This is a genomic window from Pseudomonas bharatica (assembly GCF_048586865.1).
Taxonomy (GTDB): domain Bacteria; phylum Pseudomonadota; class Gammaproteobacteria; order Pseudomonadales; family Pseudomonadaceae; genus Aquipseudomonas; species Aquipseudomonas bharatica.
The window spans coordinates 112,704-158,019 of the sequence record NZ_JBMAWR010000014.1 but is presented as its reverse complement, the minus strand read 5'-3'; the positions used below and the strand labels follow the sequence as shown (position 1 = coordinate 158,019).

General features: G+C 62.2%; 42 protein-coding genes and 1 other RNA gene (1 of these 43 running past the window's edge). 10 read left to right on the top strand and 33 right to left on the bottom strand.

Translation table 11 applies throughout. From position 1 onward, the window contains the following. Window positions 1-45: 45 nt before the first annotated feature. From ACKLLE_RS17175 to secA, 3 genes are all read right to left on the bottom strand, one after another. Window positions 46-990, bottom strand: coding sequence for a Nudix family hydrolase (locus tag ACKLLE_RS17175; protein ID WP_420058601.1), 945 nt, complete (start codon window positions 988-990; stop codon window positions 46-48). A gap of 61 nt (window positions 991-1,051) precedes the next feature. Next, complete coding sequence (gene argJ, locus ACKLLE_RS17170) at window positions 1,052-2,269, bottom strand: bifunctional glutamate N-acetyltransferase/amino-acid acetyltransferase ArgJ (protein ID WP_064302461.1); 1,218 nt, start codon at window positions 2,267-2,269, stop codon at window positions 1,052-1,054. Between the two features lie 120 nt (window positions 2,270-2,389). After that, window positions 2,390-5,125, bottom strand: a complete 2,736-nt coding sequence (gene secA, locus ACKLLE_RS17165) for a preprotein translocase subunit SecA (protein ID WP_009396687.1) — start codon at window positions 5,123-5,125, stop codon at window positions 2,390-2,392. 282 nt (window positions 5,126-5,407) lie between these two features. Between secA and ACKLLE_RS17160 the strand changes: the two genes are divergently transcribed. Further along, window positions 5,408-5,872 (top strand): DUF721 domain-containing protein, encoded by a 465-nt coding sequence (locus ACKLLE_RS17160; protein WP_064302460.1) that lies wholly within the window; start codon window positions 5,408-5,410, stop codon window positions 5,870-5,872. Window positions 5,873-6,035: 163 nt separating this feature from the next. Here the strand turns inward: ACKLLE_RS17160 and lpxC are convergent, their stop codons facing one another. From lpxC to rsmI, 18 genes are all read right to left on the bottom strand, one after another. Further along, on the bottom strand, window positions 6,036-6,947 hold the full coding sequence (lpxC, locus tag ACKLLE_RS17155; RefSeq protein ID WP_009396681.1) for a UDP-3-O-acyl-N-acetylglucosamine deacetylase: 912 nt from the start codon (window positions 6,945-6,947) through the stop codon (window positions 6,036-6,038). A gap of 112 nt (window positions 6,948-7,059) precedes the next feature. Continuing rightward, window positions 7,060-8,256 (bottom strand): cell division protein FtsZ, encoded by a 1,197-nt coding sequence (ftsZ, locus tag ACKLLE_RS17150; RefSeq protein ID WP_009396678.1) that lies wholly within the window; start codon window positions 8,254-8,256, stop codon window positions 7,060-7,062. 57 nt (window positions 8,257-8,313) lie between these two features. Beyond that, on the bottom strand, window positions 8,314-9,567 hold the full coding sequence (gene ftsA / locus ACKLLE_RS17145) for a cell division protein FtsA (RefSeq protein WP_009396676.1): 1,254 nt from the start codon (window positions 9,565-9,567) through the stop codon (window positions 8,314-8,316). A gap of 15 nt (window positions 9,568-9,582) precedes the next feature. Further along, entirely contained in the window at window positions 9,583-10,452 is an 870-nt protein-coding gene (locus ACKLLE_RS17140; protein WP_009396675.1) for a cell division protein FtsQ/DivIB, read from the bottom strand. Between the two features lie 4 nt (window positions 10,453-10,456). Then, window positions 10,457-11,416, bottom strand: coding sequence for a D-alanine--D-alanine ligase (locus tag ACKLLE_RS17135; RefSeq protein ID WP_420058600.1), 960 nt, complete (start codon window positions 11,414-11,416; stop codon window positions 10,457-10,459). Then, window positions 11,413-12,867, bottom strand: a complete 1,455-nt coding sequence (gene murC, locus ACKLLE_RS17130) for a UDP-N-acetylmuramate--L-alanine ligase (RefSeq protein ID WP_064302458.1) — start codon at window positions 12,865-12,867, stop codon at window positions 11,413-11,415. The genes ACKLLE_RS17135 and murC overlap by 4 nt, the downstream gene beginning before the upstream one ends. Further along, window positions 12,860-13,939 carry an undecaprenyldiphospho-muramoylpentapeptide beta-N-acetylglucosaminyltransferase gene (gene murG / locus ACKLLE_RS17125; protein ID WP_420058598.1) on the bottom strand — a complete coding sequence of 360 codons (1,080 nt, stop codon included), beginning with the start codon at window positions 13,937-13,939 and terminating at the stop codon, window positions 12,860-12,862. The genes murC and murG overlap by 8 nt, the downstream gene beginning before the upstream one ends. Next, entirely contained in the window at window positions 13,929-15,146 is a 1,218-nt protein-coding gene (gene ftsW, locus ACKLLE_RS17120) for a putative lipid II flippase FtsW (RefSeq protein WP_064302456.1), read from the bottom strand. Before ftsW ends, murG begins: the two co-directional genes overlap by 11 nt. Then, window positions 15,143-16,489, bottom strand: coding sequence for a UDP-N-acetylmuramoyl-L-alanine--D-glutamate ligase (murD, locus tag ACKLLE_RS17115; RefSeq protein ID WP_009396668.1), 1,347 nt, complete (start codon window positions 16,487-16,489; stop codon window positions 15,143-15,145). The genes ftsW and murD overlap by 4 nt, the downstream gene beginning before the upstream one ends. Window positions 16,490-16,494: 5 nt before the next feature. Then, window positions 16,495-17,577, bottom strand: coding sequence for a phospho-N-acetylmuramoyl-pentapeptide-transferase (mraY, locus tag ACKLLE_RS17110; RefSeq protein ID WP_009396666.1), 1,083 nt, complete (start codon window positions 17,575-17,577; stop codon window positions 16,495-16,497). After that, a complete protein-coding gene (locus ACKLLE_RS17105) occupies window positions 17,577-18,944 on the bottom strand; it encodes a UDP-N-acetylmuramoyl-tripeptide--D-alanyl-D-alanine ligase (RefSeq protein WP_420058597.1) in 1,368 nt (455 codons plus the stop codon). Before ACKLLE_RS17105 ends, mraY begins: the two co-directional genes overlap by 1 nt. Further along, window positions 18,937-20,400, bottom strand: coding sequence for a UDP-N-acetylmuramoyl-L-alanyl-D-glutamate--2,6-diaminopimelate ligase (locus tag ACKLLE_RS17100; RefSeq protein ID WP_420058596.1), 1,464 nt, complete (start codon window positions 20,398-20,400; stop codon window positions 18,937-18,939). The genes ACKLLE_RS17105 and ACKLLE_RS17100 overlap by 8 nt, the downstream gene beginning before the upstream one ends. Next, a complete protein-coding gene (locus tag ACKLLE_RS17095) occupies window positions 20,400-22,130 on the bottom strand; it encodes a peptidoglycan D,D-transpeptidase FtsI family protein (protein ID WP_009396660.1) in 1,731 nt (576 codons plus the stop codon). Before ACKLLE_RS17095 ends, ACKLLE_RS17100 begins: the two co-directional genes overlap by 1 nt. Further along, entirely contained in the window at window positions 22,130-22,423 is a 294-nt protein-coding gene (gene ftsL, locus ACKLLE_RS17090) for a cell division protein FtsL (RefSeq protein ID WP_009396658.1), read from the bottom strand. The genes ACKLLE_RS17095 and ftsL overlap by 1 nt, the downstream gene beginning before the upstream one ends. Then, on the bottom strand, window positions 22,420-23,367 hold the full coding sequence (rsmH, locus tag ACKLLE_RS17085) for a 16S rRNA (cytosine(1402)-N(4))-methyltransferase RsmH (RefSeq protein ID WP_064302453.1): 948 nt from the start codon (window positions 23,365-23,367) through the stop codon (window positions 22,420-22,422). The genes ftsL and rsmH overlap by 4 nt, the downstream gene beginning before the upstream one ends. Further along, the gene (gene mraZ, locus ACKLLE_RS17080; protein ID WP_009396653.1) at window positions 23,364-23,819 is read right to left on the bottom strand and encodes a division/cell wall cluster transcriptional repressor MraZ; all 456 of its coding nucleotides are present in this window, start codon (window positions 23,817-23,819) and stop codon (window positions 23,364-23,366) included. The genes rsmH and mraZ overlap by 4 nt, the downstream gene beginning before the upstream one ends. A gap of 312 nt (window positions 23,820-24,131) precedes the next feature. Next, window positions 24,132-24,491, bottom strand: an RNA gene (gene rnpB / locus ACKLLE_RS17075) — RNase P RNA component class A. 67 nt (window positions 24,492-24,558) lie between these two features. Next, the gene (gene rsmI / locus ACKLLE_RS17070; RefSeq protein WP_064302452.1) at window positions 24,559-25,434 is read right to left on the bottom strand and encodes a 16S rRNA (cytidine(1402)-2'-O)-methyltransferase; all 876 of its coding nucleotides are present in this window, start codon (window positions 25,432-25,434) and stop codon (window positions 24,559-24,561) included. 176 nt (window positions 25,435-25,610) lie between these two features. Here rsmI and ACKLLE_RS17065 point away from each other — a divergent pair, with 176 nt between their 5' ends. From ACKLLE_RS17065 to ACKLLE_RS17050, 4 genes are all read left to right on the top strand, one after another. Then, a complete protein-coding gene (locus ACKLLE_RS17065; RefSeq protein ID WP_420058595.1) occupies window positions 25,611-27,425 on the top strand; it encodes a penicillin-binding protein activator in 1,815 nt (604 codons plus the stop codon). A 1-nt stretch (window position 27,426) separates the two neighbouring features. Continuing rightward, the gene (locus ACKLLE_RS17060) at window positions 27,427-27,798 is read left to right on the top strand and encodes a YraN family protein (RefSeq protein WP_279898134.1); all 372 of its coding nucleotides are present in this window, start codon (window positions 27,427-27,429) and stop codon (window positions 27,796-27,798) included. A gap of 122 nt (window positions 27,799-27,920) precedes the next feature. After that, complete coding sequence (locus ACKLLE_RS17055; protein WP_064302449.1) at window positions 27,921-28,514, top strand: phosphoheptose isomerase; 594 nt, start codon at window positions 27,921-27,923, stop codon at window positions 28,512-28,514. After that, a complete protein-coding gene (locus ACKLLE_RS17050; protein WP_009396643.1) occupies window positions 28,511-29,089 on the top strand; it encodes a BON domain-containing protein in 579 nt (192 codons plus the stop codon). The genes ACKLLE_RS17055 and ACKLLE_RS17050 overlap by 4 nt, the downstream gene beginning before the upstream one ends. A gap of 116 nt (window positions 29,090-29,205) precedes the next feature. Here the strand turns inward: ACKLLE_RS17050 and ACKLLE_RS17045 are convergent, their stop codons facing one another. The 7 genes from ACKLLE_RS17045 to rplM form a co-directional block, all read right to left on the bottom strand. After that, window positions 29,206-29,625 (bottom strand): ClpXP protease specificity-enhancing factor, encoded by a 420-nt coding sequence (locus tag ACKLLE_RS17045; protein WP_064302447.1) that lies wholly within the window; start codon window positions 29,623-29,625, stop codon window positions 29,206-29,208. A 10-nt stretch (window positions 29,626-29,635) separates the two neighbouring features. Continuing rightward, window positions 29,636-30,259, bottom strand: coding sequence for a glutathione S-transferase N-terminal domain-containing protein (locus ACKLLE_RS17040; protein WP_009396639.1), 624 nt, complete (start codon window positions 30,257-30,259; stop codon window positions 29,636-29,638). Window positions 30,260-30,376: 117 nt separating this feature from the next. Beyond that, complete coding sequence (locus tag ACKLLE_RS17035; protein WP_009396637.1) at window positions 30,377-31,159, bottom strand: cytochrome c1; 783 nt, start codon at window positions 31,157-31,159, stop codon at window positions 30,377-30,379. Further along, a complete protein-coding gene (locus ACKLLE_RS17030; RefSeq protein WP_037059365.1) occupies window positions 31,159-32,370 on the bottom strand; it encodes a cytochrome b in 1,212 nt (403 codons plus the stop codon). The genes ACKLLE_RS17035 and ACKLLE_RS17030 overlap by 1 nt, the downstream gene beginning before the upstream one ends. Beyond that, window positions 32,370-32,963 carry a ubiquinol-cytochrome c reductase iron-sulfur subunit gene (gene petA, locus ACKLLE_RS17025; RefSeq protein ID WP_064302446.1) on the bottom strand — a complete coding sequence of 198 codons (594 nt, stop codon included), beginning with the start codon at window positions 32,961-32,963 and terminating at the stop codon, window positions 32,370-32,372. The genes ACKLLE_RS17030 and petA overlap by 1 nt, the downstream gene beginning before the upstream one ends. A 264-nt stretch (window positions 32,964-33,227) precedes the next feature. After that, window positions 33,228-33,620: a 30S ribosomal protein S9 gene (rpsI, locus tag ACKLLE_RS17020; RefSeq protein ID WP_009404633.1), complete on the bottom strand. Its 393-nt coding sequence runs from the start codon at window positions 33,618-33,620 to the stop codon at window positions 33,228-33,230. Between the two features lie 14 nt (window positions 33,621-33,634). Continuing rightward, complete coding sequence (rplM, locus tag ACKLLE_RS17015; RefSeq protein ID WP_009404632.1) at window positions 33,635-34,063, bottom strand: 50S ribosomal protein L13; 429 nt, start codon at window positions 34,061-34,063, stop codon at window positions 33,635-33,637. A gap of 473 nt (window positions 34,064-34,536) precedes the next feature. Between rplM and ACKLLE_RS17010 the strand changes: the two genes are divergently transcribed. Beyond that, entirely contained in the window at window positions 34,537-35,433 is an 897-nt protein-coding gene (locus tag ACKLLE_RS17010; protein ID WP_167654031.1) for a GlxA family transcriptional regulator, read from the top strand. Window positions 35,434-35,523: 90 nt separating this feature from the next. Here the strand turns inward: ACKLLE_RS17010 and zapE are convergent, their stop codons facing one another. From zapE to ACKLLE_RS16995, 3 genes are all read right to left on the bottom strand, one after another. Then, window positions 35,524-36,618, bottom strand: coding sequence for a cell division protein ZapE (zapE, locus tag ACKLLE_RS17005; protein ID WP_009408214.1), 1,095 nt, complete (start codon window positions 36,616-36,618; stop codon window positions 35,524-35,526). An 81-nt stretch (window positions 36,619-36,699) separates the two neighbouring features. After that, on the bottom strand, window positions 36,700-38,049 hold the full coding sequence (locus ACKLLE_RS17000) for a tryptophan--tRNA ligase (RefSeq protein ID WP_420058593.1): 1,350 nt from the start codon (window positions 38,047-38,049) through the stop codon (window positions 36,700-36,702). 23 nt (window positions 38,050-38,072) lie between these two features. Next, window positions 38,073-38,708, bottom strand: coding sequence for an alpha/beta hydrolase (locus ACKLLE_RS16995; protein WP_009408210.1), 636 nt, complete (start codon window positions 38,706-38,708; stop codon window positions 38,073-38,075). Window positions 38,709-38,848: 140 nt separating this feature from the next. Between ACKLLE_RS16995 and ACKLLE_RS16990 the strand changes: the two genes are divergently transcribed. After that, window positions 38,849-39,283, top strand: a complete 435-nt coding sequence (locus tag ACKLLE_RS16990) for a Z-ring associated ZapG family protein (protein ID WP_420058592.1) — start codon at window positions 38,849-38,851, stop codon at window positions 39,281-39,283. Window positions 39,284-39,338: 55 nt separating this feature from the next. Here the strand turns inward: ACKLLE_RS16990 and ACKLLE_RS16985 are convergent, their stop codons facing one another. Beyond that, the gene (locus ACKLLE_RS16985) at window positions 39,339-40,535 is read right to left on the bottom strand and encodes a methionine gamma-lyase (RefSeq protein ID WP_420058591.1); all 1,197 of its coding nucleotides are present in this window, start codon (window positions 40,533-40,535) and stop codon (window positions 39,339-39,341) included. A gap of 128 nt (window positions 40,536-40,663) precedes the next feature. Between ACKLLE_RS16985 and ACKLLE_RS16980 the strand changes: the two genes are divergently transcribed. The 3 genes from ACKLLE_RS16980 (at window position 40,664) to ACKLLE_RS16970 (ending at window position 43,761) form a co-directional block, all read left to right on the top strand. Beyond that, the gene (locus ACKLLE_RS16980; protein ID WP_420058606.1) at window positions 40,664-41,143 is read left to right on the top strand and encodes an Lrp/AsnC family transcriptional regulator; all 480 of its coding nucleotides are present in this window, start codon (window positions 40,664-40,666) and stop codon (window positions 41,141-41,143) included. 114 nt (window positions 41,144-41,257) lie between these two features. Further along, window positions 41,258-43,501 (top strand): S-type pyocin domain-containing protein, encoded by a 2,244-nt coding sequence (locus tag ACKLLE_RS16975; RefSeq protein WP_420058590.1) that lies wholly within the window; start codon window positions 41,258-41,260, stop codon window positions 43,499-43,501. Next, the gene (locus ACKLLE_RS16970) at window positions 43,498-43,761 is read left to right on the top strand and encodes a bacteriocin immunity protein (protein WP_064302438.1); all 264 of its coding nucleotides are present in this window, start codon (window positions 43,498-43,500) and stop codon (window positions 43,759-43,761) included. Before ACKLLE_RS16975 ends, ACKLLE_RS16970 begins: the two co-directional genes overlap by 4 nt. Before the next feature lie 68 nt (window positions 43,762-43,829). On the opposite strand, the gene cysN is transcribed toward ACKLLE_RS16970, so the two are convergent. Continuing rightward, window positions 43,830-45,316: the 3' portion of a sulfate adenylyltransferase subunit CysN gene (gene cysN / locus ACKLLE_RS16965; RefSeq protein WP_064302437.1), read on the bottom strand. 415 nt of this gene lie beyond the right edge of the window; only the last 1,487 of its 1,902 coding nucleotides appear in the window; its start codon lies beyond the right edge, outside the window — the gene reads right to left on this strand; its stop codon occupies window positions 43,830-43,832.

Genomic DNA, 45,316 nt, shown 5'->3' with positions numbered 1-45,316 from the left:
CCCTGTGGGAGCCGGCGCTGCCGGCGATGAGGCCATCAACAACGATCAGGCTTCGGGCCAGAACGCGCGGATACCGGCAACACCCTGCGCACCGATCTGCCAGGCGCGCTCACGCTCGTTCGGGCCGACGCCACCGAGCAGGAACACCGGCTTGTTGAAGCCATCGATCATCTGCTGCGCCGCGTCCCAACCCAGCGGCTGAGCCTCGGGATGGGTCAGGGTCGCCTGCACCGGCGACAGGGTCACGAAGTCCACGCCCATCCGCTCGGCCAGCGCCAGTTCTTCAGCACTGTGGCACGACGCCGCCAGCCAGCGCTCCTTGGGGAAGGGCCGGCCATTGGGCGCATACTTGCGCAATTGCTCGGCAGTCAGGTGCCAGCCAGCAGACGGAAAGTCGCCCAGCCATTCCAGCGGCCCCTTGAGCATCAACTGCGCCTTGCCGGCGCAAAGGCCTACGGCATCGACCGCGACATCCCGATATTTCGGGTCGTACATGTTCGGCGCGCGCAATTGCACCAGCTTGATCCCGCCGGCAATCGCCTTCTGGATACCGCGCAGCAGGTGCGGGGCTTCCAGGTCGTCGGGGGTAATCAGGTAGTCGCCTGGCAAGCGCGCCGCCGCGACGATGGGCCGGTTGGCTTCGGGGAATTCGTATTGCCCCAGGTCCCGTGGCGATACCCAGGCCAGCGGCTGGCCCTCGGCGCCATGGGGCTCGCCGGTGAAGGCGTTGACCTCCCAGACGTCGAGCAGGACCTGCTTGTCCGGGTAGTCGTGCCTGATCTTGATCAGTGGCCGCGCGGCGCTTACCCCGATGCCCAGCTCTTCATGCAGCTCGCGGGCCAGGGCTGCCTCGACGGCCTCGCCGTCCTCGACCTTGCCCCCGGGAAACTCCCACAGGCCGCCCTGATGCTGGGTTTCGCCACGCCGGGCGATGAGAATACGGCCATCCGCGCCACGAATGACGGCGGCGGCGACATGAATCCGTTTCAACTTTGAACTCCGCTGATTGAGAGGATGCCGCCGTCTGGCCAGGCCAGGCGGCGGCGTTCGATCAGGTGCGGTATTCCGCGTTGATCTTCACGTACTCGTGGGACAGGTCGGTGGTCCAGATGGTCTCGCTGCACTGGCCACGGCCCAGCTCGATACGGATGGTGATTTCTTCCTGGGCCATGACCGCCGCGCCCTGGTCTTCGGTGTAGGTCGCGCTGCGGCCGCCCTTGGAGGCAATGCAGACGTTGTCCAGGTACACGTCGATCAGGCTGACGTCGAGGTTCGGAACGCCGGCACGGCCGACCGCCGCGAGGATACGGCCCCAGTTCGGATCGGAGGCGAAAAGCGCGGTCTTGATCAGTGGCGAGTGGGCGACGGCGTAGCCGACGTCCAGGCATTCCTGGTGGTTGCCACCGCCGTTGACCTGCACGGTGACGAACTTGGTGGCGCCTTCGCCGTCACGGACGATGGCCTGGGCCACTTCCATGCAGACTTCGAATACCGCCGTCTTCAGCGCTTCGAACAACGGGCCGCTGGCTTCGGTGATCTCGGCCACGTCGGCCTTGCCGGTGGCGATCAGCATGCAGCAGTCGTTGGTCGAGGTGTCGCCGTCGATGGTGATGCGGTTGAACGACTTGTTGGCGCCGTCCAGGATCAGGTCCTTGAGCACTGCCGGAGCGACCTTGGCGTCGGTGGCGATGTAGCCGAGCATGGTAGCCATGTTCGGGCGGATCATGCCCGCACCCTTGCTGATACCGGTGACGGTGATGGTCACGCCCTCATGCTGGAACTGACGGCTGGCGCCCTTGGGCAGGGTGTCGGTGGTCATGATGCCGGTGGCGGCTTCGGCCCAGTGGTTCTCGGACAAGTTGTCCAAGGCGGCCTGCAGGGCGCCTTCGATCTTCTCGACCGGCAGCGGCTCGCCGATCACACCGGTGGAGAACGGCAGCACGGCGCTGGCGTCGACGCCGGTCAGTTCGGCCAGTTTGGCGCAGGTGCGTTCCGCGGCCGCCAGGCCCGGGGCGCCGGTACCGGCGTTGGCATTACCGGTGTTGGTCAGCAGGTAACGCACGGTGCCCTGCACGCGCTGCTTGGCAATGATCACCGGGGCGGCGCAGAAGGCATTCAGGGTGAAAACGCCAGCGACACTGGAGCCTTCGGCACAGCGCATCACCACCACATCCTTGCGCCCCGGGCGCTTGATGCCCGCAGAGGCGATACCGAGTTCGAAACCGGGAACCGGGTGCAACGTTGGCAAAGGACCAAGACCAACAGCCATGAAAGCGCTCCTAGAAAAAATTCACCGCCGGCAATCCGACGGTGCTTGAGATGGAACAACGCCGCGACGGTGGAGACCGGTCGCGGCGCGGTGTTCAGGTTTCAGCGTGACACGGCTCGATCAGTTGATCTGCCCGTGGCAGTGCTTGAACTTCTTGCCGGAACCGCACCAGCACAGCTCGTTGCGGCCCAGTTTCTGGTCGTTGCGTACCGGCGCGGCGGCGACGGCGACTTCAGCGCCCTCCTCCAGCTGCTCGGCAGCTTCCAGGCCTGGCGCCGCGGCATGCTGGAACTGCATGCGCTGGGCCAGCTCCTCGGCTTCGCGGCGCAGACGGGCTTCTTCCTCGACCGGGTCCTCGCGGCGGACCTGGACATGGGAAAGCACGCGGATGGTGTCGCGCTTGATCGACTCCAGCAGTTCCTGGAACAGGGTGAACGACTCGCGCTTGTACTCCTGTTTCGGGTTCTTCTGGGCGTAGCCGCGCAGGTGGATACCGTGGCGCAGGTGGTCCATGGTCGACAGGTGGTCTTTCCACAGGTCGTCGAGGACGCGCAGCAGAATCTGCTTCTCGAAGGTACGCAGGGCTTCGGCGCCGGCGCTGTCTTCCTTCTCGTTGTAGGCGGTGACCAGCTCGTTGAGGACCTTCTCGCGCAGGGTCTCCTCGTACAGCTTGTCGTCTTCGTCGAGCCACTGCTGAATGGGCAGTTTCACCGCGAAGTCGCTGGCCAGGGATGCCTCCAGGCCGGCCACGTCCCACTGCTCGGGCAGCGATTGCGGCGGGATATGCTGGGCGAAGGTGGCGTCGAGGGTTTCCTGGCGGAACTCGGCGATGGTGTCGCCGATGTTCTCGGCAGCCAGCAGGCTGTTGCGCATGTGGTAGATCACCTTGCGCTGTTCGTTGGCTACGTCGTCGAACTCCAGGAGCTGCTTGCGGATGTCGAAGTTGCGACCTTCGACCTTGCGCTGCGCCTTCTCGATGGCGTTGGTCACCATGCGGTGCTCGATGGCCTCGCCGGACTGCATGCCCAGGGCCTTCATGAAGTTCTTCACCCGGTCGGAGGCGAAGATGCGCATCAGGCTGTCTTCCAGGGACAGGTAGAAGCGGCTCGAACCCGGGTCGCCCTGGCGACCGGAACGACCACGCAGCTGGTTGTCGATACGGCGCGACTCGTGGCGCTCGGACGCGATCACGTGCAGACCGCCGGATTCGATCACCTGCTGGTGACGCTTCTGCCAGTCGGCCTTGATCTGGGCGATCTGCTCGGGCGTCGGGTTTTCCATGGAAGCCACTTCGACTTCCCAGTTGCCGCCCAGCAGGATGTCGGTACCGCGACCGGCCATGTTGGTAGCGATGGTCAGCGCGCCGGGACGACCGGCCTGGGCGATGATCTCGGCTTCCTTCTCGTGGTACTTGGCGTTCAGGACCTTGTGGTCGATACCTTCCTTCTTGAGCAGGTTGGACATGTGCTCGGAGGTTTCGATGGTTGCCGTACCGACCAGGACAGGACGGCCGGAGGCCATGCTTTCCTTGATGTCGGCGATGATCGCGGCGTATTTCTCGTCGGCGGTCAGGTACACCAGGTCGTTGAAGTCCTTGCGCGCCAGCGGCTTGTTCGGCGGGATGACCATAACGTTGAGGTTATAGATCTGGGCGAACTCGAAGGCTTCGGTGTCGGCGGTACCGGTCATGCCGGACAGCTTGGTGTAGAGGCGGAAGTAGTTCTGGAAGGTGGTCGAGGCCAGCGTCTGGCTTTCGGCCTGGATATTCAGGTTTTCCTTCGCTTCGATGGCCTGGTGCAGGCCTTCGGAGAGACGACGGCCCGGCATGGTACGGCCGGTATGTTCGTCGATCAGCAGGACCTGGCCGTCCTGGACGATGTACTCGACGTTGCGGTGGAACAGCTTGTGCGCACGCAGGCCGGCGTAGACGTGGGTCAGCAGGCCAAGGTTGTGCGCGGAGTAGAGGCTCTCGCCCTCGGCCAGCAGGCCGACCTGGGTGAGCATCTCCTCGATGAACTGGTGACCGGCTTCGTTGAGTTCGACCTGGCGGCTCTTCTCGTCGATCTTGAAGTGGCCTTCCTGGGTGACCTGGCCTTCCACTTCCTCGATGTGCTGGGTCAGGCGCGGGATCAGCTTGTTGATCTCGATGTACAGCTTGGAGCTGTCTTCGGCCTGGCCGGAAATGATCAGCGGGGTACGGGCTTCGTCGATCAGGATGGAGTCGACTTCGTCGATCACGGCGAAATTCAGCTCGCGCTGGAATTTCTCTTCCAGGCTGAACGCCATGTTGTCGCGCAGGTAGTCGAAACCGAATTCGTTGTTGGTGCCGTAGGTGATGTCGGCGGCGTAGGCGGCGCGCTTCTCTTCCGGCGGCTGGAACGGGGTGACGACGCCTACGGTCAGGCCGAGGAATTCGTACAGCGGACGCATCCAGTTGGCGTCGCGACGGGCCAGGTAGTCGTTGACCGTGACCACGTGCACGCCCTTGCCGGACAGCGCATTGAGGTAGACACCGAGGGTTGCCACGAGGGTCTTGCCCTCACCGGTGCGCATTTCCGCGATCATGCCTTCGTGCAAGGTCATGCCGCCGATCAACTGCACATCGAAGTGGCGCATGCCCATGATCCGCTTGCCGGCCTCGCGCGCGACGGCGAAGGCTTCCGGCAGGAGCTGGTCGAGGGTCTCGCCTTTGGCCAGGCGCTCTTTGAACTCGGGGGTCTTGGCCCGCAGCTGTTCATCGGAGAGGGCCACCATCTGCTCTTCGAAGGCATTGACGATCTGGACCGTCTTGAGCATGCGTTTGACTTCACGCTCGTTCTTGCTTCCAAAAAGTTTCTTTAACAAAGGCGCAAACATATCGGCAGGATCTTCCACACATAGGGATGGAGGGCGGCCCCGTGAAGTCGCCCGTGCAGCCCTTATTGGCCGCATGCGAACGAGCATTCTACCCGGAAACGATGGTGAGGAAAGTGGTGGAGTTCCACGATGCTGGCACAGCGCTGTGACGGGGGCTTTTTTACAATAAGGGCTTTTTCGCCAACTTCAACCCGCGTGGGTCAAGATTCATGTGGATAGCGGCTCTCCAGCCCTGCGCGGGCGATCTGTTAAGATGCGCGGATCGTCTTTGCAGGTGTCATCATGGCCTACCGCCCCTCTCCCGCCCGCGCGCCCGGCACGCTGTTGCGCGAGGCCCGTCCGCTCAAGGCGCTGTTCAACCAGGCGCAGCGCCTGGCGCAGTTGCAGCGCCTGGTGGAAAGCCAGTTGCAGCCGGCTGCGCGGGAGCATTGCCGGGTGGCGACCTGGCGCGAAGGTACCCTGACGCTGGTGGTCACCGACGGGCATTGGGCAACACGCCTGCGCTACCAGCAGAAGCGCCTGCAACGCCAGTTGCAGCAACTGGATGCCTTCGTGAACCTGAACCGGATCCTGTTCAAGGTGCAGCCGGTGGCCACTACTCCGCGCCCGCCCAGCCACGTTATCGATATCTCGGACAAGTCGGCGGAAACCATCCAGGCCACGGCGCAGGGGATCAGTGATCCGAACCTGCGTGCGGCGCTGGAGCGCCTGGCGAGCCATCGCAAGAGCAATAAAGACAATTCATAAAGCGACACGGACCCTGTGGGAGCGGGTTTACCCGCGATTACGGTGGTGAAGTCACTATCGCAATCGCGGGTGAACCCGCTCCCACAGGGCCCGCGTTGTGTTTTCGAGATGTATAAAAAAGGCCGCCCGAGGGCGGCCTTCAAACTAGAGAGAGTATTCGAGCTTATACAGCGGCAACCGGACGCATGTAGGAGATCGGTGCGGTGCTGGCGTCTTCGAAAGTCACGACTTCCCACGCATCGGTTTCTTCGATCAGCTTGCGCAGCAGCTGGTTGTTCAGCGCGTGACCGGACTTGAAGCCGCGGAACTCGCCGATCAGGCTGTTGCCCAGCAGGTAGAGGTCGCCGATGGCATCGAGGATCTTGTGCTTGACGAATTCGTCTTCATAGCGAAGGCCGTCCTCGTTCAATACACCGTCCTTGTCCACCACGATGGCGTTCTCGACGCTGCCGCCGAGGGCGAGGTTGTGCTTGCGAAGGTACTCGATGTCGCTCATGAACCCGAAGGTGCGGGCGCGACTGACTTCCTTCACGAACGAGGTGCTGGAAAAGTCGACGCTGGCGCTTTGGGTACGGTTGCGGAACACCGGGTGGTCGAAATCGATCTCGAAACTCACCTTGAACCCGTCGAAAGGCAGGAAAGTGGCGCGCTTGTCGCCGTCTTGCACTGTCACTTCACGCAGGATGCGGATGAATTTCTTCGGCGCGTCCTGTTCTTCCAGGCCGGCGGATTGAATCAGGAATACGAAGGGGCCTGCGCTACCGTCCATGATCGGGACTTCGGAGGCGGAGAGCTCGACGTAGGCGTTATCGATGCCCAGGCCAGCCATGGCCGAGAGCAGGTGCTCAACCGTGTCTACCTTGGTATCGCCGTTGACCAGCGTGGTCGACATGGTGGTCTCGCCGACGTTTTCCGCACGGGCAGGGATATGCACCACGGGGTCGAGGTCGGCTCGGCAAAATACGATGCCGGTATCCACAGGCGCAGGTTTCAGGGTCAGGTATACCTTTTCCCCGGAGTGCAGGCCGACACCTGTGGCACGGATGATATTTTTCAGGGTGCGTTGTTTAATCATGGCATTGGCCGCTTCAGCACAGATTGCGAACTGGTATCAACAAAGGCTGGGGATGATAACAGACCCAACCTTTGCTGAACACCAATCACCCTAATACCCCTGATAAATTCCATCAATCGGCCTGACGACGCAGGAATGCCGGGATGTCCAGGTAATCCAGGTCGTCCTGAGGATTGAGCTTGGCAGCCGCTGCCGCACCGGCGTGGGTCTGGTTGCGCATCACGGTCGGACGCTCCAGGTCACGGTAGTTGACCGCAGGCTGCTCGTTGCGCACCGGTGCCGGAGCCGGGGTGGAAACCTGGGCAGCCGCGCTTTGCAGGGTGTTGTCGATGACCTTCACAGGCTTCTCGATCTTGGCACCCAGGCCGGTAGCGACCACGGTGACGTGCAGCTCGTCGCGCATGTCCGGATCGATCACGGTACCGACCTTGACCATCGCGTGGTCGGAGGCGAACGCCTCGATGATGCTACCCACGTCGGAGTACTCACCCAGCGACAGGTCCGGACCGGCAGTGATGTTGACCAGGATGCCGCGGGCGCCCTGCAGGTTGACGTCTTCGAGCAGCGGGTTGCGGATCGCCGCTTCGGTGGCTTCACGCGCACGGTTCGGACCGCTGGCGCAGCCGGTACCCATCATCGCCATGCCCATTTCGCTCATCACGGTACGCACGTCGGCGAAGTCGACGTTGATCATGCCCGGACGCTTGATGATGTCGGAGATACCGCGCACGGCACCGGCCAGAACGTCGTCCGCCTTGGCGAAGGCCGACAGCAGACTGGCGTCCTTGCCGAGGATGGTCAGCAGTTTTTCGTTGGGGATGGTGATCAGCGAGTCGACGCTGTCGGCCAGCGAGCGGATGCCTTCATCGGCGATCTGCATGCGCTTGCGGCCTTCGAACGGGAACGGACGGGTCACCACCGCAACGGTGAGGATGCCCAGTTCCTTGGCCACTTCGGCGATGATCGGCGCAGCACCGGTACCGGTACCACCACCCATGCCGGTAGTGATGAAGACCATGTTGGTGCCCTGCAGCACTTCGGCGATACGCTCGCGGTCTTCCAGTGCGGCCTGGCGGCCGATTTCCGGATTGGCACCCGCGCCCAGGCCCTTGGTCACACCGGTACCCAGTTGCAGAATGGTGCGCGCACCGATGTTTTTCAGGGCCTGAGCATCGGTGTTGGCGCAGATGAATTCGACGCCTTCGATGTTGCTCTTGACCATGTGGTTGACGGCGTTGCCACCGCCGCCACCGACGCCGATCACTTTGATGACCGGACTTTGCGGGACGTTGTCTACGAGCTCGAACATTTTCCCTCTCCTTTCAGTTCTCTAGTTTTTTGCGCCTACCACTACTGCTTTTGAAACTTAGAAGTTTCCCTGGACCCAACGCTTGAAGCGCTCAAGCACCGGGGCCTTCGGTTCATCGCCATAGCTGTCGTTTCTGATACCTGGCACTGGCACGCCGTCGGACTGTTTCTGCAGGCCATAGGTCAGCAGGCCAACGCCAGTGGAATAGATCGGGTTGCGAACCACGTCGCTCAGCCCCCGAACGCTGTGTGGTACGCCGAGGCGTACCGGCATATGGAAGATTTCCTCGGCCAGTTCGACCGCGCCTTCCATCTTCGAGGTACCACCGGTCAGGACGATGCCCGCTGGTACCAGGTCCTCGTAACCGCTACGGCGCAGCTCCGCCTGGATCAAGGTGAACAGCTCGTCGTAGCGCGGCTCGACCACCTCGGCCAGGGCCTGGCGCGACAGCTCGCGCGGCGGACGGTCGCCGACGCTCGGCACCTTGATGGTTTCGCCGGCACCGGCCAGCTTGGCCAGGGCGCAGGCGTAGCGAATCTTGATTTCCTCGGCGTACTGGGTCGGCGTACGCAGGGCCATGGCGATGTCGTTGGTCACCTGGTCGCCGGCGATCGGGATCACCGCGGTATGACGGATCGCGCCTTCGGTGAAGATGGCGATGTCGGTGGTGCCGCCGCCGATATCCACCAGGCACACGCCCAGCTCTTTCTCGTCATCGGTGAGCACCGAGTAGGCCGAGGCCAGTTGCTCGAGGATGATGTCGTCGATTTCCAGGCCGCAGCGGCGCACGCACTTCTCGATGTTCTGCGCCGCGTTGACTGCGCAGGTCACCACATGGACCTTGGCTTCCAGGCGCACGCCGGACATGCCCAGCGGCTCGCGCACGCCTTCCTGGTTATCGATCACGTAGTCCTGCGGCAGGGTGTGCAGCACGCGCTGGTCGGCCGGAATCGCCACGGCCTGGGCCGCGTCCAGTACCCGTTCCAGGTCCGCGGTGCTGACTTCGCGATCGCGGATCGCCACGATGCCGTGGGAGTTCAGGCTGCGGATGTGATTGCCGGCCACGCCGACGAAGGCCGAGTGGATCCGGCAGCCAGCCATCAGCTGCGCCTCTTCGACGGCACGCTGGATCGACTGCACGGTGGACTCGATATTGACCACCACGCCTTTTTTCAACCCGCGCGATGGATGGGTGCCGATACCGACGATCTCCAGGGTGCCGTCGGCGGCGACTTCGCCTACCAGTGCAACCACCTTGGACGTGCCGATATCCAGCCCGACGATCATTTTGCCGCTATGCGCATTTGCCATGGGTCCTGCCTCTCTCTAATTCTTCGCCACGGCGGGTTGGGCCGCGGGCTGTGCAATCGGTTCCCGCCAGCCAACGGCAAGGCCGTTGGCGTAACGCAGATCGATGCGGGCGATGTTCGTGATCTGTTCTTTGAGCGTCTTGTTGTAGATGGCAATGAAACGGCGCATTTTTTCCACCAGGTGGTCGCGCCCCAGCAGCAGTTCGATACCCGGGCCGGCACTGCCGGCGCCGGTGGTGAGGAACCAGCTGCCCCGCTCGCGCAGCTCCAGGCGGGCGATCGAGAAACCCAGGGGGCGCAACATCTGGTTGAGAACCTGATATTGCTGCATCACTTGTTGCTGAGCGCGCTGCGGCCCGAAAAGCTGCGGCAGGTGCTCGTAGTTCGCCAGTTCGCGCGGGGTGAAGGCCTGGCCCTGGTTGTTGAGCAAGGCGTCCTCGCCCCAGCGCGCCACCGGCAACTGTTCTTCCAGGCGAATCACCACTTCGTCCGGCCAAACCCGACGTACTTCGGCATGGGCGATCCAGGGCATCTGCTCCAGTTCGGTACGCATGCTCGCCAGGTCGACGGTGAAGAAACTCGCCGCGACATAAGGGGCAATACGCTGCTGCACCGCCTGCTGGCTGATGTAGCTGAGGTCGCCCTGCACGGCGATCTTGGTGATCGGCCGGTCGGCGTAGGGCATCAGGCGCTGCGCGCCTTCGTAGGCGCCAAAGCCCGCGACGACCAGCAGCACGGGCCACAGCAGCTTCTTGAAGATGCTGAAGTTCGGCTTGGGCAGGCGCGCCGACAGTGGCTCCTTGGCCACCATCCGGCTGGCACCACGCGGCACCGGCTTGTTACGGCCGGGGGCGGGTTGCTGATGACGTAACATCGCGCCTTGCATGGGCTTAACCTCGCGCCTCGACACTGGCCGCCAGGATCGCCAGCACCAACTGCTGGAAATCGAGGCCGGCCGCACGTGCCGCCATGGGCACCAGGCTATGGTCGGTCATGCCTGGTGCGGTGTTGACTTCAAGCAGCCAGAAGCGGCCCTGCTCGTCCTGCATTACATCCACCCGGCCCCAGCCAGCGATGCCGATGGCGTCGCAGGCGCGGGCGGTGAGGTCGATCAATTCCTGTTCCTTGGCTGCATCCAGGCCACACGGGATCCGGTATTGGGTATCGGAAGCCAGGTACTTGGCGTCGTAGTCGTAGAACGAATGCGGGGTGCCCAAGGCGATCGGCGGCAGAACCTGGTCACGCAGCACCGCCACGGTGAACTCCGGACCCTGGATCCACTGCTCGACCAAGACTTGCGAATCGTAATTGGCGGCGTCTTTCCAGGCCGCGATCAATTCCGCGACGCTGGACACTTTCGCCATACCGATACTGGAACCTTCATGGGCCGGTTTGACGATCAACGGGAAGCCCAGTTCCGCGCCTGCGCAAATACAGTCGGCTTCACTGGCCAGCACGGCATGGCGCGGGGTCGGGATGCCCAGGCTCTGCCACACCTGCTTGGTACGCAACTTGTCCATGGCCAGGGCCGAGGCGAGGATGCCGCTGCCGGTGTAGGGAATGCCCAGGCACTCCAGCAGGCCCTGCATGCTGCCATCTTCGCCGCCACGGCCGTGGAGGATGATGAAGGCGCGGTCGATCTTCTCGGTCTGCAGGCGGGCCAGCAGGTCGTCACCGACATCGATGGCAACCACGTCGACTCCGGCGCCTTGCAGCGCGTCGATCACCGCGGCACCGGATTTCAGCGAGACTTCGCGCTCGGCGCTCTTGCCGCCATAGAGCACGGCGACACGGCCGAAATCTTTCGGGGCGATCGTGGAATGCAGCTTGGCGTAGGCTTCGGCAGTCATTTCGCTTTCTCCTGACTGGTACCTGCACCAGCGAACAGCGGACTCTTCAACAGTTGTGGCGCGAGGCCACCGATATCACCGGCACCCTGGCACAGCAGGATGTCGCCGGCACGCAGCAACGGCTTGACCAGAGGCGCAAGTTCGATGCCGCGCTCGATGTAGATCGGATCGAGCTGACCGCGCTGGCGAATGCTGTGGCACAGCTGACGGCTGTCGGCGCCCGGAATCGGCTCTTCGCCCGCCGGGTAGACTTCCATCAGCAGCAGCACATTGGCGTCGGCCAGGACCTGGACGAAATCGTCGTAGAGGTCGCGGGTGCGGCTGTAGCGGTGCGGCTGGTAGACCATGACCAGGCGACGCTCCGGCCAGCCGCCGCGCACGGCCTTGATTACCGCGGCAACCTCGGTCGGGTGATGACCATAGTCGTCCACCAGCATCACGCTGCCGCCTTCCACCGGCAGTTCGCCGTAGACCTGGAAGCGTCGGCCGACACCCTGGAAACCGGAAAGGCCCTGGACGATGGCCTCGTCGCTGATGCCCTCGTCGGTGGCGATGGCGATGGTCGCCAGGGCGTTGAGCACGTTGTGGTTACCCGGCATGTTCACCGACACATCCAGCGGCGCACGGTCACGGCGCAGCACGGTGAAGTGGGTCTGCATGCCCGACTGGCGCACGTTGATCGCGCGCACGTCGGCTTCTTCGCTGAAGCCGTAGGTCACTGCCGGGCGCTTGACCAGCGGCAGGATCTCGCGAACCACCGGGTCATCCAGGCAGACCACGGCCAGGCCGTAGAACGGCAAGTTGTGCAGGAACTCGACGAAGGTTTTCTTCAGCTTGTTGAAGTCGCCTTCATAGGTGGCCATGTGGTCGGCGTCGATATTGGTGACCACCGCGACCAATGGCTGCAGATGCAGGAAGCTGGCATCGCTCTCGTCGGCTTCGGCGATCAGGTAGCGGCTGGTGCCGAGCTGGGCATTGGTACCCGCAGCGTTCAGCCGACCACCGATGACGAAGGTAGGGTCCAGGCCGCCTGCGGCGAAGACCGAGGCCAGCAGGCTGGTGGTGGTGGTCTTGCCATGGGTACCGGCAACGGCGATGCCATGGCGGTAGCGCATCAGTTCGGCCAGCATCTCGGCACGCGGCACTACCGGAATGCGCCGCTCCAGGGCGGTGGCAACTTCCGGGTTGGCCGTGTTGATGGCGCTGGACACCACCAGCACATCGGCGCTGGCGGCGTTCTCGGCGCGGTGGCCGATGAAGATCTCGGCACCGAAGGACTTCAGGCGCTCGGTAACGGGCGACTCCTTGAGGTCGGAACCGGACACCTGGTAGCCCAGGTTCAGCAGTACTTCGGCGATCCCGCACATGCCCACGCCGCCGATACCGACGAAGTGGATGCGACGGATACGGCGCATTTCAGGCTGGGGCATGGCTTTCTGGTTCTCAACCATGGGCCACCTCCAGGCAGATATCGACCACGGTGCGGGTTGCAGCGGGCTTGGCCAGGCGTCGTGCGGTGGCGGCCATGGTGTCGAGTTTTTCCGGTTGCATCAGCACCTCGTTCAGGCGTTCAGCGAGCTGCGCTGCGCCAGTTGTCGCTTGCGGCATCAGGAAGGCGGCGCCTTCGCGTGCCAGATAATGGGCGTTGTGGGTCTGGTGGTCGTCGATGGCATGGGGCAAGGGCACCAGCAGCGACGGCAGTCCCGCGGCGGCCAGCTCGCTGACGGTCAGCGCGCCGGCACGGCATACCACCAGGTCGGCCCAGCCATAGGCCTGGGCCATGTCCTTGATGAACGGTTCTACCTGAGCCTCGACCCCCGCGTCGCGATAACGCTGGGCGGTGACCTGGTCGTGATTCTTTCCGGCCTGGTGGAACACCTCGGGCCGCAGGCTTTCCGGCACCAGGGCCAGGGCCTGGGGCAACAGCTTGTTCAGCGGCTCGGCGCCCAGGCTGCCGCCCAGTACCAGCAGGCGTGCCCGACGTCCCGGCAGGGCCTGGCGCACAGGCTCCAGGAACAGTTCGGCACGTACCGGGTTACCGGTGGTGCGGCGCTTGGCACTGGCCCCGAAGGTGTCCGGGAAGGCTTCGCAGACCCGTCCAGCCAGCGGCACCAGCAGACGGTTGGCGGTACCGGCACGGGCATTCTGCTCGTGGATCACCACCGGCACGCCGCATAGCCTGGCAGCCACGCCGCCTGGACCGGTGACATAGCCACCGAAGCCGACCACGCAGACCGGCTTGACCTGATGGATGATCCGCCGCGCCTGGAGCACCGCCTTGACCAGGGTGAACGGCGCCTTGAGCAGTGACAGCTTGCTCTTGCCACGCAGCCCGGTGACGTTGATCAGGTGCAGTTGCAGGCCGGCCTGCGGTACCAGTTCGTTCTCGATGCCGCGTGGCGTTCCCAGCCAGTGCACGGTGAAACCGCGCGCCTGGAATTCCCGGGCGCAAGCCAGCGCCGGGAACACATGGCCGCCGGTTCCGCCGGCCATGATCAATACGTTCTTGCCGTCAGCGGCCATGATGGGTCGGCTCCTCGGCAAAATCGTTTTCGTTGAATTCGTGTTCCTCGCTGCCCAGGTGAGTACGGCTCTCCCATTCGATGCGCAGGAGCAACCCGACGCAGGCACAGCAGATCACCAGCGAGCTGCCGCCATAGCTGAGGAACGGCAGGGTCAGGCCCTTGGTCGGCAGCAGGCCGACGTTCACTCCGATGTTGATCAGGAACTGGCCGATCCACAGGAAGGCCAGGCCAAAGGCCACATAGGCGGCGAAGAACTGCTTGGCCTTTTCCGCCCACAGGCCGATGTACAGCGCGCGCACGGTGACGAAGACGAACAGGGCAACGGTCAGCAGCGAGCCGACCACGCCCAGCTCTTCGGCCAGCACCGAGAACACGAAGTCGGTATGCGCCTCCGGCAGGTAGAACTGCTTCTGCACGCTGTTGCCCAGGCCGACGCCGAACCACTCGCCACGGCCGAAGGCAATCAGCGCCTGGGTCAGCTGGTAGCCGGAACCGAACTGGTCGGCCCAGGGGTCGGTGAAGGTGATCAGGCGGGCCATCCGGTACGGCTGGGCCTGCACCAGAACGAACACCGCGCCTACCGCCAGCACCACCATCAGGCCGAAGCGGAACAACCCCACGCCGCCGAGGAACAGCATCGCCGCCGCCGAGCCCATCATCACTACCGTGGCGCCGAAGTCCGGCTCCATCAGCAACAGGCCGGCCATGGGCAGGAGGACGATGAACGGCTTGAAGAAGCCCATCCAGCTTTCACGTACTTCCTGCTGGCGCCGCACCAGGTAACCGGCGAGGTAGACGACCACGAAGACCTTGGCGATTTCAGAAGGCTGGACGTTGAAGAAGCTGAAGCCGATCCAGCGCATCGAACCGTTCACTTCACGCCCGATACCCGGGATCAGTACCGCCACCAGCAGGCCGAAGGCACCGATCAGCATCAGGAAGCCCATGCGCTGCCAAGTGGAGATCGGCACCATCATGGTGACGATGCAGGCACCCACGCCGAGACCGACGTAAATCAGGTGGCGGAACATGTGGTAAAGCGGATTGCCCGACTGCGCCGCGGCGACTTCCGACGACGCCGAGGTAATCATCACCAGGCCCAGACCGAGCAATGCCAGGCACCCGACCAGGAACGGGAAATCCAGGTCGATGCCACGGCCGCTGATCAGCGGCGACGGATAGGGCTTGATGGCGCCGAAGATCATGCCAGTTCTCCTGCGGCCTGGGCGAACAGGCGCCCACGCTCCTCGAAGTTCTTGAACATGTCGAGGCTGGCGCAAGCCGGGGACAGCAGCACGGCGTCGCCGGACCGGGCCAGTTCGGCAGCTTTCTGCACAGCGTCCTCGAGGGTCTTGACCCGAACCAGTGGCACGCTGTCGCCCAGGGCTTCGGCCAGCAGTTCGGCATCGCGGCCGAGCAGGACCACGGCACGGCAATGTTCGCCGACCGGCGCACGCAGGGCGGAGAAGTCCGCACCCTTGCCGTCGCCGCCGGCGATCAGTACCAGCTTGCCGTCGATATCGGCACCCAGGCCTTCGATGGCGGCCAGCGCCGCGCCAACGTTGGTGGCCTTGGAGTCGTCGTAGTAATTGACACCGTTCAGCTCGCGGACCCACTGGCAACGATGGGCCAGGCCGGCGAAGCTGCGCAGGCTTTCCAGCATGGCCTCGAACGGCAGGCCGACGGCATGCCCGAGGGCCAGCGCGGCAAGGGCGTTGGACTGGTTGTGCGCACCGCGGATCTTCAGTTCGCGAACCGGCATCAGGTTGCGGAATTCGAAGGCCAGATATTTCTCGCCGTTTTCTTCGCGCAGGCCGAAGGCCTTGAAGTCAGGCGTATTCAGGCCGAAGGTCCAGCAGGGCTGGCCTTCCACCGGCAGCGGACGGCTCAGGGCGTCCTGACGGTTGACCACGACCTGGCGAGCGCCACGGAAGATCCGGTGCTTGGCCAGGTGGTAGGCCGGCAGGCCGCTGTAGCGGTCCATGTGGTCTTCGCTGACATTGAGCACGGTGGCCACTTCGGCATTGAGCTGGTCGGTGGTTTCCAGTTGGAAGCTCGACAGCTCCAGCACGTACAGCTCGACGTCGTCACCGAGCAGGTCAAGGGCCGGAGTGCCGAGATTGCCACCCACCGCCACGCGCTTGCCCGCCGCTGCGGCCATCTCGCCGACCAGGGTGGTCACGGTGCTCTTGGCGTTGGAACCGCTGATGGCCACGATTGGCGCCTTCGCGTTACGCGCGAACAGCTCGATATCGCCGGAGAGCTTGACGCCACGGGCGGCAGCCTGCTGCAGGGCCGGGGTGGCCAGGGCCAGCCCGGGGCTCACGTACAGCTCGTCGGCGCGGCAGAGGAAGTCCACGTCCAGCTCACCGCAGCGCACTTCGACCTGCGGATAGTCGCGACGCAGGGTCGCCAGCTCCGGAGGGTTCTCGCGCGTGTCGGCGACCGCAAACGCAATGCCCCGGTTCGCCAGGAAGCGAACCAGGGACATGCCGCTCTTGCCGAGGCCGACAACGATGCGGAAGTGGTCAGTTGCGATCAAGGACACGCGTTCTACCTCAGTTTCAGGGTTGCCAGGCCGATCAACACGAGAATAACGGTGATGATCCAGAAGCGGACGATCACGCGCGGCTCGGGCCAGCCCTTGAGTTCAAAGTGGTGATGGATCGGCGCCATGCGGAATACGCGCTTGCCGGTCAGCTTGAACGACGCGACCTGGATGACCACCGACAGGGTCTCCATGACGAACACGCCGCCCATGATGAACAGGACGATTTCCTGGCGAACGATCACGGCGATGGTGCCCAGCGCTGCGCCCAGTGCCAGGGCACCGACGTCGCCCATGAAGACCTGGGCCGGATAGGTGTTGAACCAGAGGAAACCGAGGCCGGCGCCGATCAGCGCGCCGCAGAACACGATCAGCTCGCCTGCGCCCGGAACGTAGGGAATCAGCAGGTATTCGGCGAATTTCACGTTGCCCGACAGGTAGCAGAAGATGCCCAGGGCACCGCCTACCAGCACGGTTGGCAGGATCGCCAGGCCATCAAGGCCGTCGGTCAGGTTGACCGCGTTGCTCGAGCCGACGATGACGAAATAGGTCAGCACGACGAAACCGACGCCCAGGGGAATGGTGACGTCCTTCAGCATCGGCACGATCAGGGTGGTTTCGACGCTGGTCGGTGCGGTCATATAAAGGAAGATCGCCGCGCCCAGGCCGAATACCGACTGCCAGAAATACTTCCAGCGGCTCGGCAGGCCGCGGGAGTTCTTCTCGATCACCTTGCGGTAGTCGTCGACCCAGCCGATGGCGCCGAACAGCATGGTGACGATCAGCACCACCCACACGTAACGGTTGCTCAGGTCGGCCCAGAGCAGGGTGCTCACGCCGATGGCGGAAAGGATCAGCGCCCCGCCCATGGTCGGGGTGCCGGACTTGGACAGGTGCGATTGCGGGCCGTCGTTACGCACGGCCTGGCCGATCTGGCGGATCTGCAGGGTACGGATCATCCACGGGCCCAGCCACAGGGCCAGCGACAACGCGGTCAGTACGCCCAGGATTCCGCGCAGGGTCAGGTACTGGAAGACCGCGAAGCCCTTGTAGAACTGTTGCAGATACTCGGCCAACAGCAGCAGCATTAATGTTTCTCCCCGCTGGAATCGCACAGGGCCGCCACGACGTTTTCCATCGCAGCGCTGCGCGAACCCTTGATCAAAATAGTGGTGTTGACCGCCTGCTCGCCGCGAACGGCAGCGATCAGGTCAGCTTGATTGGTGAAATGGCGGGCATTCTGGCCAAAGGCCTTGACCGCATGGGCCATCATCGGACCTACGGCATACAGCGCCGAAACCTTGCCCCTGGCGTAGTCCCCGACCTCGCGGTGGCCCTCTTCGGCCCACTGGCCCAACTCACCGATATCCCCGAGCACCAGGACGGTGCGGCCGGAAAAGCCGGCGAGTATATCAATGGCCGCGCACACGGAGGTCGGGTTTGCGTTGTAGGTGTCATCGATCACACGGATGCCGCCGGGCGCGACCTGGGCGACGCCGCGGCCCTTGACCGGTTGCACGGTGTTCAGTCCCTCGGCGATGCCCTCCAGCGCGACACCGAAGGTCTGCGCGGCGGCGGCGGCGGCCAGGGCGTTGGCGATGTTGTGGGTGCCCAGCAGGTTGAGCTGGATCGCCACCTGGCCTTGCGGTGCGTGCAGGATGAACGACGGGCAACCGCGTTCGTCCTGGGCGATATCGCTGGCATAGAAGTCGGCGGCGGTGCTGGTCAGGGCAAAGCTCAGCACGGCGTGTTTCCCGGCGCGCTGTTTCCATATGCCAAAGGCCTTGTCGTCCAGGTTCAATACCGCGACACCACCCTCCTCCAATCCTTCGAGGATCTCGCCCTTGGCTTCGACAATCTTCTCCGGCCCACCGAACTCGCCGACATGAGCCGTGCCCGCGTTGTTGATCAGCACCACTTGAGGCCGGGTCAGGCCAACGGTGTAGCGAATTTCACCAATGTGGTTGGCGCCCAGCTCGATGACGGCGGCGCTGTGTTCAGGGCCGAGCTCGAGCAGGGTCAACGGGGCGCCGAGATCGTTGTTCAGGTTGCCCCGGGTCATCAGCACCGGGCCCCGGGTGCCAAGGATGCTGGCAAGCATTTCCTTGACCGTGGTCTTGCCGCTGGAGCCGGTGATCGCTACCACCGGATGCTTGAAGGCGCGACGATTCAGCGCGCCGAGTTGCCCCAGGGCCAGTCGGGTATCCGCCACCAGCAGTTGCGGCAGGCTGGAACCCGGAACCTCACGCTCCACCAGCGCCGCAACGGCGCCCTTGGCCGCTACTTCGTCGAGGTAGTCGTGGCCGTCGAAACGCGGCCCGGCCAAAGCGATGAACAATTGCCCCGGCGCGATCTTGCGGCTGTCGATGCTGACGCCATCGAAACGCGCATCGGCGCCCAGCAGGCGCCCCTGCAACGGTTCGGTCAACTGGCTCAGGGACAGGGGTTCAAGCATGAGAAGCCTCCCAGACTGCAAGCGCCTTTTCGGCTTCAACAAGATCGGAAAAATCGTGACGTTCGCCGTTGATTTCCTGGTAGTCCTCGTGGCCTTTGCCAGCGAGGACGATGACGTCGTCGACGCCGGCAGCGGCGATCACACGAGCGATCGCCTCACCACGGCCGGGGATGAACTGCGCGGCATCCGCCTTGGAGAAGCCAGGGCGGATATCGTCGAAGATGGCCTGAGGATCTTCGCTACGCGGGTTGTCGTCGGTGACCACCACCTGATCGGCCAGGCGTTCGGCCAGTTCCGCCATCAGTGGGCGCTTGCCGCGATCACGGTCACCGCCGCAGCCGAACAGGCAGGTCAACTGGCCACGGGCATGCGGGCGCAGGGCTTCGAGGACCTTTTCCAGGGCATCCGGGGTGTGGGCGTAATCGACCACCACCAACGGCTTGCTGCCACCGCCGAGGCGCTGCATGCGGCCGACAGGGCCTTCGAGCTTCGCGGTGACCTTCAGAATTTCATCCAGCGGATGATCCATCGCCAATAGGGTGCCGACCGCCGCCAGCATATTGCTCAGGTTGAACCGACCGAGCAGACGGCTGCGCAGCATGTGCTCGCCTTGCGGCGTTACCAACACGGCGCGCACGCCATCATCGTCGAAGCTGGCTTCGCGGCAATAAAGGGTGGCTGCCGGGTCTTTCAGGCTATAGCTGATCAGCCGCGACTCGCGCGCTTCGGCGGCCAGTTCGCGACCGAAATCGTCATCCAGATTGACCACCCGGCAACGCAGGTTCGACCAGGCGAAGAGCTTCGCCTTGGCTGCCTTGTAGGCTTCCATGCTGCCGTGATAGTCGAGATGGTCGCGGGACAGGTTGGTCATCACCACGATATCGAAAGCCAGTGCGGCAACCCGCCCTTGCTCCAATGCATGGGACGACACTTCCATGGCCACGGCCCGCGCGCCGGCCTTCTTCAGGTCATTGAGGGTCGATTGCACGGCGAGCGGATCGGGCGTGGTCAGGCGGCCGCTTTGCAGCGCACCGTAGAAGCCGGTACCGAGGGTGCCGATCAGGCCGCAACGCTGGCCCAGCAGGTCGAGGGCCTGGGCGACCAGTTGGGTCACGCTGGTCTTGCCGTTGGTGCCGGTAACACCTACCAGTTCGAGCAGACGGCTAGGCTCGCCATAGAAGCGTCCGGCGATATCCGACAACTGCGCGACCAGGCCCTTGACCGGAATCAACGGCGCATCGGTGATCGGCAATACCTTGGCACCCTGCACTTCATAGGCAACTGCCGCCGCGCCGCGCTTGAGCGCATCGACAATATGGTCGCGACCATCGACCTTGGCACCCGGCACAGCCAGGAACAGGTCGCCGGGGCGGACATTGCGGCTGTCCAGGGTCAGTTCGCGAATCAGCGGATCGCTGCTGGCATTGGCGAACAATTTACTCAATGGCATCGTCATCAACCGCGCCCTCCTTTGGCGGGCGCAGCGGCATCGGCCTGCTGCGTGGCAACCGGCAGATTATCCGGCGGTACGTTCATCAGGCGCAGGGTGCCCGACATGACCTTGCTGAACACCGGCGCGGAAACCAGGCCACCGAAGTAACCGCCCTTGCTCGGTTCGTCGATCACCACGACGATGGCATAGCGTGGATCGCTCATCGGCCCGAAACCGGCGAACAACGAGCGGTAGGCATTTTCGGTGTAGCCCTTGGAACCGATGGTGGCCTTGCGCGCGGTACCCGACTTGCCAGCGACATGATACGAAGGCACCTGCGCGCGGAACACGCCACGCGGCGCCTCGATCACCTGCTGCAACATCTGCTGGATGGTTTCCGCGGTTTCCTTCGGCACCACCTGGGTCGATTCCGGCGCCTTGTCCACCTTGAGAATGCTCAACGGCACCATCTTGCCGTCATTGGCCAGCGCGGCGTAGGCATGCACCAGTTGCAGCGCAGTGACAGACACGCCGTAGCCGTAGGAAAGCGTCGCGGTTTCCGCCTTGCGCCACTCGCGGTGGTTCGGCAGGTTGCCGACGCGTTCGCCCGGGAAGCCAAGGCCGGTGTATTGACCCAGGCCCAACTGCGACATCACCCGGTAGATGGCCTCGCCACCGATATCGAAGGCGATCTTCGACATGCCGACGTTACTGGAGTTGATCAGGATGCCGGTCAGGTCGAGGATCGGCCCCTCGGTCTTGGAAACGTCGCGAATCGTGTAGCGGCCCAGTTGCAGGGTGCCGGGATAGACCTCGACCTTGTCGGTCGGCTTCCAGCGACCACTCTGCAGCGCGGCACTCATGGACAGCGGCTTGACCGTCGAACCCGGCTCGAACACATCGATGATCGCGCGGTTGCGCATCGCCGCCGGGAACATGCTGCGACGATTGTTCGGGTTGTAGGTAGGCTGGTTGACCATGGCCAGGACTTCGCCGGTCTTCACGTCCATGATCACCAGGCTGCCGGCTTTCGCTTCCTGCTCGGCGATGGCGTTGCGCAGCTCGCGGGTGGCCAGGTATTGCAGGCGCAGGTCAATCGACAACGCCAAGGTCTTCCCTGCCTTGGCGTTCTTGGTGACCTGGACATCCTTGATCAAGCGGCCGCGTCGGTCCTTGATCACCTGGCGCTTGCCGGGCACGCCGGCCAGCCACTCGTCATAGGCAAGCTCCACGCCCTCGCGACCGTGGTCGTCGAGGTCGGTGAAGCCGACCATATGCGCGGCCACATCGCCGGCTGGATAGAAACGGCGGAATTCCTCGATGCCGTAGACACCAGGAACCTTCAGGTCGAGAACCGCCTGCCCCTGCTCGGGAGTCAGGCCACGGACCAGGTAGATGAACTCCTTGTTCGCCTGTTGCTCCAGACGTTCGGTGAGTTGCTTGGGGTTCTGCCCGAGCGCTGTTGCCAATGCCCCCCAACGCTCCTTGGAGCCCTGCATTTCCTTGGGGTTGGCCCACAACGTGGTGACCGGCGTACTGACCGCCAGGGGCTCGCCGTTGCGGTCGGTGATCAGGCCGCGGTGTGCAGGAATGGGGATATGCCGCATGCTGCGTGCATCGCCCTGGCTTTTCAGGAAGTCGCGATCGACCACCTGCAGATCGATGATCTGCCAGGTAATGGCTCCGACCATCAAGGCGAGCAAGCCCAGCACCACCCGGAAGCGCCAGGGGTACAGGGCGCCTTCGAGCTTCATCATGGCGCCACCATCCGCACTTCGTCAGCCGCGGGGATGCGCATCTTCAACTGCTCGCTGGCGAGGTTTTCGATACGGCTATGGGCAGTCCAGGTGCTTTGCTCGAGAATCAGCCGGCCCCACTCGGCCTGGGCCTTGTCGCGTTCGTTGAGCTCGCCGTAAAGCGTATTGAGCAGTTGCCGGTTCCAATGCGCGCTATAGGACACCGCGACCGAGGATACGAGCACGCCGATGAACAGCAGAAGCATCAGGAAGCTTCCGCCTGGCAGGGGTTTGGCATAGAGCCTGCTCACCGAAGCTTCTCCGCCACACGCATGACCGCGCTGCGCGACCGCGGGTTGGCCTTGAGTTCGGCATCGGACGCGAACTGCGCCTTGCCGATCAGCTTGATCTTCGGCTCGAACGGCTTGTGCTGTACTGGCAGGTTGCGCGGCAGATTATCCTGCTCGCCCTTGGCCAGCTTGCGCATGAAAAGCTTGACGATGCGGTCTTCGAGGGAATGGAAGCTGATCACCGCCAGGCGGCCACCGACTTCCAGCGCATCCAGGGCCGCGTCGAGGCCAGCCTCGAGGTCGCCCAGCTCGTTGTTGACATGGATGCGCAGGCCCTGGAATGCACGGGTCGCCGGGTTCTTGCCTTTTTCCCAGGCAGGGTTGGCGACCTTGAGCACTTCGGCCAGGTCGGAGGTACGGGTGAACGGCTGCTCCTCGCGGCGCAGGACCACGGCACGGGCCATGCGCCTGGCGAAGCGCTCTTCGCCATATTCCTTGAATACGCGGGCGATCTCCTCCTCGGGAGCCGTCGCGATGAATTCGGCGGCGCTGAAACCACGGGTCGGGTCCATGCGCATGTCCAGCGGGCCGTCATTCAGAAAGCTGAAGCCGCGCTCAGGGTCGTCCAGTTGTGGCGAGGACACGCCGAGGTCGAGCAGCACGCCACTGACCTTGCCGGCCAGCCCGCGCTCGGCCACTTCGGAACCCAGCTCGGCAAAACTGCGCTGCACAATGACAAAGCGGCCGTCTTCGGCCGCCAGCGCTTGCCCGGTGGCAATCGCTTGAGGATCCTTGTCGAACCCCAGGAGGCGGCCATTCGGTCCAAGCTTTTGCAGTATGAGTCGGCTGTGCCCGCCGCGACCGAACGTGCCATCCAGATAGCAGCCATCCGCGCGCACGGACAGAGCCTCGACGGCTTCGTCCAGAAGTACGGTGATGTGGTTAAAGCCGCTATCGATAGTCACAGGATCAGATCACGCAGTTCATCGGGCATGGCACCCGGTTGTTGAATGGCTGCCAGATCCGCTGCGGAAACAGCGTTCCAGGCATCCTCGTCCCACAGTTGGAATTTGTTCAGTTGACCCACCAGCATCGCGCGCTTGTCGAGCTTCGCGTATTCGCGCAAACGCGGCGGAACCAGAAAACGTCCACTGCCGTCGAGCTCGAGATCCACCGCATTACCTATCAACAAGCGCTGCAGGCGGCGGTTCTCTTCACGCAACGACGGCAAGGCGCGCAATTTCGCTTCGATCAGTTCCCACTCGTCCAGCGGGTATACACATAAGCAGGGATCCACAGCGTCGATCGTCACGATCAATTGCCCCGAGCTACGTGAATCAAGCTCGTCACGGTACCGGCTCGGCATGGCGAGACGGCCCTTGGCGTCGAGATTGATTGCGTTTGCTCCGCGGAACACGGCTGCGCTTCCCTAAATGTTAGCTTTTTTGTGTCTGAAAACCCACTTCATGCCACTTTCTGCCACTTGCGCACACTATAGGAATCCGCCCACCGCACCGTCAAGGCGCGCATATAAGGAAAACCCTTACAGATCGGAGATTTAGCGTAACAAGGGCAGGCATCAGGCTACTTGGAAGGGATTTCCGGAAGGAAAAAGCGATTGCACTCAGACGAATAGAGCGCGAAGTTAAAGTAATTTATTAAGAGTAAGACTTTTTTGATATTACCGAAGCGGCTTCTGCTATCGAATCAAGCAGAAAGGAAGGAAGGAGTGGAGAGTCGATCTGTAAGCCGGGTTCTGTCGAGGACAGTCATTCCTCTACGACGGCCATCACTGGACGCCTTTAGCAACCTACCCGGTTCCAACGCGGGCCGCGCCATGTGGAACCCTATTTGGTCTTGCTCCGAGTGGGGTTTGCCTAGCCACGAACTGTTACCAGTCGTGCGGTGCGCTCTTACCGCACCTTTTCACCCTTACCGGCACCGAGGTGCTTAGGCGGTTGTTTTCTGTGGCACTTTCCGTAGGCTCGCGCCTCCCAGGCGTTACCTGGCACTCTGCCCTATGGAGCCCGGACTTTCCTCCCCCTGCTTTTGCGGAACAAAATCAGGCAGCGACTGTCCAATCGACTCTCCGCCGCAAAGATTAACGGCAGCGGCCCCGGAGAACAAGTGACAAAACAGATAACATCAATGTGACATCATTTATTTTTCTGTTTTTCCAGAGCCACTTGATACAAAACATTCTTCCTTACCCCGGTAATTTCCGCAGCCAACGCCGCCGCGCGCTTGAGCGGCATTTCCGCCAGCAATAAATCCAGGATGCGCAAGACTTCCCCGCTTACCGCTTGTTCATCTTCCGGCGCGGTCCAGCCTGCCACCAGCACCACACACTCGCCGCGCTGCTGATTGCTGTCGTTTTCGACGAACTCGCGCAACTGCGCCAAGGGCAAGCCTTTCAGGGTTTCAAAGGTCTTGGTCAGCTCGCGCCCGAGCACTGCCGGACGCTCGCCGCCAAAGATCGCTTCCATATCCTGCAGGCATTCGAGAATGCGATGCGGAGCCTCGTAGAAGATCAAGGTACGCGGTTCTTCCTTCAGCAGATTCAGACGCCCCTGACGCCCAACGGCCTTGGCAGGCAGAAAACCTTCGAAGATGAACCGGTCGGAAGGCAACCCCGCAGCCGACAGTGCAGCAATCAGTGCGCAGGCCCCCGGCACTGGCACGACGCTGATGCCAGCCGCACGCGCCTGGCGCACCAGGTGATAGCCAGGGTCGGAAATCAACGGCGTCCCCGCGTCAGAAATCAACGCAACGTTTTCCCCGGCCAGCAGACGGGTGACGAAACGGTTGCCCTCATCCCGTTCATTGTGTTCGTGACAGGGCGCCAGCGGCGTATTGATACCGAAATGTTGCAGCAGCCGCACCGAGTGGCGAGTGTCCTCGGCCGCGATCAAAGCGACGTCACCCAGGACTTTCAAGGCCCGGGCACTGATGTCATCCAGGTTGCCGATGGGCGTGGCCACGACGTAAAGGGTCCCGGCAGCGGGATTGGAAGCACCTGGAACATCGCTCACAACAAACACCTGTTTTCTGGATTAAAGCCGCCATTGTAGCGCGATCGCCGCTCGTAATTCGCCATCGAAGCCCCGTCCTGCGACCTGAAGCGAAGGTTTCACGCCAGCAAGATCGCGCCACGGCCAGTGCTTGGGTACAATCGCAGGTTAATTTGATCGAGTAACAGGACCCGTACATGATCGCATGCCTGCGGCTACTCTCAGCCCTCTGCCTCGCCGCCCTGCTGGCAGCCTGTGCCAGTTCGCCTTCGTCCAGCCTGGGCGAATTGCCACGCACCCCGGACGCCAGCATCGAGCAACTGCTCGACCAGGCCGCCAACAGCAAGACGCCGGAAAAGGCCGCCCTGCTGCGCCTGAGCGCTGCCGACCTGGCCTACCGGCAGAAAGACAACGCACGTGCCGCACGCATCCTCGAGCAAGTCCAGCTGGATACCCTGAAACCTGCCCAGCAGGTCTTCGCCAGTACGCTCTCCGCCGAGTTGGCGCTAAGCCGTAACCAGCCGAAAGCAGCGCTGACCGCCCTCAGTCATCCGAGCCTGGCACACCTGAACGAACTGCCGGCCGACCTGCAGGCCCGCACCCGCAGTGCCCACGCCGCTGCGTTCGAAGCGGACGGCCAGCCCCTCGCCGCCGCCAAGGAGCGCGTCGCACTGGCGCCACTGCTGAGCGGCGATGCCGCCACGGCAAACAACGATGCGATCTGGAGCCTGGTGGCCGCCCTGCCTGCCGAGCAACTGCAAACCGGCGCGAGCGACACCCTTGGCGGCTGGACCAGCCTGGCCCTGGCCGTGAAGAGCGCCGGCACCCTGGAGCAGCAACAGGCCGCCATCGACACTTGGAAAGCGCAAAACCCCAACCACCCGGCCGCCCTGCAGTTGCCCACACCCCTGGTCAAACTGAAAAGCCTGACCAGCCAGCCACTGGGCAAGATCGCCCTGCTGCTGCCGCAGGAAGGCCAACTCGCCGGCGTTGCCCGCGCCCTGCGCGACGGCTTCATGGCTGCGCACTTCCAGGCCCAGCAGGCGGGCCAGAATCCGCCGGCCATCCAGGTCTTCGACAGCTCGCGCCTGACCTCCCTCGACGACTTCTACCGCCAGGCCCAGGCCGCCGGCGTGCAACTGGTGGTCGGACCGCTGGAAAAACCGCTGGTCAAGCAACTCGCCGCCTACCCGCAACTGCCGATCACTACCCTCGCCCTGAACTACAGCGATGCCGGCCAGAACACCCCGCCGCAACTGTTCCAGTTCGGCCTCGCCGCCGAAGACGAAGCCCGCGAGGTATCCCGTCGCGCCTACGCCGACGGCATGCGCCGTGCCGTAGCACTGGTGCCGAGTGGCGAATGGGGCGATCGCGTGCTCAACGCCTTCCGCCAGGATTGGGAAGCCAAGGGCGGCACCCTGCTCGCCGCCGAGCGCGTGGCCCAGCCGGTGGCGCTGGCCCAGCAGATCGCCGACCTGTTCCAGCTACGCCAGAGCGAAGGCCGCGCCAAGAGCCTGCAAAGCACCGTGGGCGGCAATGTCTCGGCACAGCCATCGCGTCGCCAGGACATCGACTTCATCTTCCTCGCCTCGACTCCGCAGCAGGCCCAGCAGATCAAGCCGACCCTCAATTTCCAGTACGCAGGTGACGTGCCGGTATACGCAACCTCCAACGTCTACAGTGCCAGCGGCGACGTGAACCAGTACAACGACATGACCGGTATCCGCTTCTGCGAAACCCCATGGCTGCTCGACACCACCAACGGCCTGCGCCTGCAGGTCGTTCGCCAGTGGCCACAGGCGGCCGGCAGCCTTGGCCGCCTCTACGCCATGGGCGTCGATGCCTACAGCCTCGCACCGCGCCTGGGCCAGCTGAAAACCCTGCCGGACAATCGTATCGAGGGCCTGTCCGGCAGCCTTGGCATGAGCCCGAACCAGCGCATCGAGCGCCAGTTGCCGTGGGCAGAGTTCGCCGGCGGCCAGGTCAAGCGCCTGCCTGACACGCCTCGCTGAAATGCCCGCACCTTCACGCCAGGCCGCCGGAATGGCGGCCGAGCAACAGGCCCTGGATTATCTGACGACCCGGGGCCTGGTGCTGCTGGCGCGGAACTGGCGGTGCAAGCGCGGCGAGCTTGATCTGGTCATGCTCGACCGCGATACAGTAGTATTCGTCGAAGTTCGTTATCGCCTGCATGCGGGCTTTGGCGGCGCCCTCGGCAGCATCGATGCCCGCAAGCAGGAAAAACTGACGCTCGCCGCACAGCATTTCCTGATGGAGGAACCGCGCTGGGCCAACCACCCCTGCCGCTTCGATGTAATCGCCTTGCAAGGCAGCGGTCATTCGGGTCAACCGCTCGACTGGCTGCAGAATGCCTTCGACAGTTGACCCCGCGCCGACGGACGCACCTTTACCCTTTCAACTTTTTGCTCTTTGCTTCGCGGGCTGCACAGACATGTGCCGGGAGCCTTTCAATCCCCGCCCGGCCAGCCCCATTTAAGGTCACACTGATGGACATGCAATCCCGAATTCGCCAGTTATTCCAGGCAAGCATCAACACCAAGCAACAGGCGATGGAAGTTCTTGCACCCCACATCGAGCAAGCCAGCCAGCTCATGGTCAACGCCCTGCTGAACGAGGGCAAGATGCTTGCCTGCGGCAATGGCGGCTCGGCCGGTGACGCCCAGCACTTTTCCTCGGAACTGCTCAACCGCTTCGAACGCGAGCGCCCGAGCCTGCCGGCCATCGCCCTGACCACCGACACCTCGACCATCACCTCGATCGCCAACGACTACAGCTACAACGAGGTGTTTTCCAAGCAGATCCGCGCCCTCGGCCAGCCAGGCGACGTGCTGCTGGCGATCTCCACCAGCGGCAACTCGGCAAACATAATTCAGGCGATCCAGGCGGCACATGATCGCGAAATGATTGTCGTAGCATTGACCGGGCGCGACGGCGGCGGCATGGCTTCGCTGCTGCTGCCCGAAGATGTCGAGATTCGCGTTCCGGCCAATGTCACCGCACGTATTCAGGAAGTCCACCTGCTGGCGATCCACTGCCTCTGCGACCTGATCGACAGCCAATTGTTCGGGAGTGAAGAATGACCCCAAAACGCCTCGGCCTGATGGCCCTGACCCTGTGCCTGAGCCTGAGCGGTTGCAGCTCGGTGATCACTGCCAGCCGTGAAGCCCCGATCGATGACGACCGCGGCACGCGCACCCTGGGCAGCAAGATCGACGACTCGCTGATCGAGACCAAGGTGGCAGTCAACGTTGCCAAAGCCAGCCCTGACCTGGACAAGAACTCGCACATCGTCGTCAGCAGCTACAACGGCGTTGTCCTGCTGGCCGGCCAGACCCCGCGCGCCGACCTGAAAAGCCTGGCCGAGCAAACCGCCGGCCAGGTGCAAAAGGTCAAGAAGGTGCACAACGAGCTGCAGGTGCTCCAGCCTTCCTCGCTGCTGGCACGCAATAACGACGCCTGGCTGACCACCAAGATCAAGACCCAGATGCTGACCGACGCCAACATCCCTGCTACGCGAATCAAGGTCATCACCGAAAACGGTATCGTCTACATGCTCGGCCTGCTGACCCAGGCCGAAGCCAACCGCGCTACCAACCTGGTGCAGGGCGTGTCCGGCGTGCAGAAGATCGTCAAGCTGTTCGAATACATCGACTGACAGCAAACAGAAAAAGCAGCTCCCGGGGGCCTTGGGAACACTTGTCCTTCAGATCTCCCACAGGTTGGATGTCAGCATCCAGATACGAAAAAGGCGACCTTCAAGGTCGCCTTTTTTCATTTAACCACTTTCAGACTCGGCCGCCCGCTCGGACGCGGCGGCTGTCCGCCATCCGGCGGACCGTCGTCATCCGGCTCGACATCATCTTCTTCGTCATCGGCCATTGGCGGCTCGAGCTCGAAGACCATGCCCTGACCATTCTCACGGGCGTAGATGCCGAGAATGGCCGCGGTCGGCACATAAAGACTGTGGGCCACGCCGCCGAAACGCCCTTCGAAACTGACCGCGTCGTTTTCCATCTGCAGACCGCGCACGGCGTTCGGCGAGATATTCAGGACAATCTGTCCGTCGCTGGCAAAACCCTGGGGCACCTGTACCGCAGGGTACTCGGCATTCACCAGGATATGAGGCGTGCAATCGTTGTCCACGATCCACTCGTACAGTGCACGCACCAGGTAGGGGCGACTGGAGTTCATCAACAGCTCCTTAAAGCTTGCGCATTTCTCGTTCAGCAGCGGACAGGCTCGCCTGGAAGGGCTCGCGGGCAAACTGTCGCTCCATATAGTCAAGCAGAGGCTTGGCCTGCCGTGGCAATTCGATTCCGAGGATCGGCAACCGCCACAAGATGGGTAGTAGACAACAATCCACCAGACTTTGCTCCTCGCTGAGGAAACAGGGCTTGTCAGCGAACAACGGGGATACCCCGGTAAGGCTCTCGCGCAACTCCTTTCTCGCCTGGGCGCGGACGGTGTCCTTTGCCCGCGGATCGAGGATCTGGTCCACAAGTGCACACCAATCGCGCTGGATACGGTGAACCAGCAACCGGCTGTTCGCTCGCGCCACCGGATAAGCCGGCAGCAATGGTGGATGAGGATAACGTTCGTCGAGGTATTCCATCACCACGGTGGATTCGTACAACGCCAGATCGCGGTCGACCAGGGTCGGCAAGCTACCGTACGGATTGGCCTCAAGCAATTTGGCCGGCTGGCTGCCGGCTACGACGTCGATGATCTCGACGCTGACAGCTTTCTCGGCGAGGACGAGGCGTACCCGATGAGAATAGTGGTCAGCGGGGTCGGAGTAGCAGGCCAACCGATTGGTCATGCCCATAAGATTCCTCCTCGCATGGAATGGTAAAAGCTATAAACGCAAACGCGCCCTGGGGTACCTCCGAACTCCGGAGGCGCCCCAGGGCGCGCGTTCAACTACCAGAAAATTACTGCGTGATCAGTGCACGTCCTTCCAGTATTCGCGCTTGAGCAGGTAGGCGAATACGAAGAAGAAGGCCAGGTACAGCAGTACATAGGTACCGATGCGTTGGCTTTCCAGTTTGACCGGGTTGGCCGAATAGGCCAGGAAGGTCACCAGGTTCTTGACCTTCTCGTCGAACTGCTCTTCGCTCAGGGTACCGGATTTCGGCACGATGGTCAGCTGGTCACAGGCTTCATGCGTCAGCGGCGCACCGGTCAGCGGGTCGAACTGCTTCTTGCCATCGACCACGGTCTGGATCTGCTTGCAGCCCACGACCTGGCGCCCCTGCAGGCCCACCAGCACGTTCGGCATGCCGACGTTCGGGAAGATCTTGTTGTTCACGCCCCATGGCCGCGCCGGATCCTCGTAGAAGCCGCGCAGGTAGCTGTACAGCCAGTCGGTACCGCGCACCCGGGCGACCAGGGTCAGGTCGGGCGGCGCAGCGCCGAACCAGACCTTGGCGTCGGCAGGCTGCATGCCGATGTTCATGTGGTCGCCGATCTTGGCACCGGTGAACACCAGCTTTTCGAGCATCAGCTCATGGGGAATGCCCAGGTCATCGGCAACACGCTCGTAACGCTGGAACTTGGCACTGTGGCAACCCATGCAATAGTTGGCAAAGGTGCGGGCACCGTCCTGCATGGCGGCCTTGTCGGTCAGGTCGATATCGACTTTATCCAGTTCCGGACCATGCTCGCTGGCAGCGAAGGTCAGGGCAGGCATCACTGCCAGAATCAATACTGCAAATAGCTTTTTCATCAGCCAGTCACCCTTTCCGGAACCGGTTTGGTCTTCTCAAGCCTGGTGTAGAACGGCATCAGAATGAAGTAGGCGAAATACAGGAAGGTACATACCTGCGACAGCAGCGTGCGGCCCGGCGTCGGCGCCAGTACACCCAGCACGCCGAGGATCACGAAGGCAACGCAGAACACCAGCAGCCAGATCTTGCTCAGCCAGCCCTTGTAGCGCATCGAGCGCACCGGGCTGCGGTCAAGCCACGGCAGGACGAACAGCACTGCAATCGCAGCACCCATGGCGATGACGCCGAAGAGCTTGTCCGGAACCGCGCGCAGAATCGCGTAGAACGGGGTGAAGTACCAGACCGGCGCGATGTGCTCGGGGGTCTTGAAGGCGTTGGCCTGCTCGAAGTTAGGTTTTTCCAGGAAATACCCACCCATTTCCGGGAAGAAGAACACCACGGCACAGAACACGAAGAGGAACACCACTACGCCGACGATATCCTTGACGGTGTAGTACGGGTGGAACGGAATGCCATCCAGCGGAATGCCGTTCTCGTCCTTTTTCTTCTTGATGTCGACACCATCGGGGTTGTTCGAGCCGACTTCATGCAGCGCCAGGATGTGCAGGACTACCAAGCCCAAGATCACGATCGGCAAGGCGATCACATGCAAGGCGAAGAAGCGGTTCAGGGTGATGCCGGAAATCAGGTAGTCACCACGGATCCACTGGGTCAGGTCATCGCCGATTACCGGAATGGCACCGAACAGCGAAATGATCACCTGGGCGCCCCAGTAGGACATCTGGCCCCATGGCAGCAGGTAGCCCATGAAGGCCTCGGCCATCAGCGCCAGGTAGATCAGCATGCCGAAGATCCACACCAGCTCGCGGGGCTTCTGGTAGGAACCATAAAGCAGGCCGCGGAACATGTGCAGGTAGACAACGATGAAGAACGCCGAGGCGCCGGTGGAGTGCAGATAACGCAGGATCCAGCCGTACTCGACATCGCGCATGATGTATTCGACCGAGGCGAATGCCTCCTCGGCCGACGGAGTGAAGCTCATGGTCAGCCAGACACCGGTGACGATCTGGTTGACCAGCACCAATAGCGCCAGGGAGCCGAAGAAGTACAGGAAGTTGAAGTTCTTCGGCGCGTAATACTTGCTCAGGTGGTCTTCCCACATCTTGGTGGCGGGGAAGCGGGCGTCAACCCATTCCATGAACTTGCTCATCACGCTTTCTCCTGATCGACGCCGACGACGATGACGTCATCCGACTCGTACGAATGCGGTGGCACCGGCAGATTGAGCGGCGCTGGCTGGGACTTGTAGACGCGGCCGGCAAGGTCGTAGTGAGAGCCGTGGCAGGGGCAGAAATAGCCACCGACCCACTTCGGACCAAGGTCGGCAGGCGCGACTTCAGGACGGAAAGTCGGCGAGCAGCCGAGGTGGGTACACAGGCCGACAAGCACCAGGATTTCCGGCTTGATCGAGCGATTCGACGGGTCGACGTAGGCAGGCTGAACCGAAGCCTTGGACTCCGGATCCGAGAGATCTGCGGTGATCTTCTTCAAATTACCCAGGATCTCTTCGGTACGACGGACGATGAAAACCGGCTGACCGCGCCACTCGGCCACCAACTGCTGCCCAGGTTCCACCTTGGCAATATTGACCTTCACCGGTGCACCGGCCGCTTTCGCCTTGGCACTGGGAAACCATGACCCTACGAACGGGACCGCAGCCCCCACCGCCCCTGCTGCGCCCACAACGGATGTGGCTGCAACCAGGAAGCGACGCCGGCCTGCATTGACGCCGTCATTGCTCATTCAGTCCTCTCCCATCAGCTTTGTGGCCTGTTGAAACAGGCATCTACTAAGTAATTTCTGAAGCGCTAAAAATTTGCCGCATGGTAAAGAAAAGACCCATGACTGGCAAGGTTATTACCCTGGCCATAGGCCTGCATCCCACGCAGGTCTTGATCTGCGTCTATGCGGCAAGTTGTCACACAAATGGCCGCCCCCCCTTTATTCAAGACATAAAAAAAGCCCGGTTCCACTTGGAACCGGGCTTTTTTTGAAACTCCTGGCGAATTAACGCTTGGAGTATTGTGGACGCTTACGTGCTTTACGCAGACCCACTTTCTTACGCTCGACTTCACGAGCGTCGCGAGTCACGTAACCAGCACGACGCAGAGCGCCACGCAGGGTTTCGTCGTACTCCATCAGAGCGCGGGTGATACCGTGACGGATCGCACCGGCCTGACCGCTGACACCACCACCGGCAACGGTGACGTAGATGTCGAACTTCTCGACGGTTTCGGTCAGTTCCAGCGGCTGGCGAACTACCATGCGCGCGGTTTCACGACCGAAGAACACGTCCAGGGAACGGTTGTTGATGGAGATGTTGCCAGTGCCCGGACGCAGGAAAACGCGAGCGGTTGCAGTCTTGCGACGGCCAGTGCCGTAATTTTGAGTCGCCGACATAATGAACTATTCCGTTAAATCTTCAGTTCTTGGGGCTGCTGAGCAGTATGAGGGTGAGTAGCGCCCGCATAGACTTTCAGCTTACGGTACATGTCGCGACCCAGCGGGTTCTTCGGCAGCATGCCTTTAACCGCGGTCTCGATCACGCGCTCTGGGGCCTTGGCAATCAGCTTCTCGAAGTTGATTTCCTTGATACCGCCCGGGAAGCCGGAGTGGGAGTAGTACATCTTGTCCGAAGTCTTGGCACCAGTAACACGTACCTGCTCGGCATTGATCACGACGATGTAGTCGCCGGTGTCAACGTGAGGGGTGTACTCTGGCTTGTGCTTGCCACGCAGACGGCTCGCGATTTCAGTGGCCAGACGACCCAGGGTCTGACCAGCAGCGTCAACGACGAACCAGTCGCGTTTTACTGTTTCCGGTTTAGCAGTAAAAGTTTTCATTCTTTAATAAGCCTCAGAGGCCGCCCAGCAAAAAAAATAGACGGCGAATCTTACTGAATAGTGCTTACTTTGACAAGGTCAAAGGCAGCCGAATACGAACGCTTTCGGGGGCTCGGGTCAGCGCGTTCGATACTTGGCGGGGTTCTTTTTCAGCGACGGGGCATCACTCCCACCGTAGAAACAGACGGCGGATTATCCGGATTACCAGAAAAATATCAAGCGGATTTTCCACGCCGGCCTGCTCCGCCCCGCACAGGCGTGACCCTGTGCACGCAGGTACCCGTGCCTCGGGCGGGAGACTGGACACAATCGCCAAAAAATAAGACGATCCAGCCGGTGATTGACCACTCTGACCTATAAGAATAAAGAAAATGATGTTTACCCAACCCAACGTGCCCCTGCGGCGCGTCAGCATCCTCGCGATCGACAAGGTGTTCGCCTCGACCCTGATGCAGGCCAAGGACTTTTTCCACCTGGCCAGCCTGCGCTATGCCAAGCAACTGGGCCTGAGCCTGCAACCGATGTTCGAAACCCGACTGGTCAGCCCCGACGGCCAGCCGGTGCGCAGTTTCAGCGATGTCCAGGTGCCGGTCGACAGTGGCCTGGAAGAGGCCGACGTCATCGTGCTCCCGGCGTTCTGGGATGATTTCTCGACCTTGTGCGAACGCTATCCGCAGGTCCTGCCCTGGTTGCGCCAGCAGCATGCCCGCGGCGCAGTGCTGTGCGGTGAGGCCAGCGGTGTGTTCTGGCTGGCCGAGGCCGGCTTGCTCGATGGCAAGGAGGCGACCACCTACTGGCGCTTCTTCAATCAGTTCGCCGAGCGCTTCCCCAAGGTCCAGCTGAACCAGGACAAGCACCTGACCGACGCCGACAACCTGTTCTGTGCCGCCGGCACCACATCGGCCTGCGACCTCTACATCTATCTGATCGAACGCTTCTGTGGTGCCAACGTCGCCCAGGCGGTGGCCCGCGACATCCTCTACGAAGTCCAGCGCAACTACACGCCGGGGCGCATGGGGTTTGGCGGGCAGAAACTGCACCAGGATGTGATCATCCTGCAGATCCAGCACTGGCTCGAAGAACACTTCGCCGACAAGTTCCGCTTCGAGGACGTCGCACGCAACCACGGCATGAGCATCCGCAATTTCATGCGGCGGTTCCAGACCGCCACCGGCGACAAGCCCCTGCACTACCTGCAGCGGTTGCGCATCGAAACGGCAAAGGGATTGCTCTCGGGCACGCGCAAGAGCATCAAGACCATCAGCTACGAAGTCGGCTACGACGACGCCAGCTTCTTCGCACGGCTGTTCCGGCAGCATACGGCGCTGTCGCCGAATCAGTATCGGCAACAGTTCATGCAGGAAGCCTGAGCCTCGAGCACAAATCTCCCTGCCGATAAAAAACCTGTGGGGGCTGGCTTGCCAGCTCCCACAGGGTCGGTGTTGTGCTTTCGAGAGTGGTTAAGGCTTGTGCGCCCGCGCCAGGAACTCGTGGGACTGCATTTCCAGCAGGCGGCTGAGGGTCCGCTGGAATTCGAAGGTCAGGCGACCACCGGTATACAGGTCCTTCAGCTCCACCTCGGCTGAAATGATCAGCTTCACGTTACGGTCGTAGAACTCGTCGACCATGTTGATGAAGCGCCGCGCGATGTCGTCGGTCGCCACGCCCATCTGCTCCACGCCGCTGAGCAGTACGGCATGGAAGATCTTGCCCAGTTCGATGTAGTCGTTCTGGCTGCGCGGGCCGTCGCACAATTCGCGGAAGTCGAACCAGGCCACGTCGTCACAGGTACGCAGGGCACGGATCTCACGGTTCTCGATGATCAGCACATCGTTTTCCACCGCCTGGGTGCATTCCGGAGTCAGCGCCCGGAAGCTTTTGCGCAGGCTTTCGTGGGCGGCTTCGTTCAGCGGGAAGTGGAAGAGTTCGGCCTGCTCCAGGTGGCGCAGGCGATAGTCGACGCCGCTGTCGACGTTGACGATCTCGGTGTTCTGCTTGATCAGGGCAATGGCCGGCAGGAAGCGCGCCCGCTGCAAGCCATCCTTGTACAGCCCGTCCGGTACGATGTTGGAGGTCGCCACCAGGGTCACGCCGTTCTTGAACAGCTCTTCCATCAGGGTACCGAGGATCATCGCGTCGGTGATGTCGGACACGAAGAACTCGTCGAAGCAGATCACCCGCGCCTCTTCCGAAAAACGCTTGGCGATGATGGTCAGGGGGTTCTTCTCGCCCTTCAGCCCCTTCATCTCTTCGTGCACACGCTTCATGAAACGGTGGAAGTGCGTGCGGGATTTTTCCTTGAACGGCAGCGCCTCGAAGAAGGTATCGACCAGATAGGTCTTGCCCCGTCCTACCCCGCCCCAGAAATACAGGCCCTTGACCGGCGCCTGCTCCTTCTTGCCGAACAGTTTGCCGAACACGCCCGGCTTGTTGTTCTGCGCCGCGATCAGATCGTCGTACAGGCGCTGCAGATGGCGCACCGCAGTTTCCTGCGCCGCATCATGGAAGAAGTCGGGACGTTTCAGATCTGCTTGATATCGTTCTAGGGGCGTCATAATTCGTTAGCAAGGCAACAAAAGCGGGCCGTCACTGTAGCGACGGCCCCGGGTAATGGCAATCAGACTTCCGATAAGCCGTCAGTCCTGTTGGGGTGCCAGGGCGGCACGCAGGGCCTCGATGGCGGCATCACGAGCAGCGGCGTCGGCAAACTGCGCACCTTCGGCCACGGCCTCGCCGTCCAGCCACAGGCTGAAGCCCAGGCCTTCGGCGCGTACGTCCAGTTCCTGGCCCTGCTGCAATTGCTTGGTCACCGCACCAGCGGCCTTGCCGTCGGCGAAGCTGCGCGACAGCAACAGTTGCTCGCCGTCGGCGCCCAGCAGGCGGAAGCGGAAGCTGCCGTCTTCATCGCGGAAGCTGACGAAGCGTGCGGCCTTCGCGGCCTTTTTCTTCGTCTCGACCGTACCCTGGGCGATGGAGCGGAAGGAACGCAGCCCCACGGCTTCGCGCAGTTGCTCGAGGAACGGCGTGGCGACCTTGCGGGCCTTCTGCGCGCCAGCCAGGAGAATGTCTTCCAGATCGGCCGGACGGGCAATCAGTTGCTGATAGTGCTCACGGGATTCGCTCAGTTGCCCGTCCAGCAACTGGAACAGCTTCTGCTTGGCTTCGCCCCAGCCCAGGCCCTGCAGGAGTTCGTCACGGAAGCCTGCGGACTGCTCGGCAGTAGCGAACGCCTGGTACAGGGTAAACAGGTGCGAATTGTCCGGATCCTTCGCCTCGCCCGGCGCGCGGGAGTCGGTGACGATGCGCGAGATCGCGTCCTTCATGTCCTTGGCACTGCTGAACAGCGGGATGGTGTTGTCATAGCTCTTGGACATCTTGCGACCGTCCAGGCCAGGCAGGGTCGCCACGCTTTCCTCGATCACCGCTTCCGGCAGAACGAAGAATTCCTTGCCGTTGCCGAACAGGTGATTGAAGCGCTGGCCGATGTCACGCGCCATTTCCACGTGCTGGATCTGGTCGCGACCGACCGGCACCTTGTGCGCGTTGAACATCAGGATGTCCGCGGCCATCAGCACCGGATAGCTGTACAGGCCCATGGTCACGCCGGCGTCCGGGTCCTCGCCGTTTTCCAGGTTCTTGTCCACCGAGGCCTTATAGGCATGGGCGCGGTTGAGCAGGCCCTTGGCGCTGACACAGGTCAGCAGCCAGGTCAGCTCGGGGATTTCAGGAATATCGGACTGGCGATAGAACGTCACCTTCTCCGCATCCAGGCCGCCGGCCAGCCAGGTCGCGGCGATCTCGAGGCGCGAGCGCTGGATACGCTGCGGGTCGTCGCATTTGATCAGGGCGTGGTAATCGGCGAGGAAATAGAAGGAGTCGGCACCGGGCTGGCGGCTGGCGAGGATCGCCGGGCGGATGGCACCGGCATAGTTGCCCAGATGCGGGGTGCCGGTGGTGGTGATGCCGGTGAGGATGCGCGTAGTCATGGGTATTCGCTTATCAGCTTGGCTCAGTTCGAAAGACGCGGCAGTACCAGATCCTTGAGGTCGGTCAGCTTGCCATGAAAAAAGTGTCCGCATTCTGCCACTTTCAGCAGCTCATGGGGGCGCGGGAACGCAGCGGACCAGGCGTAGACGATCTGCGGCTCGATCACTTCGTCGGCGTCCGGCTGGACGATGGTCAGTTGCACGTTCTGCGGCGCAGCCTCGCTGCCGGTCAGGCGCATGACGGCAGGAGCGACCATGAACAGATGCTTCAGCGCCACACCTTGCGCCTCAAGACGCCCGCCAAGGGCGGCAGCGACGAAACCGCCGAAGGAGAATCCGAGCAGTGTCAGGGGCAGTTGCGGATGCCGTTCACGCAGCCAGGCGGCAGCCGCCTCGGCATCGTCCACTTCCCCGCTGCCCATATCGTGGCTCCCGGCACTGGCGCCGACGCCGCGATAATTGAAACGCAGCGTGGTCAGGCCGGCATCCCGGGCGGTGCGCTGCAGGGTCGACACCACCTTGTTGAGCATGGTCCCGCCCTGTACCGGGTTGGGATGGCAGATCAGCACCAGTCCATGGGCGTCAGGCACCTCCTGGTACAGGGCTTCCAGTTGACCGACCGGGCCGTCGATGAGAACGGGGGATTCGCGGGTAAGCAAGGAATAAACTCCGTGACCCCGGCAAGGGTCGACTCGTCTAGCTGAATGATTCTGTTCTGAAATATTTGCGATGCTTCGCGGTATACAGCGCAGGTCCGAGCCGTTAACGTAAAGCAAAGCCGTTTATAGAGGAAGGACTCGTGGAACTCTCGCTCTTAGTTTGGTTGTTGCCGACCCTGGCCCTGGCAGTGGGCGTCGTCGTTGGTTTCCTGGTAGCCCGCCTCCTGCCCAATGCCGCACCGAGCAGCACCCAGCGGCAACTGGACGATATCCAGGAACGCTTCGACAGCTACCAGAACGAAGTGGTAACCCACTTCAACAGCACTGCGGCTCTGGTCAAGAAACTCACGCAAAGCTACCAGGAAGTGCAGGATCATCTGGCCGATGGCGCCAACCGCCTGGCCCTGGACGAACTGACTCGCCAACGCTTGCTGGCTGCCCTGCACTCCGATGCAGCCCAAGGCCAGCGCGATCGCCTGACTCCGCCGCGGGACACCGAAGTGCCGCGGGACTACGCGCCGAAAGCGCCGAACAGCCCGGGCATGCTCGATGAGAGCTATGGCCTGAAACGCTGAATTCGTTGTAATGAAAAGGGGCGCCGTCACTGGCGCCCCTTTTTTTGTCACTCGCTTACGCGCAGGCCCTGAGTGCCTGCCGCACATCCCCCAGCAAGTCATCGATATCCTCCAGCCCCACCGACAACCGCACCAGCCCTTCGGAAATTCCATAGCGCGCCCGCTCTTCCGGCGTGTAGCTGGAATGGGTCATGCTCGCCGGATGCTGCGCCAGCGACTCGGCATCGCCCAGGCTGACCGCCCGCGAGAACAGTTGCAGCGCATTCATGAAGCGCCGCCCGGCAACGATCCCACCCTTCAATTCGAATGCCAGCATGCCGCCCGGCAAGGCCATCTGCCTTTTCGCCAGCGCATGCTGCGGGAAAGACGGCAGACCGGGGTAATGCAACACCTCCACTTCCGCCTGCTTCCTGAGAAACTCCGCCAGCGCCTGGGCATTGGCACAGTGCCGTTCCATACGAAGATTCAGGGTCTTCAGCCCACGCATCAGCAACGAGGCGTCATGGGGTGACAGCACCGCACCGGTCATGTCCTTCAGGCCTTGCAGACGAATCCGGTCCACCAGCGCCTTCGCGCCGATCACCAGCCCGGCGGTGATATCGCCATGCCCGCTGAGGTACTTGGTTGCCGAATGCACCACCAGGTCGGCACCCAGCTCCAGCGGACGTTGCAGGTACGGCGTGCAGTAGGTGTTGTCCACCACCAGCGTCGCGCCGTGTCGCCGGGCGATCTTCGCCACGCCGGCGATATCGGCCAGGTGCATGTTGGGGTTGGCCGGAGATTCGAAATAGACCACCCGCGTGGCCGGAGTGATCGCTGCTTCTACGGCTTTCAGGTCAGCCATATCGACATGTTTCAGCCTGACCCCGAATTCACCGATGCCGTGATGCAGGAAGGCGAACGTGCAGCCGTACAAGGTGCTGCCGAGCAGAACTTCATCACCGGGGCGCAACAGGGTCCAGAGTGTCGCCGTGATCGCGCCCATTCCCGACGCCAGGGCCAGGGCCGCCTCGCCGCCCTCCAGCGAAGCCATGCGGCTTTCCAGAAGCGCCTGGGTCGGATTGGAGATACGGCTGTAGAAATGTCCCGCCTCCTCGCCGGCAAAACAGGCCGCGCCGTACTCGACAGTGGGAAAGGCAAACGTGGCCGTCTGGTAGACCGGCGGCACCAGCGCCCCTCCGTGGGCCTGCGGATCGTAGCCATGGTGAATGGCACGGGTAGCAAATCCTTGCTGCTTGCTGGAGCCGCTCATGGCGATGCCCTCTTGTTGGCTTGCTATAAGCTTATGCCAGCGATGAACTAATATTTTTCCAAATATGACCACCACCACGGGGATCTCCGGGCATGAAATTCCACGATCCGCTGAAATCGGGGCAAATCCTGCCCAATGCGCTTGACCGCACCGATCGCGCCCTGCTCGGCGCCCTGCAGGAGAACGCGCGTCTGACCATCTCCGAGCTGGCCGACAGCGTGGCCCTGACCACGTCGCCGTGCTGGCGGCGGGTCAAGCAACTGGAGGAAAGCGGGCATATCACCGGCTATCAGGCGATCCTTTCACCCAAGGCGCTGGGCTTCGGGGTGACCGCCTTCGTCAGCATCATGATGGATTCGCATACCAAGGACATGGCCCGGGCTTTCGAGCAACGTCTGATGGAGATTCCGGAGATTGTCGCCTGCCATAACATTTCAGGACGTTACGACTTTCTGCTGGAGGTGCTGGCTCGGGATCTGGAGTCGTTCGGGGAATTCGCTCGGGAAACCCTGCAGTCGCTGCCGGGGGTGAAGGAGATCTATTCGAGCTTTTCGTACAAGGCGGTGAAGGAGAAGCGGGTGATTCCCGTTTCGGAGAAGCACATCTAGCAACGACAGACACTTTTACCTGAACTGCCCTACGACAAATCCGCCACTGCCGGACAGATTCAACTCGGCAACCTGAAAGAGCATCGCCATTCCAATTTCGAAGGAGCGAAAGGAATGGCACAACAAAATCCGCCCCCTACACACGAACTTCCCCCCATCAACATCGAGGGCAATCCGGACCTGAGGATTGGCTGGGGCGGAGGCGGCGGTGGCTGGGGCCTGTCTTCCGGCCCGCGTCGGGGAGAAGGCGGCACCGGCAGGTTCACCGGGCCAGCAATACCGGGCTTCAAGACGGTCATCATCGAAGAACATGTCGCCATGAGCGCGATGGTCGACAGCGAATTCCAACCACGTTACGCCACACTGAACAACACCATCCAGACCCAACTGCACGACGCAAAAACCCAAGCGGCGCAAAGCGCAACAACCGATGTGCAGCGCGCCAGTCTGGAGTACCTGGGTCTTGAGAAGTTCATCGAACAGAAACAGAGCGAGTACAACCAGCAGACCACTCTGGCTTACTCCTTCTGGGGCACGAGCCCCTTCTACAAACCATCCTTCTTCCTCGCCCACTCGGCACAGGAGGCTGCAAAGCGCGGCAAGTTCGACAACTTTTTCGCGGACTACATACACGCCTACGGGGCGGCTCATGAGTCCCGAATAATCGACCAAACGCTGGAAGCCGCCCTTGCCCATCTGGGCGCGGCGGCAAACGCCATCGACCAGCGGGAGGACCTCAGCACCCTCGATCATTCAGGGAAAACAAAAGTCCTGGCGGAAAAGGCCCGGCGCATCAGAGTCGAACAACAAGCCCATTTCCATATATTGCCCTCCGTTCTGCAAGCGGAGGTCATCAAATGGAGTGGGCATATTCAAGACATGCCTGCCGCAGAGGCGCTGAAGAATTACCAAGTAGTTCTGCAGAACCTCATCAACAACCAGAACGCATCCATCCACCCCTACTCCCGCGCCAACCCGAAAATAAATACGCCGCTGACCAGAGCTGAACTCGAAGCGCTTGCGAGCCTTGTCGAAGGACAAGGCACCGGAATCATCGGGCCTCGCTGGAAGGACTACCACACTGCCCTGATGCACCGGGAATACGCTCGACACATGCAGAACACGCTGACGGCATTCAGCGCATTGCAGAAACGGGCGGAGCAGCTTGAACGGCAATTGGAGCAAGCCAATGCCATAGAAGCAGCGCGCTTGCTGCTCGAGAAAGAAGCCCTGGAAACAGCGAAGCGCGTGGAAGCGGAACGCAAGGCACGCATCACCTATACGTCCACAGCCAGCGCGACCACGCTGCCCTTCCTGGCACCGATGGGCAATGGTGCTTTCAACCTGAGCCCGGCGGCCTATGGCGCGCTGCAATCGGCGGTTCGCCTTGCCATCCCCGCGTTGCGCGTCGCTGCCCTGGTGAGTGGCCCGGTACTGATCGCCACGGTCGTGGTAGGTGCGATCGTGATTCTCTGGCCCAAGGACGACGAACGCCAGACCGCCCTCTCGATACCCCTGGCCGACCTGTCCCCACCCGAAGGCCTCGACCTCACCGCATCGACGGTGGATCTGCCCTATGTGCCGATCACCCTGGACGACGATGAACAAAGCACGCTGCTCATCGCGGCCACACCTGATGCAAGCCCGATTGCCCGGGTCCCGGTGGTCGCAGCGCAATTCGATGCGCAGCAGCAGGTTTACAGCGTCGCCCTGGAGCATCCGCAGCGGATCCTCACCTGGACACCGGCCAAGGCCCCTGGAACCGAATCCCCGGGTATCACACCCCTGCCTGAACATCGTCCGGAAGGCTCGGTGTATGAAGGCGCCAGCCTGACTCCGGTGCAGGCACAGGTTGAAGGCTATCCGGCGCTCGACCTGATCGATCAGGACCGCATCATCATCACCTTCCCGGCGGATTCCGGGATGGCGCCGATACTGGTGATGTTCAAGGATCGGCGGATGGAGCCTGGAAGGGTAACGGGCAGAGGAGAATTAACGGAAGGCATTTGGCTAGGCGAAGCAGCGCGAGGAGGCGGTGCTGCGATCCCAGCACAGATTGCAGATCTCCTCAGAGGCAGGGATTTCAAAAACTTCAATGAGTTCAGAGCGGCTTTCTGGAGGGCAGTTGCCAATGACGAATTGCTTTCGAAGCAGTTCTCTGGAGAAAACCTCAAAAGAATGAGAAAGGATGGACATTCGGCCACTTCCAGAAAGCAGGATCATCATAAATCGCACAAGAAATTCATCCTCCACCATGTAAACCCGATCGCAAAAGGCGGCAGCGTCTACGACCTCGATAACATCAGGGTAGTCACACCAGCAAGCCATCAGCAGATCCACTATGGAGACAAGCCATGAGCCAACAGAAAAAATTCAGTGATTTCACGGAGCAGGAGTTTCAGATTTTTCTACGCTCCATTACCGACCCTGAGGACGGAGTCAGTGAACGGGCTCATGACCAGCGCATCGCCCTGTTTGAAGAAATAACTGAACACCCAAGTGGGTCCGATCTGATCTATTGGCCGGAGGAAGATGGACTGGATACGCCGGAGAACATCATAAAAATCATCAAAGAGTGGCGGACTGCAAACGGTAAACCGGGATTCAGGCCTGATTAATACCTGCTTTAAAAAAGAACCCGCGATGACTTTCATCATCGCGGGTTCTTTCACTTCAGCCCTAACGCTTAGATCGCACCACGCGCACGCAGCACATCCAGCACCTGCTTCACGCCCTCTTCCACGCTGGTGGATTGGGTATCGATCACCAGATCGGCATCCTGCGGCACATCGTACGGGAAGCTCTCGCCCGGGATGTTGTCGCCGCCGGCGGCGTACAGGCCTTGCGGGTCACGCTCGCGGCAGGCCAGCGGCGAGGCCTGGACGTAGACGGTGACCAGACGGTCCTTGCCGATCAGCGCCTTGGCCTGTTCGCGGCCTTCGGCATCCGGCGCGACGAACGCGGCCAGGGTCAGCAGGCCGGCTTCGTTGAACTGACGCGCCACATGCGCGGCACGACGCCAGTTCTCGGTACGACCGGCGCGGTCCTGCGGCAGGCCCTTGTTCAGGTCATGACGCAGGTTCTGGCCATCCAGCACGTAGACCGCACGGCCCATGTCGAACAGCTTGCGTTCGACGGCATAGGCCAGGGTGCTCTTGCCAGCGCCCGACAGGCCGCTGAACAGCACGGTGGCCGGTTGCTGGCCGAAGCGCAGGGCACGCTCCTCGGTGGAAACGTGGGCCTGCTTGCCATGCTGGCCGGTGCTGCCGTGCGGCAGGACTGGCGGGGCGATGATCATGCCGGCGCCGACGGTGCCGTTGGTCAGGCGGTCGATGACGATGAAGGCGCCGGTGGTGCGGTTGCTGTCGTAACCGTCCAGAGCGATCGAAGCGTCGAGGGCCACCTTGACCCGGCCGATCTCGTTCAGTTGCAGCGCACTGGCAGCGCCCTGCTCGAGGGTGTTCACATCGACCTTGTGGGTGATGCTGGCAATCGAGCCCGGCACATAGCTGGTGGCGCGCTTGATGTCGTACTTCTTGCCCGGAAGCATCGGCTCCTCGGACATCCATACCAGCATGGCGTCGAACTGGTCGGTCACCGGCGGCACGTTGTCGGCATGGACCAGCAGGTCGCCACGGGAGATGTCGATCTCGTCTTCCATGGTCAGGGTCACGGCCTGGCCAGGACCCGCGCTTTCCAGCTCGCCTTCGAAGGTGACGATGGACTTGACGCGGCTGCTCTTGCCCGACGGCAGGACCACCACTTCGTCACCCTTGTGCACCAGGCCGCTGGCGATGGTACCGGCGAAGCCGCGGAAGTTCAGGTTCGGACGGTTGACGTACTGCACCGGGAAACGCAGGTCGGTGAAGTTGCGGTCGGCGGCGACTTCGACGGTCTCGAGGATTTCCATCAGCGCGGGGCCGGTGTACCACGGCGAACGCTCGCTGCGGTTGACCACGTTGTCGCCCTTGAGCGCCGACATCGGCACGAAGTGCAGGCTGCTCGGCTTGAGCTGGATGCCTTCGGCGAACTTCAGGTAGTCGGCCTTGATCGACTCGAAGACCTGCTCGTCGAAGCCCTTCAGGTCCATCTTGTTGACGGCGACCACGATGTGCTTGATACCCAGCAGCGAGGCGATGTAGCTGTGCCGGCGGGTCTGGGTCTGCACACCAT

Coding starts and splice junctions, on each gene's coding strand:
- ACKLLE_RS16985 (WP_420058591.1), bottom strand. CDS start 40,535: ATGAGCGGCTCCAGCAAGCAGCAAGGATTTGCTACCCGTGCCATTCAC.
- petA (WP_064302446.1), bottom strand. CDS start 32,963: ATGAGCAATGACGGCGTCAATGCAGGCCGGCGTCGCTTCCTGGTTGCA.
- ACKLLE_RS17095 (WP_009396660.1), bottom strand. CDS start 22,130: ATGAAGCTCGAAGGCGCCCTGTACCCCTGGCGCTTCCGGGTGGTGCTG.
- ACKLLE_RS17000 (WP_420058593.1), bottom strand. CDS start 38,049: ATGACTACGCGCATCCTCACCGGCATCACCACCACCGGCACCCCGCAT.
- ACKLLE_RS17035 (WP_009396637.1), bottom strand. CDS start 31,159: ATGAAAAAGCTATTTGCAGTATTGATTCTGGCAGTGATGCCTGCCCTG.
- ACKLLE_RS17160 (WP_064302460.1), top strand. CDS start 5,408: ATGGCCTACCGCCCCTCTCCCGCCCGCGCGCCCGGCACGCTGTTGCGC.
- ACKLLE_RS17030 (WP_037059365.1), bottom strand. CDS start 32,370: ATGAGCAAGTTCATGGAATGGGTTGACGCCCGCTTCCCCGCCACCAAG.
- murC (WP_064302458.1), bottom strand. CDS start 12,867: ATGGTTGAGAACCAGAAAGCCATGCCCCAGCCTGAAATGCGCCGTATC.
- ACKLLE_RS17100 (WP_420058596.1), bottom strand. CDS start 20,400: ATGACGATGCCATTGAGTAAATTGTTCGCCAATGCCAGCAGCGATCCG.
- ftsW (WP_064302456.1), bottom strand. CDS start 15,146: ATGATCTTCGGCGCCATCAAGCCCTATCCGTCGCCGCTGATCAGCGGC.
- zapE (WP_009408214.1), bottom strand. CDS start 36,618: ATGACGCCCCTAGAACGATATCAAGCAGATCTGAAACGTCCCGACTTC.
- murG (WP_420058598.1), bottom strand. CDS start 13,939: ATGGCCGCTGACGGCAAGAACGTATTGATCATGGCCGGCGGAACCGGC.
- ACKLLE_RS17040 (WP_009396639.1), bottom strand. CDS start 30,259: ATGGGCATGACCAATCGGTTGGCCTGCTACTCCGACCCCGCTGACCAC.
- ACKLLE_RS17045 (WP_064302447.1), bottom strand. CDS start 29,625: ATGAACTCCAGTCGCCCCTACCTGGTGCGTGCACTGTACGAGTGGATC.
- ACKLLE_RS16975 (WP_420058590.1), top strand. CDS start 41,258: ATGGCACAACAAAATCCGCCCCCTACACACGAACTTCCCCCCATCAAC.
- ACKLLE_RS17140 (WP_009396675.1), bottom strand. CDS start 10,452: ATGCAAGGCGCGATGTTACGTCATCAGCAACCCGCCCCCGGCCGTAAC.
- ACKLLE_RS16970 (WP_064302438.1), top strand. CDS start 43,498: ATGAGCCAACAGAAAAAATTCAGTGATTTCACGGAGCAGGAGTTTCAG.
- ACKLLE_RS17065 (WP_420058595.1), top strand. CDS start 25,611: ATGATCGCATGCCTGCGGCTACTCTCAGCCCTCTGCCTCGCCGCCCTG.
- ftsA (WP_009396676.1), bottom strand. CDS start 9,567: ATGGCAAATGCGCATAGCGGCAAAATGATCGTCGGGCTGGATATCGGC.
- ACKLLE_RS17105 (WP_420058597.1), bottom strand. CDS start 18,944: ATGCTTGAACCCCTGTCCCTGAGCCAGTTGACCGAACCGTTGCAGGGG.
- rpsI (WP_009404633.1), bottom strand. CDS start 33,620: ATGTCGGCGACTCAAAATTACGGCACTGGCCGTCGCAAGACTGCAACC.
- ACKLLE_RS17050 (WP_009396643.1), top strand. CDS start 28,511: ATGACCCCAAAACGCCTCGGCCTGATGGCCCTGACCCTGTGCCTGAGC.
- rplM (WP_009404632.1), bottom strand. CDS start 34,063: ATGAAAACTTTTACTGCTAAACCGGAAACAGTAAAACGCGACTGGTTC.
- ACKLLE_RS17060 (WP_279898134.1), top strand. CDS start 27,427: ATGCCCGCACCTTCACGCCAGGCCGCCGGAATGGCGGCCGAGCAACAG.
- lpxC (WP_009396681.1), bottom strand. CDS start 6,947: ATGATTAAACAACGCACCCTGAAAAATATCATCCGTGCCACAGGTGTC.
- ACKLLE_RS17055 (WP_064302449.1), top strand. CDS start 27,921: ATGGACATGCAATCCCGAATTCGCCAGTTATTCCAGGCAAGCATCAAC.
- ACKLLE_RS17135 (WP_420058600.1), bottom strand. CDS start 11,416: ATGACTGCCGAAGCCTACGCCAAGCTGCATTCCACGATCGCCCCGAAA.
- ftsZ (WP_009396678.1), bottom strand. CDS start 8,256: ATGTTCGAGCTCGTAGACAACGTCCCGCAAAGTCCGGTCATCAAAGTG.
- argJ (WP_064302461.1), bottom strand. CDS start 2,269: ATGGCTGTTGGTCTTGGTCCTTTGCCAACGTTGCACCCGGTTCCCGGT.
- mraY (WP_009396666.1), bottom strand. CDS start 17,577: ATGCTGCTGCTGTTGGCCGAGTATCTGCAACAGTTCTACAAGGGCTTC.
- secA (WP_009396687.1), bottom strand. CDS start 5,125: ATGTTTGCGCCTTTGTTAAAGAAACTTTTTGGAAGCAAGAACGAGCGT.